Below are 54,003 nucleotides of genomic sequence, written 5' to 3'. Positions count from 1 at the left end.
CGGAAGAACCACCACCCGAGCCCCCGTTGCCAGACGCATTGCCTCCACGGCCCGTGCCACTCGTGCCGCCGGATGTTCCGCTTGTCGTTCCGCCGACACCAGCAGGCCCGACGGTCCCGTTCCCGTTGCTACCGTTGCCGTTGGCATTTCCGCTGCCGGGGCTGCCGCCGCTGCCATTGCCGCCCGAGCCTGCGCCACTTCCGCCAACGTGTCCGCCGGCGAAGACATGCACCGCGCACGCAGCCGGATTGGCTGCGCAAGGCGAAGCGTCGTCGACCAGCGTCATGATGGCGTCCGCGCTGGCAACTGCTCCGGCCGCGGTGTCCGGTGTCGCATCCTGTGCGACGGCATACGAGCAGCAACACGCGAACGCGGCTGCGGCGAACAAGGTTGCGCGATAGCGCCGTCCCGGCGTACGGAACGGTTGTTTCGACTTGAGCATCATGGCCTCCCCATGCGCGCGATGCCTCGTTGCCGCGCGGCTACGTGTGGTGCAGGGGGCCGGTAAAGGTTCGTAGTCCTGTCGGCAGCCGATCGCTTTCGGGCGGGCGCTGGACGCCAGCCGCGAGCGCGGAACGGCACGCGGGCCCGCCGTGCGAATCCCTATCTGCGAGATCCGTGCCACCGGCCGCTTGCGCCTGTCGCGCAAGGCGCACGCGAGCGCGCGACGACGCATGCAACGTCTTGGGGAGAGTTTTGTTTCGGGAATGAAACGTCTGAGCGATGTTCAGCGCGCAGGCGCGTCGGCCGCGCGCTGCCAGCGGTGGAACAGGATCGACGCGATCCAGCAGACGAGGAACAGGGCGACGATGCCATAGCCGATCGAGCCGAAGCGTTCGCCGAGTGCGTCGAGCGCGTCGCGCACGGGGCCCGTCAGCGACAGCTTGTCGGCCAGCAGGCCGGCTGCCTCGATCCCGCCGATCGCCAGCGCGACGGCCGCCGACACGAACGTGATGCTCGCGTTGTAGAGCAGCTTGCGCTGCGGATCGTCCATCGCCCAGCCGTACGCGTGAATCATCAGCACGTTGTCGGTCGAGTCGATCAGCGTCATGCCGGCGGTGAAAAGCGCGGGAAAAAGCATGACCGTATAGACCGGCAGCCCCTGGCTCGCTTGTGCAGCGGCGATCGCGAGCAGGCCGATTTCGGTTGCAGTATCGAAACCGAGCCCGAACAGCACGCCGACCGGATACATGTGCCAGCTCTTCGACACGAACCGGAACAGCGGGCGCAGCAGCCGGGAGACGAGCCCGGCAGGGCGGTGCACATGCGCGGCATCGTGCGCGTGCCCGTGCGTGCCCCGATAGCGCCGCCACACGTCGCGCAGGATCACCAGGTTCACGCACGCGAGCACGAGCAGGAAGGTGGCCGACACCGCCGTGCCGATCGTGCCGCCGATCTCGCGGAATGTGTCGAACCGGTCGCGCAGCGCGAACGCGGTCAGCGCGATGCCGAGCGTCGCGGCGATCACGATCGTCGAATGGCCGAGCGAGAAGAACAGGCCGACGCTCACCGGACGCTGGCCTTCCTGCATCAGCTTGCGCGTTGCAACGTCGATCGCGGCGATGTGGTCGGCGTCGACCGCATGACGCAGCCCGAGTCCGTATGCGATCGCCGCGGTGCCGAGCAGCAGCGGATGGTCGCGCAACACGGCGAGCGCCCACAGCCAGACGGCGGCGTTCGCGGCGATCAGGCCGGCATAGAGGATCAGCAGGCGGCGCAGGGCAGGGGTGAGCGGCATCGGGATGGTTCCATCTGACGAATCGCGATCCATTGTGGCACGCGAAAAAAACGCCTGGCGTGCCGATCAAAAGGCCGCGGGCGCCGAATGAAAAAGGCCCGTCCGGAACCGGACGGGCCTTGCCTGCAAGCAGCAGCGCGCGAGCGCGCCGCGCTTACTTCACTTTCGCGCTGATCACGCCTTCCGACACGTTGGCAGGCGTTTCCGCGTACTGCTTGAACTCCATCGTGTAGGTCGCGCGGCCCTGCGTGGCCGAACGCAGCGACGTCGAATAGCCGAACATTTCCGCGAGCGGCACTTCGGCGCGCACGAGCTTGCCGCCGCCGCCCGCGATGTCTTCCATCCCCTGCACGATGCCGCGACGGCTCGACAGGTCGCCCATCACGTTGCCCATGAATTCCTCGGGCGTCTCGACCTCGACGGCCATCATCGGCTCGAGCAGTACGGGTTTTGCCCGGCGCATCGCTTCCTTGAACGCCATCGAGCCGGCCATCCGGAACGCGTTTTCGTTCGAGTCGACGTCGTGGTACGAGCCGAACGTCAGGTGCACCTTCACGTCGACGACCGGGTAGCCCGCAAGCACGCCGCTCTTCAGCGTCTCGGTGATGCCCTTGTCGACGGCCGGGATGAATTCGCGCGGAATCACGCCACCCTTGATCTCGTCGAGGAACTCATAGCCCTTGCCGGGATTCGGCTCGAGCGTGATCACCGCGTGGCCGTACTGGCCGCGACCACCCGACTGCTTGACGAACTTGCCCTCGACGTCGGATGCCGTCGTGCGCACCGTCTCGCGATACGCGACCTGCGGCTTGCCGACCGTTGCCTCGACGCCGAATTCACGCTTCATCCGGTCGACCAGGATTTCGAGGTGGAGCTCGCCCATCCCCGAAATGATCGTCTGGCCGGACTCTTCGTCGGTCTGCACGCGGAACGACGGATCTTCCTGCGCGAGGCGGTTCAGCGCGAGGCCCATCTTTTCCTGGTCGGCCTTCGTCTTCGGCTCGACGGCCTGCGAGATCACCGGCTCCGGGAATTCCATCTTCTCGAGGATGATCGGCTTCGCCGGATCGCACAGCGTGTCGCCGGTGGTCGCTTCCTTCAGGCCGACGGCCGCCGCGATGTCGCCTGCGCGCACTTCCTTGATTTCCTTGCGCTCGTTCGCGTGCATCTGCAGGATCCGGCCGAGCCGTTCCTTCTTGTCCTTGGTCGCGTTGAGCACGGTGTCGCCCGATTCGACCACACCCGAATACACGCGGAAGAAGATCAGCTGGCCGACGAACGGGTCGGTCATGATCTTGAACGCGAGCGACGAGAACGGCTCGTCATCGCTCGGATGGCGTTCCGCCGGCTTTTCCGGATCGGCGAAGTCGTGGCCGAGAATGGCCGGCACGTCGACCGGCGACGGCAGGTAGTCGATCACCGCATCGAGCATCGCCTGCACGCCCTTGTTCTTGAACGCGCTGCCGCACAGCATCGGCACGATCTCGTTCGCGATCGTGCGCTTGCGCAGCGCGGCCTTGATCTCGTCCTCGGTCAGCGATTCATGGTCGTGCAGGTACTTCTCGAGCAGTTCCTCGCTCGCTTCCGCCGCGGCCTCGACCATCTTCTCGCGCCATTCGTGGGCGAGCTCGACGAGGTTCGCCGGGATGTCCTCGTACGAGAACTTCACGCCCTGGCTTTCGTCGTCCCACACGATCGCCTTCATCTTCACGAGATCGACGACGCCCTGGAAATGATCTTCCGCGCCGATCGGAATCTGGATCGGCACGGCGACGCCTTTCAGGCGCTCGCCGATCTGCTTCTGCACGCGGAAGAAATCGGCGCCGATGCGGTCCATCTTGTTGACGAACGCGATGCGCGGCACCTTGTACTTGTTGGCCTGGCGCCAGACGGTTTCGGACTGCGGCTGCACGCCGCCGACCGAGTCGTAGACCATGCACGCGCCGTCGAGCACGCGCATCGAGCGCTCGACTTCAATGGTGAAGTCGACGTGCCCGGGCGTGTCGATGATGTTGATCCGATGCTCGGGGTAGTTGCCGGCCATGCCCTTCCAGAAGGCCGTGGTCGCGGCCGACGTGATCGTGATGCCGCGTTCCTGCTCCTGCTCCATCCAGTCCATCGTGGCCGCGCCGTCGTGCACTTCACCGATCTTGTGGCTCACGCCGGTGTAAAACAGGATGCGCTCGGTCGTCGTGGTTTTGCCGGCATCGATGTGAGCGCTGATCCCGATATTGCGATAGCGCTCGATGGGGGTTTTGCGGGGCACGTGAACCTCCTTAGGTTCGGATGTAAGCGGGCCGACAGTGGCGGCCCGGGCTGGTCAAGCGAGACTTAAAGCATAGCGCTTGCGCGTGGCTTTTGCAGATGCGGCCGGCAGCGGCGGAATCAAGCCGGGCGTCACCGCCGGCGGGCGAAAAAAAAGCCGGCGCGCAACGGGCGGCCGGCTCGGTCGTTGCGCGGCACGGCGCCGCGGCAATGGCCGTCACTGGGCCTTCGGCAGGCCTTCGAGCTTCATGCCGGGCTTGATGCCCTTCGCCGCGAACCAGCCCTTGCTCATTTCGAGCGCATAGACGCCGTTGTTGCGCGGGCAGTGGTTGTCGGTCGTCTCGGCCTTCATCTCGTCGATGTCGGTGATCGTGCCGTCCGCGCGGATGAACGCGATCGACAGCGGGATCAGCGTGTTCTTCATCCAGAAGCAATGCACGGCGTTCTCGTTGAACACGAACAGCATGCCTTCGTTCGGCGCGAGCTGCGACCGGTACATCAGCCCCTGTTCGCGGTCGGGGTCGTTCGCGGCGACGGCCGCGTCGATCACGTACATGCCGGCGCGCAGCTTCACACGCGGGAATTCGCTCGGCTGCTTGGCGCCGGGCGGCACTTGCGCGCCGGCGGCCTGCATGCCGAACGCCATGACGGCGAGCGCGGCGGGAAACACGGCGGCGCGCGCAAGGCGGCCGAGCGACGAGCGCAGGGAGAATTGCACAGCAAGGCTCCTATCTGGAAAACGAGACCCGCATGGTACGCGATGCGTGTCGTCGGGCACAAAAAGAAAAAGGCAGATCGCCTTGCGGTGATCTGCCTTTCAACGCCGTAAGAACGGCAAGACTGCGTGTTCTTGACTGCGTTATTTATTACAGCAAGCTTACTTAGTTCGAAGCAGCTGCCGGTGCTGCTGCGTCGCTCGCTGCAGCCTTCTTCGATGCCTTGTGGTGCTTCTTGGCTGCGTGGTGCTTCTTGGCAGCGTGCTTAGCCGGTGCCGAAGCAGCTTCAGCAGCAGCCGGAGCAGCTTCCGGAGCCGATGCTTGTGCGAAAGCAGCCGTTGCGAAGAGACCAGCGACCAGAGCAGCGATCAGTTTGTTCATGTTGTGTTCCTCAGCTTTAGTTAATTAACCAAATGACCCGGCAATAGGAGTCATGTCGTCTAACGGTGCCATCCACCTTTCGGTTGACAGACGCTTCGAGAAATTTCTCATTGCGCTGCGGGCGCCGAATCGTATTCGATAAAAACGTCGCTTTCGTGACGCAAACACGGGTTCGGCTGCCAATGCCGGATAGCTAAGGTTGGCATCTGCGTGGTTTAACGCGCGATCTTCGCAGCCGGTTGACGAAAAAGATGACGAAAAATTCGCCCGTCCCGAATTCGTCATCCGGCGGGCGCGAAACCCTCCCACGGTGCGCGTGGCGGCAGTGCAATTGTTTCTCCCGGTGCAATGCCGAGCGCGAATATATCCAGTGCGCCGATGCCGACCCGCACCAGGCGCAGCGTCGGGAAGCCGACGGCCGCCGTCATCCGGCGCACCTGACGGTTCTTGCCCTCCGTGATCGCAAGCTCGATCCATGTCGTCGGGATCGCGGCGCGGTAGCGGATCGGCGGATTGCGCGGCCACAGCGTGTCGGGCGGTTCGATGAATTCGGCGCGGCACGGACGCGTCACGTAGTCGCCGAGGTCGACGCCGCGCGCGAGCGCCTTCAGGTCGGCGGGGCCGGGCGCGCCCTCGACCTGCGCCCAGTAGCGCTTGACGAGCTTGTGGCGCGGCTCCGCGATGCGCGCCTGCAGCGCGCCGTCGTCGGTGAGCAGCAGCAGCCCCTCGCTGTCCGCGTCCAGCCGGCCGGCCGCGTAGACGCCGGGCGTTTTTACCCAATCGCCGAGCGACGGGCGCGTCTCGTGCGCGGAAAACTGGCAAATCGTGCCGAACGGCTTGTTGAGGGCGATCAGGTTCATGGCGGGGCGTCCGCCCGGCGCGCCGCGGGAAGCGGGGCGGGCGGTCTATGGCAAATGGCGGAATCTTAATGCATAATACGGAACGGCAAGTCCTCTGTCTTATATAAGACATAAGTGGGGGCTTGATACGCAGTGCCGCGCTTCATGCCGAAGTGCCCGGTTGGGGCGCTAGAATAGCGGCTCGCTGTTGCCGTCACGGGGTGGCCATGCCGCGCCCCTGCCGCGCGCGCAGCTTCGACCAGCATCACCTGCTCAGCCACGTCACTGGAGTCGATCATGCCGTATCAGCACATCAAGGTTCCGGAAGGCGGTGACAAGATCACCGTCAACAAGGACTTCTCGCTCAACGTTTCCGATCAGCCGATCATTCCCTATATCGAAGGCGACGGTACGGGCTTCGATATCACGCCGGTCATGATCAAGGTGGTGGACGCGGCGGTCGCGCATGCCTACAAGGGCCAGCGCAAGATCCACTGGATGGAGATTTTCGCGGGCGAGAAGGCGACGAAGGTGTACGGTCCGGACGTGTGGCTCCCGGACGAAACGCTGCAGGTGCTCAAGGAATACGTGGTGTCGATCAAGGGGCCGCTCACGACCCCGGTCGGCGGCGGCATCCGCTCGCTGAACGTCGCGCTGCGCCAGGAACTCGACCTGTACGTGTGCCTGCGCCCGGTGCAGTACTTCAAGGGCGTGCCGTCGCCGGTGCGCGAGCCGCAAAAGATCGACATGGTGATCTTCCGCGAGAACTCGGAAGACATCTACGCGGGCATCGAATGGGCCGCGGGCTCCGAGCAGGCGAAGAAGGTGATCAAGTTCCTGCAGGACGAGATGGGCGTGAAGAAGATCCGCTTCCCGGAAACGTCGGGGATCGGCGTCAAGCCCGTGTCGACGGAAGGCACCGAGCGTCTCGTGCGCAAGGCGATCCAGTATGCGATCGACAACGATCGCAAGTCGGTCACGCTGGTGCACAAGGGCAACATCATGAAGTTCACGGAAGGCCTGTTCCGTGACGCCGGCTATGCGCTCGCGCAGAAGGAATTCGGCGGCGAGCTGATCGACGGCGGCCCGTGGATGCGCGTGAAGAACCCGAAGACGGGCAACGAGATCGTCATCAAGGATTCGATCGCCGATGCGTTCCTGCAGCAGATCCTGTTGCGCCCGGCCGAATACGACGTGATCGCCACGCTGAACCTGAACGGCGACTACATCTCCGACGCGCTGGCCGCGCAGGTCGGCGGCATCGGGATCGCGCCGGGTGCGAACCTGTCGGATTCGGTCGCGATGTTCGAAGCGACGCACGGCACCGCACCGAAGTACGCCGGCAAGGATTACGTGAACCCCGGTTCCGAGATCCTGTCCGCGGAAATGATGCTGCGCCACCTCGGCTGGACGGAAGCAGCCGATACGATCATCGCCGCGATGGAGAAGTCGATCCTGCAGAAGCGCGTCACGTACGACTTCGCGCGCCTGATGGAAGGTGCGACGCAGGTGTCGTGCTCGGGCTTCGGTGAAGTGCTGATCGAGAACATGTAAGACCCCTTCCGGGGTGGGCCGGCAGGCTGCCGGCCGCCCCGGCGCCTACTGCCGGCGCCGGAGCGTTTCGTGGATGGCAGGTTTGTTGGCAGGGCGGTCCGGCATGCGGGCCGCGGCGCCGCGATGCGGCCCGGAGCCCCTTGCAAGGTAGAACATGACGGCCCTCGCAATACCACCGCCCGGCTGAGCCGGCGCGCCCCTTTCGCGACCGACCCGGTCGCTCCCCGCCGGTTACCCGCCGGCGCTCCCAGTCCAAATTTTCACGTAGCAACGCATCGACCATGTCCACTTCGCCCAAGATCATCTACACCCTCACCGACGAAGCGCCCGCGCTCGCGACCTATTCGCTGCTGCCGATCGTCAAGGCCTTTACGCGCTCGTCCGGCGTCGCCGTCGAAACGCGCGACATCTCGCTCGCCGGCCGCATCATCGCGGCATTCGCGGACATCCTGCCGCCCGAGCAGAAGGGTTCCGACGATCTGGCCGAACTGGGCCAGCTCACGCTGAAGCCGGAAGCGAACATCATCAAGCTGCCGAACATCAGCGCATCGGTGCCGCAGCTCAAGGCCGCGATCGCCGAACTGCAGGCACAGGGCTACAAGCTGCCGGCCTATCCGGAAGATCCGTCGACGGACGAAGAGAAGGCGGTCAAGGCCCGCTACGACAAGATCAAGGGCAGCGCGGTGAACCCGGTGTTGCGCGAAGGCAACTCCGACCGCCGCGCGCCGCTGTCGGTCAAGAACTACGCCCGCAAGCATCCGCACAAGATGGGCGCGTGGAAGGCCACGTCGAAGGCCCACGTCGCGCACATGACCGAAGGCGACTTCTACGGCAGCGAGAAGTCGGCGCTGATCGCCGATGCCGGCAGCGTGAAGATCGAACTGACGACGACCGACGGCGCGAAGAAGGTGCTGAAGGAAAAGACGGCCGTGAAGGCCGGTGAAGTGATCGACGCGTCGGTGATGAGCCGCAACGCGCTGCGCAGCTTCATCGAAGCGCAGATCGCCGACGCGAAGGCGCAGGACGTGCTGTTCTCGGTGCACCTGAAGGCGACCATGATGAAGGTCTCGGACCCGATCCTGTTCGGTCACTTCGTGTCGGTGTTCTACCGCGACGCGCTCGCGAAGCACGCCGACGTGCTGGCGCAGGTCGGCTTCAACCCGAACAACGGTATTGGCGACCTGTACGCGCGCCTGAAGGACCTGCCGGCCGACACGCGCGAAGCGATCGAAGCCGACGTCAAGGCCGAATACGCGGTGCGTCCGCGCCTGGCGATGGTCAACTCGGACAAGGGCATCACGAACCTTCACGTGCCGAGCGACGTGATCGTCGACGCATCGATGCCGGCGATGATCCGCGATTCGGGCGGCATGTGGGGCCCGGACGGCCAGTTGTACGACGCGAAGGCCGTGATTCCGGACCGCTGCTACGCAGGCGTCTACCAGGCTGTGATCGAGGACTGCAAGCAGCATGGCGCGTTCGATCCGGTCACGATGGGCAGCGTGCCGAACGTCGGCCTGATGGCGCAGGCGGCTGAAGAATACGGTTCGCACGACAAGACGTTCCAGATCCCGGCGGATGGCGTCGTGCGCGTCACCGACGAAGCGGGCAACGTGCTGCTCGAGCATGCCGTGGAAGCGGGCGACATCTGGCGCATGTGCCAGACGAAGGATGCACCGGTGCAGGACTGGGTCAAGCTCGCGGTCAACCGCGCACGCGCGACCGGCGCACCGGCCGTGTTCTGGCTCGATCCGGCTCGTGCACACGACGCGCAGATCATCGCGAAGGTCGAGCGTTACCTGAAGGATCACGACACGAACGGCCTCGACATCCGCGTGATGACGCCGGTCGACGCGACGCGTTTCTCGCTCGAACGGATCCGCGCGGGCAAGGACACGATCTCGGTGACCGGCAACGTGTTGCGCGACTACCTGACCGACCTGTTCCCGATCATGGAACTCGGCACCAGCGCGAAGATGCTGTCGATCGTGCCGCTGATGGCCGGCGGCGGGATGTTCGAAACGGGTGCAGGCGGCTCCGCGCCGAAGCACGTGCAGCAGTTCGTCGAGGAAGGCTTCCTGCGCTGGGATTCGCTCGGCGAATTCCTCGCGCTGGCCGCGTCGCTCGAACACCTCGGCAACGCATACCAGAACCCGAAGGCGGTCGTGCTCGCGAAGACGCTCGACCAGGCGACCGGCAAGTTCCTGGACGAGAACAAGTCGCCGGCGCGCAAGGTCGGCGGGCTCGACAACCGCGGCAGCCACTTCTACCTGTGCCTGTACTGGGCGCAGGCGCTGGCCGAGCAGACCGAGGACGCGGCGCTGAAGGCACAGTTCGAAGGCGTGGCGAAGGCGCTGTCCGACAGCGAAGCGCGCATCCTGGAAGAACTGGCGGCTGCACAGGGCAAGGCGCAGGCCATCGGCGGCTACTACCGTCCGAATGTCGACCTGACGAGCCAGGCCATGCGCCCGAGCGCGACGCTGAACGGCATCGTCGACGCGGTCGCCTGACGCAGGCCGCGCGATTGCGCGGGGCCGATGTGTGTGCCGGTGCGGCGGGCATTGCCGCCTGACGCTGGTCACAAAAGAAAAACGCCCCGGACGCCCGGGGCGTTTTTCGTTGCCGGCTTGTCATTCAGACGTGAACGATTTCCCATTCGGCGATTTCATGCGGCACTTCGAGCGTTGCCGTGTCCAGTTCGGACAGTTGTTCGCAGTCGCCGCGGGAGATGTGGTCGGCTGCCACTTCGGGGCACGAGAATGCGCCGAGCAGGGCGTTGCCGAACGTCGCTTCCCAGCCGCCGTTACCCGGCAGGATGTAGAACGACCCGAGCGCTGAACCAAAGCGAAATCCCTTCATTTCCGTTCTCCCTTTCTGATCACAAGCGATTCTGTTGTGCCGCCTGCCGGCTTGGCCGGCTGTGGCCCGACTGGCTGCTTGCGCCGGGTTCCGTATCGAACGTCGTGGCGAAGCGTCAGTGCATGGAACAAAGTCTACGTCCGCGGCCCGGTCCGATGGTGCATGTAGAACAGCTTCACTAAACAAAATTTCTCTTTTAAAAACAAACGATTATTTACGTCATTTTGTATTGCGGAACGTTTTTCGGCATCGCGAAACGGGGATTTTGTGCCCTGCACCACGAATTTTTATAACGCAGAGACTTGTTCCGCATCGTGAAATATTGGCGGGTTTGCGGATCGGTGAAGTGACCGGCGCCATGGTGGGGCGGAACGGCAGGCCCAAGGATGCCGCGTGGGAACTGCCGGGGGCAGGGTTGAGTGGCACTTAGGCCATGAGCGAAGGGCCGCGCACCACTGACCGACTATGCGTGCGGAATCACGTGCGGCGTTGTCGCGCGCTGCGGCGTATCGCCGCCGGGCGGGCGGTGGCGCTTCCCGATTTGGGCCTGCGGTTATGATGACGCGGGCATCGGGATTCGCGTCGCGCATCGGCGCGTCAGCCGGCCGGCGCGGGCGTCGCGGCGGCCGCGCGACCCAGCATGGATAACGAGGAACGATTGATGATACGGAGAACCTTCCTGTCGCGTGCCATTGGTGTCGCGGCCGCGTCGCTGTTCGCGCGTGCCGCGTGGGCGCAGCATGCCGGTCACGCCGGCATGGCCGGCATGGACTCGATGGACGACATGCCCGGCATGTCGGGCATGCCAGGGATGGCGGGTCACGGGCCGCGCGGCAAGTCCGCACCGGCCGCGCTCGCGGCCGCCGACGCGCTGCCGGCCGGCGCGCCGCTCGCGGCGCTGCGCACGCTCGCGAACGAAAGCCGCGAGCCCGGCATGTTCCGGGCCACGCTGGTGGCGCAGCCGGTGGCGCGCCCGATGCTGCACGGCGCGCGCCCGACCACGTTCTGGCAGTTCGGCGCGGGTACGCAGGGCCCCGTCGTCGGTCCACTGATCGACGTGCGCGAGGGCGACACGGTCGAGATCAGGTTCGTGAACAAGTTGCCGCAGCCGTCGACGATCCACTGGCACGGCCTGCCCGTGCCACCTGACCAGGACGGCAATCCGTCCGATCCGGTCGCCCCCGGCGCGTCGCGCGTGTACCGCTTCACGTTGCCGAAAGGGAGCGCCGGCACGTACTGGTACCACCCGCATCCGCACATGATGACGGCCGAACAGGTCTTCCGCGGGCTCGCCGGCCCGTTCGTCGTGCGCGCCGTGGACGATCCGCTGGCGGGCTGGCCCGAGCGCAACCTGTTCGTGTCGGACCTGAAGCTTGCGCGCGACGGCACGATTGCACCGAACGACATGATGGACTGGATGAACGGCCGTGAAGGCCAGTTCGTGCTGGTCAACGGCGCCCGCCGGCCGCGGATCGATGTCGCGGGCGACGAGCGCTGGCGCGTGTGGAACGCGTGCAGCGCGCGCTATTTGCGCGTCGCGTTCGACGACGGCCGCGCGTTCGAGCACGCGGGCACCGACGGCGGCCTGTTCGACGCGCCGCGCCGTGTCACGTCGCTGTTGATCGCGCCGGGCGAACGGGCGGAGTTGCTGGTCCGCGCCGGCGACCGCGCGTCGCGCGCCGTGCTGCAGGCGGCCGAATACGACCGCCGCAAGATGTCGATGTCGCACGATGACGGGCACGGCAGCCTGCCACCCGATCCGGCGCTGGCCCTGGCCGACGTCGCATTCGCGCCGGCCGCCGCACGTGCGCTGCCGGCGACCCTGCGCGCGGTGCCGTCGCTGGGCGAACCGGTCGCGCACAAGGAGGTCGCGTTCGGCGAGGAGATGGACATGGACGCGATGATGAAAGGCGCGGCGCACGGCCGCCCCGCGGGCATGCGCTTCACGATCAACGGCGACACCTACGCGCCGCATCGCACGACGCTGACGAGCCGCCGTGGCGACGTCGAGCGCTGGACGATCCGCAACGGCACCGACATGGATCACCCGTTCCACCTGCACGGCACGCAGTTCCAGGTGATCGAGCGTGCGTCGGGCGGTTCGCGCACGAGCGAACCGTTCCGTGCATGGCGCGATACGGTGAACGTGCGCAGCGGCGAAACCGTGACGATTCTCGTCACGCAAGACATGCCCGGAGAGCGCATGTTTCACTGCCACATTCTCGAACACGAGGATCTCGGCATGATGGGCACGCTGAAGGTCGTGTAACGAGGTGGCGATTATGTTTCACGCGCGGGCGGAGTATTCGATCTGCCCGTGTGACAAGACAATGTGTGTTCAATTATCGGGATTGAACGAAAAGGCCGGCCAATCGATTATCGATTGGCCGGCCTCAAATAAAGAAACCCGGCGCAAGACATGCGCCGGGTTTCTTCGTCTGATATCCGGTGCCTTATGCGGCCTGGATGTTCGACGCTTGCTTGCCCTTCGGTCCTTGAACGACGTCAAAGCTCACCTTCTGGCCTTCCTTCAGCGTCTTGAAGCCATTCATGGTGATAGCCGAGAAGTGCGCAAACAGATCCTCACCGCCCTCATCGGGAGTGATGAAACCGAAGCCCTTCGCGTCGTTGAACCACTTAACGATACCAGTTGCCATTTTCCTACTTCCCCTGTCACACAGTCGCTGCTACTTACCACGAGCACGCTCGAAAAGCTAAACGACCTGAAACGCAGCCGTTCCCCCCTCACAAGCTCACCTCGGCCTCTTTCATTTTGCCAACCGGCAAATTGAAAAAAGTGCCAGCTTGATTGTTGGCGCTCTTTATTGGAGTGTCAAGTGGAATTTTTAGACGTTTAGAGGGACGTTGTAAAGAACCCATTTTCAGGGTTTTTCCGGCTTTGCTTAGCAGCACGCGGCCGAGCGCGAGGTCTTGAAAAGCCGCATAATCGGCTCATATACCAGGCTCGAGTGACACGCGTTCGAGTCGTCCCGGCTTGTGGGATACTGGATGCAGACACGACGTTCCGGTGCGGTTCCCCTGACGGTTCGTGTTCCGCGCCACGCGTGAAAGCCGGCACCGCAGCCGGCTTTCGTATGGCGCGAAGAAGATCGCGTGTTCCGGGATTCCGGGGAGGGCGCCGGCCGGTCGGTCGGGTAATGGCAGGATTGCGGGCCTGTCCGAGTTGTTTAGAATGGGTGTATGGCGATTATCCCGGACAAGCAGGACAGCACCGTCCTGGAACGCAAGCAGCAGAAGCTCAAGCCGCCTTCGATGTACAAGGTGGTGCTGCTGAACGACGACTTCACGCCGATGGAATTCGTCGTGATGGTGGTCCAGGAGTATTTCAAGAAGGATCGCGAGACGGCCACGCAGATCATGCTGAAGGTCCATCGCGAAGGGCGAGGGGTTTGTGGGGTCTATACGCGGGACATCGCGTCGACCAAGGTTGAGCAAGTCGTTACCCATGCGCGGCAGGCAGGGCATCCGCTGCAGTGCGTGATGGAGGAAGCATGATTGCCCAGGAATTGGAAGTCAGCCTGCACATGGCGTTCATGGAAGCACGCCAGGCGCGCCATGAGTTCATTACGGTCGAGCACCTGCTGCTGGCCCTGCTGGATAATCCGACGGCAGCCGAGGTGTTGCGCGCGTGTGCGGCCAACATCGAGGACTTGCGTCAGAACCTGCGCAATTTCATCCACGACAACACACCTACCGTCCCGGGTACCGACGATGTCGATACCCAGCCGACGCTCGGTTTCCAGCGCGTGATCCAGCGCGCGATCATGCACGTCCAGTCGACGTCGAACGGCAAGAAGGAAGTGACCGGCGCGAACGTGCTGGTCGCGATCTTCGGCGAGAAGGATTCGCATGCCGTGTACTACCTGCAGCAGCAGGGCGTCACGCGCCTCGACGTCGTGAACTTCATTTCGCACGGCATCGCGAAGACGAACAACGGCGAAGCCGCGAAGTCGTCCGACGCGAATGCGGAAAGCGAAGACGCGAATGCGCAGAAGGAAACCCCGCTCGCGCAATTCACGCAGAACCTGAACCAGATGGCGAAGGACGGCCGCATCGATCCGCTGATCGGTCGCGAGCCCGAGGTCGAGCGCGTGGTCCAGGTGCTGTGCCGCCGCCGCAAGAACAATCCGCTGCTCGTCGGCGAAGCCGGCGTCGGCAAGACCGCGATCGCGGAAGGGCTCGCCTATCGCATCACGCGCGGCGAAGTGCCGGACATCCTCGCGAACGCGCAGGTCTACTCGCTCGACATGGGCGCGTTGCTCGCGGGCACCAAGTACCGCGGCGACTTCGAGCAACGTCTGAAGACGGTGCTGAAGGAGCTGAAGGAGCGTCCGCACGCGATCCTGTTCATCGACGAGATCCACACGCTGATCGGCGCGGGCGCCGCGTCGGGCGGCACGCTCGATGCGTCGAACCTGCTGAAGCCGGCGCTGTCGTCGGGCGTGCTCAAGTGCATCGGCGCGACCACGTTCACCGAGTATCGCGGCATCTTCGAGAAGGACGCGGCGCTGTCGCGGCGCTTCCAGAAGGTCGACGTGACGGAGCCGAGCGTCGAGCAGACGGTCGCGATCCTGCGCGGGCTGAAGTCGCGATTCGAAGAGCATCACGGCGTCAAGTATTCGTCGGGCGCACTGTCGGCCGCAGCCGAACTGTCGGCGCGCTTCATTACCGACCGTCACCTGCCGGACAAGGCAATCGATGTGATCGATGAAGCGGGCGCCGCTCAGCGCATCCTGCCGAAGTCGAAGCAGAAGAAGACGATCGGCAAGAGCGAGATCGAGGAAATCATCTCGAAGATCGCGCGCGTGCCGCCGCAGAGCGTATCGCAGGACGACCGCAGCAAGCTGCAGACGCTCGATCGCGACCTGAAGAGCGTCGTGTTCGGCCAGGATCCGGCGATCGATGCGCTCGCAGCCTCGATCAAGATGGCGCGCGCGGGCCTCGGCAAGATGGACAAGCCGATCGGCGCGTTCCTGTTCTCCGGCCCGACGGGTGTCGGCAAGACCGAAGTGGCGCGCCAGCTCGCGTTCACGCTCGGCATCGAGCTGATCCGCTTCGACATGTCGGAATACATGGAGCGTCATGCGGTGAGCCGGCTGATCGGCGCGCCGCCGGGCTACGTCGGATTCGACCAGGGCGGCCTGCTGACCGAAGCCGTCACGAAGAAGCCGCATTGCGTGCTGCTGCTCGACGAAATCGAGAAGGCGCATCCGGACATCTTCAACGTGCTGCTGCAGGTGATGGACCACGGCACGCTGACGGACAACAACGGCCGCAAGGCGGATTTCCGCAACGTCATCATCATCATGACGACGAACGCGGGCGCCGAGTCGATGCAGAAGGCGACGATCGGCTTCACGACGCGCCGCGAGACCGGCGACGAGATGACCGACATCAAGCGCCTGTTCACGCCGGAGTTCCGCAACCGCCTGGACTCGATCATCAGCTTCCGCTCGCTCGATGAGGAAATCATCATGCGCGTGGTCGACAAGTTCCTGATCCAGCTCGAGGAACAGCTGCACGAGAAGAAGGTCGACGCGCTCTTCACCGACGCGTTGCGCAAGCATCTCGCGAAGCACGGCTTCGACCCGCTGATGGGCGCGCGGCCGATGCAGCGGTTGATCCAGGACACGATCCGGCGCGCGCTGGCCGACGAGCTGCTGTTCGGCAAGCTCGTCAACGGTGGGCACGTGACGGTCGACGTCGATGAAAGCGACAAGGTGCAGTTGTCGTTCGACAAGCTGGCGAATCCGCCGCACAAGCCGAACGAAGAGGCGGTCGAAGTCGAGTAAGCGATAATCGGGTAGTTCATGCGAACGGCGCGGGATGTTTTCCGCGCCGTTTCGTTTTATCTGGCGCCGGCGGCGCGATGGTGGTGCAGGGGAGTGGCAACGCAGTGACACAACAACGAACGTTCGACGACATCGTCGCGCGCGAGCAGGGTTTGCGCCATGCGCTGACGTCCGGGCAGATGGCGATGATCGCGATCGGCGGCGCGATCGGCACGGGGCTGTTTCTCGGCAGCGGGTTCGCGATCGGGCTCGCCGGCCCGAGCGTGCTGGTCTCGTATGCGATCGGCGCGCTGATCGCGCTGCTGCTGATGGGCGCGCTCGCGGAAATGACGGTCGCCCATCCGACGGCCGGGTCGTTCGGCGCGTATGCCGAGCACTATGTCGGCCCGCTGGCGGGTTTCCTGGTGCGCTATGCGTACTGGTTCGCGGTCGTGTTCGCGATCGGCACCGAGATCAGCGCGATCGCCGTGTTCATGAAGTACTGGTTCCCGGCCGTGCCCGGCTGGTACTGGGTGATCGGCTTCTCCGCGCTGCTGATCGCCGTTAACCTCGCGAGCGTCACGCTGTACGGCACGGTCGAATACGCGTTCTCGCTGCTGAAGATCGCGGCGATCGTCGTGTTCGTCGTACTCGGCGCCTATCTCGTCGGGTCGGCGCCGGCCGCATCGGGCATCGGTTTCGCGAACTACACCGCGCACGGCGGCTTCATGCCGAAGGGGCCGTGGGGCACCTGGGTCGCGGTGATCGTCGCGATCTTCAGCTACATGAGCATCGAAGCCGTCGCGATCGCGGCCGGCGAGGCGCGTGATCCGCAGCACGCGGTCACGCGCGCGTTCCGCTCGACCGTGTTCCGGCTCGTGCTGTTCTACCTGCTGACGCTGTCGCTGATGCTCGCGATCGTGCCGTGGACGCAGGCCGGCACCGACGAAAGCCCGTTCGTGAAGGTGATGGCCGCGACTCATGTGCCGTACGCGGCAGGCGTGATCAACTTCGTGCTGTTGATCGCGGCACTGTCGGCGATGAACAGCCAGCTTTACGTGACGACGCGGATGATGTTCAGCCTGTCGCGTGCGCGGCTCGCGCCCGCGGTATTCGGCCGGCTCGGCACGAACGGCGTGCCGCGCGCGGCGCTGTGGATCTCGACGAGCGGCGTCGCGGTCGCGGCCGTGCTGGTCGCGCTGGCGCCCGACACCGCGTTCACCGTGATGATGGCGATCGCGATGTTCGGTGCGCTGTTCACGTGGCTGATGATCTTCGTCACGCACCTGCGCTTCCGTTCGCGCTATCGCGGCCCCGCGCTCGCGTTCCGGATGTGGGGCCACCCTTTCGGCAGCCTGCTCGGTGCCGGCCTCGTCGCAGCGATCCTGTTCACGACCGCGTTCACGCGCGAATTCCGGATGACGATGGTGGTCGGCGTCGTGTTCGTCGTGCTGCTCACGCTCGCGTACGCGCTGCATTACCGGCACCAGCACGCGCGTTGACGGGCGCGGCCCGCCCGCACCGATTCTCCATTCCCTAAGGTTCCGTTAAGCCCGCGGCGACTACATTCGATCCTGTCTGCAAGGCAGGCCGGCCCGCGCCGGCCCGCCGCTTTCCTGCAAAAGGGGTTCGAATGAACAAACTTCCTGAAATCACGCTCGCGTTCTGGATCATGAAGATCTGCGCGACGACGCTCGGCGAAACCGGCGGCGACCTGCTGTCGATGACGCTGAACGTCGGCTACGCGGTGAGCTCCATCCTGCTGTTCGGCTTCTTTCTCGTGACGCTGGGCGCGCAGCTCAGGACGACCCGCTATCGCCCGGCGATCTACTGGGCCGTGATCGTCGCGACGAGCACGGCCGGCACGACGATGTCCGACTTCATGGACCGCACGCTCGGCCTCGGCTATGCGGCTGGCTCGTCGATCCTCGTCGCGATCCTGCTGGCGATCTTCGCCGTGTGGCGCCTCAGCGGCGAATCGCTGTCGGTCGACCTGATCCGCACGCGCAAGGTCGAGTTGCTGTACTGGATCGCGATCCTGTTCTCGAACACGCTCGGCACCGCGCTCGGGGACTTCCTCGCGGACAGCTCGGGGCTCGGCTTCGGCGGCGGCGCGCTGCTGATCGGCGGGCTGCTCGCGGTGATCGTGCTCGCGCACTATTTCACGCGGATCTCCGGCGTGCTGCTGTTCTGGGCCGCGTTCGTGCTTACGCGTCCGTTCGGCGCGACGGTCGGCGACCTGCTGACGAAGCCGGTTGCGAAGGGCGGCCTCGCGCTCGGCACGATCGGCTCGTCGGCCGTGCTGCTCGGTGTGCTGGTTGCGATGGTGATCTACGCGATCGCGGCTCAGGCGCGGCAGCGCGACTTGGCGCCGGCGCGGATCGCACAACCCGTCGAGGAATGACGGCGACGGAATAGAAAAAAAGGGGCCGCGGCCCCTTTTTTCGTTGCGTCGTTCAGTGACGGCCGGTGCTGCCGAAGCCGCCCTCGCCGCGATCGCTTTCGGCGAAGTCGTCGACGATGTTGAACTGCGCCTGTACGACCGGCACGATCACGAGCTGGGCGAGCCGCTCGAACGGATTGAGCACGAACTCGGTCTGGCCGCGGTTCCACGTCGAGACCATGAGTTGGCCCTGGTAGTCGGAATCGATCAGGCCGACGAGGTTGCCGAGCACGATGCCGTGCTTGTGGCCGAGGCCGGAGCGCGGCAGGATCAGCGCCGCGTAGCCGGGATCGGCGAGATGGATCGCGAGGCCGGTCGGCACGAGCGTCGTTTCGCCCGGCTGCAGCGTGACCGGTGCATCGAGGCACGCACGCAGGTCGAGGCCCGCGCTGCCGGTGGTCGCGTAGGCGGGCAGGTAGTCGCGCATGCGCGCGTCGAGAATCTTCAGGTCGAGTTTCATGCGGTCGTCGGATGGGGCGGGAAGGGCGCGGCAGCGGCGGCCGCCGCGCGGGAGATCAGATCAGGCGGTTGTCGGGCAGGCGCTTCGCGATTTCCGCGACGAGCGTGTGCGCGAGTTCGTCCTTCGGTGCGCGCGGCAGACGCGTGAGGCCGGCTGCCTCGAACAGCACGACTTCGTTGTCGTCGCGCCCGAACGTCAGCGGGCCGAGATTGCCGACGAGCAGCGGCACGTTCTTGCGCTTGCGCTTCTCGTCGCCGTGCACGTCGAGGTCGCCGCTTTCGGCCGCGAAGCCGACGCAGAACGGCGGGGCGGGCAGCGCCGCGACCGACGCGAGGATGTCGGGGTTCTCGACGAACGCGAGCGTGGGCACCTTGTGGTCGGCCGTCTTCTTCATCTTGTGCTCGGCCGGTTGGGCGACGCGCCAGTCGGCGACTGCAGCCACCGCGATGAAGATGTCGGCATCGGCGACGGCATGCATGACCGCGTCGTACATTTGCTGCGCCGTCTGCACGTCCTGGCGGTAGACGCCCCACGGCGTGTCGAGCGCGACCGGCCCCGCGACGAGATGCACGTCGGCGCCGGCCTGCTGCGCGGCGCGCGCGAGCGCGAAGCCCATCTTGCCGCTCGAGCGGTTCGTGAGGCCGCGCACCGGGTCGAGCGGTTCGAACGTCGGGCCGGCCGTGATCAGCACGCGCCGGTGCGCGAGCACCTTCGGCGCGAAGTGCGCGACGATCGCTTCGTAGATCGCCTCGGGCTCGAGCATCCGGCCGTCGCCGACTTCGCCGCATGCCTGCGCGCCCGAATCCGGGCCGAGCACCGATACGCCGTCCGCGCGCAGTTGTGCGGCGTTGCGTTGCGTGGCCGGGTTCTGCCACATCTGGCGATTCATCGCGGGAACGACGAGCAGCGGGCAATCGCGCGCGACGCACAGCGTCGACAGCAGATCGTCCGCGAATCCGTGCGCGAGCTTCGCGAGGAAGTCCGTCGATGCGGGCGCGATCACGATCGCATCGGCTTCGCGCGACAGGTCGATGTGCGCCATGTTGTTGTCGATGCGAGCGTCCCATTGGCTCGTGTAGACGGGCCGGCCCGACAGCGCCTGCATCGTGACGGGCGTGATGAACTGGGTAGCGGCTTCGGTCATCGCGACCTGCACGGTCGCGCCGGCCTTCACGAGCAGCCGCGTGAGCTCGGCGATCTTGTAGCAGGCGATCCCGCCCGTCAGGCCGAGAACGAGGTGTTTTCCTGCGAGTTCTGCGTGTGCCAACTCAGGCCTCCAAGGGTCAAACGGAACGGCCGGCGCGAAGCCGGCCGTCGACGCCGAGTATGCGCGCTTAGCGTGAGCCGCGCACGCGACGCAGTTCGTCGTAGATCAGCAGCACCGCGCCGACCGTGATCGCGGAGTCGGCGAGGTTGAACGCCGGGAAGTGCCAGGCGCCGAGATGGAAATCGAGGAAGTCGATCACGTGGCCGTAGACGAGCCGGTCGATCACGTTGCCGAGCGCGCCGCCGAGGATCATCGCGAGCGACAGGCTGAACAACCGCTGCTGACCGTGACGCTTCAGCAGGAAGCAGATCACGAGCGTCGCGCCGATGCCGAGCGCGGTGAATGCCCAGCGCTGCCAGCCGCCCGCGGTCGACAGGAAGCCGAACGCGGCGCCGCGGTTGTACACCAGCACGAGATTGAAGAACGACGTCAGCTCGTGCTGCGCGCCGTACGCGAACGTCTTCAGGATCGCGATCTTCGACAGCTGGTCGAACAGGATCACGATCAGCGAAATGCCGAGCCAGGGCGCAAGCGCGCCGCTGGCCGGTTTCGACAGGGTTTTCGCCATAGTTAAGCAGCGCTCCGGATTTCGCCGTTTTCGAACAGGTTGGAGAAGCAGCGGCCGCACAGCGTCGGATGATCGGCATGCGCGCCGACATCTTCACGGTAGTGCCAGCAGCGCTCGCACTTCTGGTACTTCGACGCGGCCACGTCGACGCTTTCCTGCGCTTCGTCGTCGACCTTGACGACCGTCGCAGCCGACGTGATCAGCACGAACTTGAGATCCTCGCCGAGGCTCGTGAGCGCGTCGTAGCGTGCGCCGCTCGCGTGCACGGCGACTTCGGCCTGCAGTGACGAACCGATGCGGTTCGCGGTGCGGGCTTCCTCGAGCGCCTTCGTCACGTTGCCGCGCACATCGCGCAGCAGTGCCCACTTCTCGATCAGCGCGGCGGAGCCGGCGACTTCCGGATACGCGTAGTAGGTTTCCGTGAAGATCGTGTCGCTGGCCGGCTGGAACACCTTCCACGCTTCTTCCGCCGTGAACGACAGGAACGGTGCGAGCACGCGCAGCAGGCCGTGCGTCAGGTGGTACAGCGCCGTCTGCGCGGAGCGGCGTGCGCGCGAATCGGCCGCGCTCGTGTACAGGCGGTCCTTCAGCACGTCGAGGTAGAAGCCGCCGAGATCTTCCGAGCAGTACGTCTGCAGCTTCGCGACGACCGGGTGGAATTCGTACTTCTCGTAGTGGCCCAGCAGCTCCGTCTGCAGTTGCTGCGAGAACGCGACCGCATAACGGTCGATCTCGAGCCATTCGTCGACGGGCACCGCATGCTGCGCGAAGTCGAAGTCCGACAGGTTCGCGAGCAGGAAGCGCAGCGTGTTGCGGATGCGGCGATAGCCTTCGGTCACGCGCTTCAGGATTTCCTCGGAGATCGCGAGCTCGCCCGAATAGTCGGTCGACGCGATCCACAGGCGGATGATTTCAGCGCCGAGGCGGTTCGCGACTTCATGCGGGTCGATGCCGTTGCCGAGCGACTTGCTCATCTTGCGGCCTTCGCCGTCGACCGTGAAGCCGTGCGTGAGCAGGCCCTTGTACGGTGCGCGGCCGTCGATCATCGACGCGGTGAGCAGCGACGAGTGGAACCAGCCGCGGTGCTGGTCCGAGCCTTCGAGGTAGAGGTCGGCCGGGAACTGCAGCTGATCCTTGTGCGAGCCGCGCAGCACGTGCCAGTGCGTCGTGCCCGAATCGAACCACACGTCGAGCGTGTCGCGGTTCTTTTCGTACAGGTTCGCGTCGTCGCCGATCAGCTCGCGCGGGTCGAGCGTCTGCCACGCCTCGATGCCCGACTGCTCGACGCGCTTCGCGACTTCCTCGAGCAGCTCGAGCGTGCGCGGATGCAGCTCGCCGGTTTCCTTGTGCACGAAGAACGCCATCGGCACGCCCCACTGGCGCTGGCGCGACAGCGTCCAGTCAGGACGGTTCGCGATCATGCTGAACAGGCGCTGCTTGCCCCACGACGGGTAGAACGCGGTCGCGTCGACGCCTTCGAGCGCCGTTTCGCGCAGCGTCTTGCCGCCGTCGCGCGGCGTCACGTCCATCCCGGCGAACCACTGCGACGTGGCGCGGTAGATGATCGGCGTCTTGTGGCGCCAGCAGTGCATGTAGCTGTGCGTGTACTTCTCGCTGCGCAGCAGCGAGCCGGCTGCATTCAGCGCCTCGACGATCTTCGGGTTCGCGTCCCAGATCGACAGGCCGCCGAACAGCGGCAGCGATTCGATATAGCGGCCGTCGCCCATCACCGGGTTGATGAAGTCGGAGTCGGTCATCCCGTGCGCCTTGCAGGACATGAAGTCCTCGATACCGTACGCGGGCGACGAGTGCACGACGCCGGTACCGGTGTCGGTCGTCACGTAGTCGCCGAGGTACACGGGCGCGGTGCGCTTGTAGCCGGGGTGAGCCGACGCGAGCGGGTGATGGAAGCGCAGGCCCGCGAGCTTCACGCCCGGCGCGGTCGCAACGACGTGGCCGGTCAGCTTGAAGTCGGTCATGCAGGCTTCGACGCGCTCTTGCGCGATGATCAGCAGCCCGCGCTCGGTGTCGACCAGCGCGTAGACGATTTCCGGATGGAGGTTCAGCGCCTGGTTCGCGGGGATCGTCCACGGCGTGGTGGTCCAGATCACGATGCCGCCTTCGGCGCGCGGCAGCGCCGGCAGGCCGAACGCCTGCGCGGTCTTTTCCGGTTCCGCGAACGCGAACATCACGTCGATCGTCGGATCGGTGCGGTCCTTGTACTCGACTTCCGCTTCGGCGAGCGCCGAGCCGCAGTCGAAGCACCAGTTCACCGGCTTCAGCCCGCGATACACGTAGCCCTTCTCGATGATCTTGCCGAGCGCGCGGATCTCTTCCGCCTCGTTGACGAAGTTCATCGTCTTGTACGGGTTGGCCCAGTCGCCGAGCACACCCAGACGCTTGAAGCCGACCTTCTGCTTCTCGATCTGCTCGGTCGCGTACGTGCGCGCCTTGCTCATCACTTCGGCCGCCGGCAGCGACTTGCCGAACTGCTTCTCGATCTGGATTTCGATCGGCATCCCGTGGCAATCCCAGCCCGGCACGTACGGTGCGTCGAAGCCGGCCATGTTGCGCGACTTGACGACGATGTCCTTCAGGATCTTGTTGACGGCGTGGCCGAGGTGGATGTCGCCGTTCGCATACGGCGGGCCGTCGTGCAGGATGAACTTCGGACGGCCGGCGCTGGCCGCGCGGATCTTCTCGTAGATGCCGCGCTCTTCCCATTCCTTGACCCACTGCGGCTCGCGCTTGGGCAGGTCGCCGCGCATCGGGAACGGCGTGTCGAGCAGGTTGACCGGATACTTGGCCTGCGGTTTCGAATCGGCTTTCTTGTTGCTCATGATGGGATCGCTATCTAAATCTCGGGGGACGCGCGAGCGTCGTGAATCGGGTATGCGCGCGGCTGGGCGGCGCGAGGGTGCGGCGCGGGGCGCCGCTGTCCGGATCAGCTAATTCGGTCGGTGGCCGACGTCGCGAAGCCCGTGGCGCGGCTGCCCGGCGCACGGTCGCGCTCGATGAAATACGCACGCGCATTCGCGACGTCCAGCGCGATCGCGCGCGACAGCGCCTCGAGATCGTCGAATTTCGCCTCGTCGCGCAGCTTCTTCAGGAATTCGACGCGGATGAGCTTGCCGTACGCATCGCCGTGCCAGTCGAGCAGGTGCACTTCGAGCAGCACGCGGCCCGAATCGTCGACGGTCGGGCGCAGGCCGAGGCTCGCGACGCCCGGCAGCGGGGCGGGGCCGAGGCCGTGCACCTGCACGACGAAGATGCCCGCGAGCGCCGGCCGCTTGTGTGCGATCGGCAGGTTCAGCGTCGGGAAGCCGAGGTCGCGGCCGAGCTTCAGCCCGTGCGCGACGTGGCCGCTGATCGCATAGCCATGGCCGAGCGCCTGCGCGGCCGCTTCGAGATCGCCGGCCGCGAGCGCGGCGCGCACGCCCGAGCTCGAGATGCGCGTGCCGTCGCTGCCGGCCACCGTACCCATCTGCTCGACCTCGAAGCCGTACTGCGCGCCGGCCGCCTGCAGCGTGTCGAAGGTGCCCGCCCGTTTCGCGCCGTAGCAGAAATCGTCGCCGACCATCATCCAGCGCGTGTGCAGCCCGTTCACCAGCGTGCGTTCGACGAACGCCTGCGGCGACTGGCTCGCGAACGTGTGGTTGAAGTGCTCGACGACCACGCGGTCGACGCCGTGATCGCGCAGCGCCTCGAGCTTGTCGCGCAGCATCGCGATGCGCGGCGGTGCGCCGGCCGGGTTGAAGAATTCGCGCGGGTGCGGCTCGAACGTCATCACGCACACGGGCAGGCCGCGCGCGTCCGCTGCCGCGCGCACGCGCGCGAGCAGGGCCTGGTGGCCGCGATGGACACCGTCGAAGTTGCCGATCGTCAGCGCGCAAGGCGCGCGGCTCTCGGCGTTGGGCAGGCCGCGGAAGACTTTCACGATAGCGGATGCAGCGTCGGGGAATGGGCGGTGGGATGCCGCAAAGCAGAAGATTATAAACGTTCGGGCGGCCCGACGGCCGAGAAGGGGGGAAACGCGGGGGCGAATGGTAAAATTCGCGGATGAAAAAACTCGTGATCCTGATTTCCGGTCGCGGCAGCAACATGGAGGCCATCGTCCGCGCGTGCGCGCAGGAACGCTGGCCGGCCGAAGTTGCGGCCGTGATCGCCAACCGGCCCGACGCGGCCGGCCTGGCATTTGCCGCGTCGCACGGGGTGGCGACGGCGGTGGTCGACCACCGGTCGTTCGACGGCCGCGACAGCTTCGACGCGGCGCTCGCCGCCGAGATCGACCGATTCGCGCCCGATCTCGTGGTCCTCGCCGGCTTCATGCGCATTCTCACGCCCGCATTCGTCAGACGATACGAAGGCCGGCTGCTGAACATCCATCCGTCGCTGCTGCCGAGCTTCAAGGGCATTCACACGCACCAGCAGGCGCTCGACGCGGGTGTCGCGCTGCATGGCGCGAGCGTGCATTTCGTGATTCCCGAGCTCGACAGCGGCGCGATCGTCGCGCAGGGCGCCGTGCCCGTGCGCGCGGGCGACGACGCGGCCGCGCTCGCGCAGCGTGTGCTGACGGTCGAACATGTGCTGTATCCGCGCGCGGTGCGCTGGTTCATCGAGGGGCGTCTGCGCCTCGAGAACGGCCGTGCAGTGGTGGCGCCGGAAGAGGCGCGCTGGATTTTCGCGGATCAACCGCATACCGAAACGAGTGAGGGCGTATGAAACTGCACGGATTCCTGATCGGCCAGACCGAGACTTTGCTGGCCGAGGTGCTGAAGTTCGCCGGCCCCGCCGATGCGACGACGAGCCGGTTCTTCCGCGCGCATCCGAAGCTCGGGCATGCCGAGCGCGGCGTGATCGCCGAGGCCGTGTTCGCGGTGCTGCGCCGGAAGATGGAGTTTTCGCATCTGGCCGAGAGCGGCACGGGCACGCCCGCGCGGCGCCTCACGCTGCTGGGCCTGATGCAGACGGTTGGCCGCAACGCGCTGAAGCCGTTCCTGTCCGATACCGAATCCGCATGGCTCGAGCACGTGTCGAAGATCGATCCGGCGAGCCTGCCCGTGCGCATTCGCACGAACCTGCCCGACTGGATCTACCAGGCGCTGTCGGCGCGTTTCGATGGTGAGGAACTCGCGCAGCTTGCCGCCGCGCTGAACTACCCGGCGCCGCTCGACCTGCGCGCCAACGCGCAGAAGGCGACGCGCGACCAGGTGATCGAAGGGCTGCGCGTGAGCGGCATCGATGCGGGCGCGACGCCGTTCGCACCGTTCGGCGTGCGCGTGGTCGGTAAGCCGGCGCTGACGCGCCTGAAGCTGTTCGAGGAAGGCGCGATCGAGGTGCAGGACGAAGGCAGCCAGCTGCTGTGCTCGCTGGTCGCGCCGCGCCGCGGCGAGATGGTCGTCGATTTCTGCGCGGGTGCGGGCGGCAAGACGCTCGCGCTGGGCGCGATGATGCGCTCGACCGGGCGCCTCTACGCGTTCGACGTGTCGGAGAAGCGCCTGGCGAAGCTGAAGCCGCGCCTTGCGCGCAGCGGGCTGTCGAACGTGAACCCCGTGCTGATCGACAGCGAACACGACGCGAAGATCAAGCGGCTCGCCGGCAAGATCGACCGCGTGCTGGTCGATGCGCCGTGCAGCGGCCTGGGCACGTTGCGCCGCAACCCGGACCTGAAGTGGCGCCAGACGCGCACGGCGATCGACGAGCTGACGCCGAAGCAGGCGTCCATCCTCGCGAGCGCCGCGCGCCTGGTGAAGAAGGGCGGCCGGCTCGTCTACGCGACCTGCAGCGTGCTCGACGCCGAGAACGAACGCATCGTCGAACAGTTCCTGGCCGACCATCCCGACTTCGTGCTGGTACCGGCGCAGAAGGTGCTGGAAGACCAGCGCATCGAGCTCGAGACGGGTGACTACCTGTCGCTGTGGCCGCATCGTCACGCGACCGACGGCTTCTTCGCCGCGGTGCTCGAACGGCGCGCTGCGCAGTAACGGCGGGCCCGACGGACGATGGAGAATCTGCAGAGCCGCCTGCTGTCGCACCGGCTGGCATCGGTCATTCGTGACTTCCACCAGCCGGTGATGATCTGGCAGGCGGCGATACTCATCGGCGCGCTGTGCTTCGCATGGGTGGCCGCGCGCTTCGTGCACGGCCGGATCGACGCGCGACGCCGGGCGGCCGGACGCGCGCCCGGCGCGGGTGCGCAAAGCCTGAAGCGCGCGTTGTTCCCGTTGTTCGGCAGCGTGTTCGTGGGCGGCGCGCAGCTCGCGTTCGACCCGTTCATGTCGACGTCGCTGCTGTCGCTCGCGCTCGTGCCGCTGTTCGGCATCGGGCTGATCTACGTGCTGTTCTTCTTTGCCCGGCGCGTATTTGCGCGCGACGGCCACACGCATGCATGGCTGTCGATCGTCGAGAAGATCGTATCGACCGTCGTGTGGGCCGCGATGGTGCTGACGGTGCTCGGCATCCAGCGCGACGTGCTCGGCTGGCTCGACAGCGTGCAGTTCCGTGTCGCCAATGCGCATCTCACGCTGCTGTCGGTGATCTCGGGCGCGCTGTGGGTGTGCGTGACGCTGATGGTCGCGATGTGGCTCGGCTCGGTGCTCGAGGATCGCCTCACGCGCGCGAGCACGCTCGACGCGAACCTGAAGGTCGTGCTGTCGCGGGTCGGCCGCGCGCTGCTCGTGTTCGCGGCGATCCTGATCGGGCTGTCGCTGGTCGGCATCGACGTGACGGTGCTCGGCGTGTTCGGCGGCGCGGTCGGTGTCGGCCTAGGTTTCGGGCTGCAGAAGATCGCCAGCAACTACGTGTCGGGCTTCATCATCCTGCTCGACCGCTCGCTGCGGCTCGGCGACGCGATCAGCGTCGGCGGTCTGCAGGGCGTCGTCACGCAGATCCGCACGCGTTATACGGTCGTGCGCGGCCTCGACGGCAACGAGACGCTGATCCCGAACGAAAAGCTGATCACCGACGTCGTGCAGAACCAGTCGTCGTACCTGACGCGCGGCTACGCGAAGGTCGCCGTGCAGGTCGCGTACACGAGCGATGTCGAGCACGCGCTCACGCTGCTCGCCGAGGCAGCCAAAGGTGTGCCGCGTGTGCTGGCCGAACCGGCTCCGACCCCGTATCTGGTGAGTTTCGGGGCGGACGGGATCGACCTGGAGCTCGGGTTCTGGATCGAGGATTCGGCGAAGGGCACGTCCGGCGTGCGTTCGAGCGTGAACCGCAACATCTGGCGCCTGTTCAACGAGCACGGGATTTCGATTCCGTTCCCGCAGCGAGAAGTGCGCGTCGTCGGGTTGCCAGACGGTTTTTCCGCTGCGGGCGCGGCTGCCGGGCTCGATCCGGCCGCCGCCAACGGCGCGTCGGACGGGCGCGCGCCGGCTGCATAGCGCGGGCCGGCCGCCAATCCAGTCGTATCGACCCCGCGGTCGGAACCGGATCACGGGCCTTTTCAAGTCCGCGCGTGGACTGCACCGGTTGCGTCAGGGCAAGAAAATGTTCATTTTTTACAAAGACTTGGAACGGTTGAAGTAAAATTCTGGTCTACACGCGGTATGCTTTCATTTTTCTGACGCTTGGCGCGGGCCGGCGTCGCTCTCATCACAGGTAACTGCCTTGTTGAATTCCCTGCTCGATTTTCTTTCCCACGGGCTCCTGCATTTTTCGTGGTGGCAGGTCGCGCTGTTCGCGCTCGCCGTCACGCACGTCACGATCATCGGCGTGACGGTCTACCTGCACCGTTGCCAGGCGCATCGCGCGCTTGAGCTGCATCCGATCGCGAGCCATTTCTTCCGCCTCTGGCTGTGGATGACCACCGGCATGCTGACCGGCCAGTGGGCCGCAATTCACCGCAAGCACCACGCGAAGTGCGAGACCGAGGAAGATCCGCACAGCCCGCAGACGCGCGGCATCTGGAAGGTGTTCCTCGAGGGCGCCGAGCTGTATCGCGCGGAAGCGAAGAACGAAGAGACGATGCGCAAGTTCGGCCACGGTACGCCGAACGACTGGGTGGAGCGCAACGTCTATTCGAAGTACCCGATTCTCGGCATCAGCCTGATGATGGTGATCGACGTCGCGCTGTTCGGCGTGATCGGCCTCACCGTGTGGGCCGTGCAGATGGTCTGGATTCCGTTCTGGGCGGCTGGCGTCGTCAACGGCTTCGGCCACTTCTGGGGCTATCGCAACTTCAACTCGGCCGACGCGAGCACGAACCTGTTCCCGTGGGGCATCGTGATCGGCGGCGAAGAGCTGCACAACAACCACCACACGTTCGCGACGTCGGCGAAGCTGTCGAACAAGTGGTACGAGTTCGACATCGGCTGGATGTACATCCGCATCATGTCGGCGTTCGGTCTCGCGAAGGTGAAGAAGGTCGCGCCGACGCCGCGCCTGAACAAGCCGAAGACGGTGCTCGACCAGGAAACGCTGCAGGCCGTGCTGTCGAACCGCTACGAAGTGATGGCGCGCTACGGCAAGGCCGTGAAGCGTGCGTACCGCCAGGAGCTCGCGCACCTGAAGGAAATCGGCGGCGAGAAGTACCAGATGATGCGCGGCGCGCGCAAGTGGTTCCACAAGGACGCCGACGGCCTCGACGAGCCGCAGAAGAAGCTGCTGCCGGAAATCTTCGCGAACAGCCAGAAGCTGCAAACCTACTTCCAGCTGCGCCAGGATCTCGCTGCGATCTGGGATCGTTCGACCGCATCGCGCGAACAGCTTCTCGCGCAATTGCAGGATTGGTGCCATCGCGCAGAACAAAGCGGCATCAAGGCGCTGCAGGAATTCGCGACGCGCCTGCGCCGCTACGCCTGATTCGAAATCGATTAGAATCTAAGGACGTCAAAAACCCCGCGTTGGCGGGGTTTTTTATTTGGTCCGCCGGTTTTTGAACGTGATCGGCAGGGCTGGATTCGTATGAGGCTTGGGGCAGCGTGGAAGTGTTGTCCCGGGGCGAATGCAGGGGATGGGATCGGAGTGGGCGCTAACGCGCCAACGCTGATCGACCGCGAAGGATGGGACCCGAGTAAGCGCTGCAGCGCGAACGTGGGTCGACCGCGAAGCATGGGACCAGCGTAAGCGCTAAAGCGCTAACGCTGGTCGACAGGAGATATGGAGATGCAATCGACGATCAAACCCGTCGAGTACGACCGGCCCGTTGCAGCAGGGACCGTGTGCGGTGTGGGGCAGGCATGGGCCAAGGTGCCCGATGCGCCGTCCGCCGAAGAGCGCGCCGCGCTGAAGGCGCGCATCAAGGCACTGCTCGTGCGTGAAAAGGCCGTGCTGGTCGCGCACTACTACGTCGACGCCGAGTTGCAGGAGCTCGCCGACGAAACCGGCGGCTGTGTCGCCGATTCGCTCGAAATGGCCCGCTTCGGCCGTGACCACGACGCGCAGACGCTCGTCGTTGCCGGCGTGCGCTTCATGGGCGAAACCGCGAAGATCCTGAGCCCGAACAAACGCATCCTGATGCCCGATCTCGACGCGACCTGCTCGCTCGACCTCGGCTGCCCCGTCGACGAATTCTCGGCGTTCTGCGATGCGCATCCCGACCGTACCGTCGTCGTCTACGCGAATACCAGCGCCGCCGTGAAGGCGCGCGCGGACTGGATGGTCACGTCGTCGATCGGCCTCGAGATCGTGGCCGACCTGCATGCACGCGGCGAGAAGATCATCTGGGCGCCGGATCGCCATCTCGGCAGCTACATCCAGAAGAAAACCGGCGCGGACATGCTGCTGTGGCAAGGCTCGTGCCTCGTTCATGACGAATTCAAGGGCATCGAGCTCGACCTGCTGCGCGCCGAGTATCCGGACGCGAAGGTGCTCGTCCACCCCGAATCGCCGGAAAACGTCGTCGCGCAGGCCGATGTGGTCGGCTCGACCACGCAGCTGATCGACGCGGCGGTCAAGCTCGACGCGACGCACTTCATCGTCGCGACCGATCTCGGCATCCTGCACAAGATGCAGCTTGCGGCCCCCGGCAAGACCTTCATCGCCGCGCCGACGGCCGGCAACAGCGCCACCTGCAAGAGCTGCGCGCACTGCCCGTGGATGGCGATGAACGGCCTCGCGAACCTCGCCGACGTGCTCGAGCGCGGTCACAACGAGATATTCGTCGATCCCGCGATCGGCGAGCGCGCACGCCTGCCGATCGACCGGATGCTCGATTTCGCGGCCGCGCACAAGAAGCGCGTGCAGGCGAGCGGCGATCTGCAGCGCGATCAGCAATTGTTTGCGAACGTGGGGGCTGCGTAATGAATAGCCCCCACGCTCACATTCGTTCCCTGCCCCCCGAGGGGGCGGCCACCTTCCTTGGGGGCGGCCCGGCGGAAGGCGGCGCGAACTCCGCAGTATCCCCGCTGTTCGACGTTGTCCGCGAGCAATACGGCGCGGCTTTCGACGACGCGATCGCGCGCAATGTGGCCGATGCGATCGCGGAAGACGTCGGCACCGGCGACCAGACCGGGCGGCTCGTACCGGCCGGCGGGCGTCGCCGTGCTCGCATCATCGTGCGCGAGGAAGCCGTGCTGTGCGGCGTGCCGTGGTTCGAGGCCGTGATTGCGCGGATCGATCCGGCGATCGTCGTGCAGTGGCGTTATCGCGAAGGCGATCGTATGTCGCCCGATTCGACCGTCTGCGAACTCGAAGGGCCGGCGCGCGCGCTGCTGACGGCCGAGCGCAACGGATTGAACTTCCTGCAACTGCTGTCGGGCGTCGCGACCGCGACGCGTCGTTACGTCGATCGCGTCGAAGGCACGCGCACGAAGATCCTCGATACGCGCAAGACGCTGCCGGGCCTGCGGCTCGCGCAGAAGTACGCGGTGCGCGTCGGCGGCGGTGAGAACCAGCGTCTCGCGCTGTACGACGGCATCCTGATCAAGGAAAACCACATCGCGGCGGCAGGCGGTGTCGGCGAGGCGCTCGACGCGGCGTTCGCGCTGAAGTCGGGCGTGCCCGTGCAGATCGAAGTCGAAACGCTTGCGCAACTCGATACGGCGCTCGCACACCGCGCGCAGTCGGTGTTGCTCGACAACTTCACGCTCGACATGATGCGTGAAGCGGTGCGCGTGGCGAACGGCAAGGCCGTGCTCGAAGTGTCGGGCGGCGTCAATCTCGATACGGTGCGGGCATTCGCGGAAACGGGGGTCGACCGTATCTCGATCGGCGCGCTGACAAAGGACGTGCGCGCGACGGATTATTCGATGCGGATCGTCGACTGACCGAGTGCCGTTGATCACAAAAAAAGCCGTTGGCGCGCAAACGCCAACGGCTTTTTTCCTGTGCGGCCGCAGCCGGGAAGGGTGTGCCGCTCAGCGACGCGCGCGCGGCGTGAGCACGCTCGGCAGCGCCTTCGGCAGCGAGTTCGGCCAGTCGCGGCTGTAGTGCAGCCCGCGGCTCTCGCGGCGCGAGTGGGCGCTCTTCACGATCAGGGTCGCCACGTCGACGAGGTTGCGCAGTTCGAGAAGGTCGCGCGTCACGCGGAAGTTCGCGTAGTACTCCTGGATCTCGTCGCGCAGCAGCGACAGCCGGTGCTTCGCGCGCTCGAGGCGCTTGTCGGTGCGCACGATGCCGACGTAGTTCCACATCAGGCGGCGCAGCTCGTCCCAGTTGTGCGCAACGACGACTTCCTCGTCCGCATCCGACACGCGGCTTTCGTCCCACGCGGGCAGCGTGGCCGGCGTTTCGGCATCGAAGCCGGCCGCCTCGATCGCTTCGGCCGCGGCACGGCCAATCACGAGACATTCGAGCAGCGAGTTGCTCGCGAGCCGGTTCGCGCCGTGGAGCCCCGTGTACGACGTTTCGCCAACTGCATACAGGCCCGCGAGATCGGTGCGCCCGGCGAGGTCGGTGACGACGCCGCCGCACGTATAGTGTGCGGCCGGCACGACGGGGATCGGCTCTTTCGCGATGTCGATGCCGAATTCGAGGCAGCGCGCGTGGATCGTCGGGAAGTGTTCGCGCAGGAACGCTTCCGGCTGGTGGCTGATGTCGAGATACACGCAGTCGATCCCGCGCTTCTTGATCTCGAAGTCGATCGCGCGCGCGACGATGTCGCGCGGCGCGAGTTCGGCGCGCGGATCGTGCGCGGGCATGAAGCGCGTGCCGTCGGGCAGCTTCAACAGGCCGCCTTCGCCGCGCACGGCTTCGGAAATCAGGAACGACTTCGCGTACGGATGGAACAGGCAGGTCGGGTGGAACTGGATGAATTCCATGTTCGACACGCGGCAACCTGCGCGCCACGCCATCGCGATGCCGTCGCCGGTCGCGGTGTCGGGGTTCGTCGTGTACAGGTAGACCTTGCCGGCGCCGCCCGTTGCGAGCACCGTATGCGGCGCCTCGATCGTGATCGTGCGGTCGTTGTCGACGTCGAGCGCGTACAGGCCGTGACAGCGGCGGCCGGGCAGGCCGAGCCGGTCCGACGTGATCAGGTCGATCGCGTGGTGGTTTTCGAAGAACGTGATGTTCGGATGCTGGCGCACACGCGCCGACAGCGTGGCGAGCACCGCATGGCCGGTCGCGTCGGCCGCGTGGATGATCCGGCGATGGCTGTGGCCGCCTTCGCGCGTGAGGTGGAAGCCGAGCTCGGCCGCGTCGTCCTTCGTGAACGGCACGCCCTGCGAGATCAGCCATTCGATCGCTTCGCGGCCGTGCTCGACGATATAGCGCGTCGCGCCTTCGTCGCACAAGCCGCCACCGGCGACCAGCGTGTCGTCGACGTGGTTCTCGATGCTGTCCGCCGAATCGAGGACAGCCGCGATGCCACCTTGCGCGTTATCGCTCGCGCCCTCCATCATCGACCGTTTCGCGATCAGCGCGACACGTCGCGTGCTGGCCAGGTTGAGTGCGACCGACAGCCCTGCCAGGCCGCTGCCGACGATCGCCACGTCGAATTTCATGCTGCATCTCCATCGTTACGCTTTTGATCTTGTGCGTTCCGGCGGCCGTGGCCGCGGAAAGGGGAGAGCATACCGCGTCGGGCCGGAGCGTGCGCGCAAAACAAAAAGCCCCGCATGTGCGGGGCTTTTCGGTCGCCGTCAGGCTAGCAGAAACCGGAGATTACTTGATCTTGGTTTCTTTGTATTCAACATGCTTGCGGACGACGGGATCGAACTTCTTGATCGCCATCTTTTCCGGCATGTTGCGCTTGTTCTTCGTGGTCGTGTAGAAGTGACCCGTACCAGCGGTCGACTCGAGCTTGATCTTGTCGCGTGCGCCTTTTGCCATGATTGTGCTCCTTGGGCTTAGGCTTCGCCGCGTGCGCGCAGGTCAGCGAGCACGGAATCGATGCCGTTCTTGTCGATCAGGCGCAGGCCGGCGTTCGAGACGCGCAGGCGCACCCAGCGGTTTTCGCTCTCTACCCAGAACCGGCGGTTTTGCAGGTTCGGCAGGAAGCGGCGCTTCGTCTTGTTGTTGGCGTGGGAAACGTTGTTGCCGCTCATCGGCGCTTTCCCAGTTACTTGGCATACGCGTGCCATGAGAGCACTCCTAATACGCTAAATTCGGGGTTCGATCGCCGATGAAGGTTCCATCGTACCGCCACGTGATCCATGGCTGCACTCAGAACGCCGAAGCCCTTACAGACAAGGCCCTTCGATGGCTAGAACTGGTTGGAAAAAAGACAGACGGCGATTCTAGCAGAAAAAGTTCAGAAAAATCAAACCTAATTTCGCATCACCGTTGCGGCGCCCTTGGGCGGGCCGCAACCGCACAGTCTACATCCAACCGGCCCGTGCGAACGAAAAAGTATCACTGGTGCCGATCACGACGTGATCGAGCAGCCTGACATCGACGAGCGCGAGCGCATCGTGCAGCACCCGGGTCAGGCGGCGATCTTCCGCGCTCGGCTGCACCGCGCCCGACGGATGGTTGTGGGCAACGATCAGTGCCGCAGCGTTATAAGCCATCGCGCGGCGCACGATTTCGCGCGGGTAGACGGCCATGCGCGTCAGCGAGCCGCGCGTGATTTCCTCCATGTCGATCAGGCAGTGGCGTGCGTCGAGGTAGACTGCGGCGAACACTTCGTACGGGCGCCCGCCGATCTTCAGCCGCAGATAGTCCTCGACCGCGCCGGGTGAATCGATCGGCTTCTTCTCGTGTGCTTTCTCCTTCAGCATGCGACGCGCGATCTCGATGACGGCAACCAGCCGCGCGGAGCGCGCGGGGCCGATGCCGGGGTGCGCCTCGAAATCGCCGGTGGTCGCCTCGAGCAGCCCGTGCAGCGACTTGAACTGCTTGACCAGTGCGCGGGCGGTGGTGAATACATCGTGCCCGGGCTTGCCCGTGCCGAGCAGCAGGGCGACCAGTTCGTCGTCGGTGAGCGCCGCCGGCCCGCGCTCCAGCAACCGCTCGCGCGGCCGCTCGGGCCGCCAGCCGCGCAGGCGGCGCTTGCGCCGGTGGATCGGGATGACGCGGCCGGGCGGATCGGGCGGCAGATCGGCGCTGTCGCGGCATTCGACGGGCGGCAAGGCTGGGCAGGGTGACAGCATGCTTGAAACTCCATTGGCGGCGGGCAGTGTGCGCGACGTCGTCGCACTTTCAGCCTTGCGCGCTCAGGTGACTTACAATATTGGTTTTGCGCCGGGCCTTTCGGCCGTATCGGGCGCCGACTGAACGAGTAATTCATGAGCCTCATCGATCTATCCGAAGTGAAGCCCGGTTCCCACGTCACATTGCATTACCGGCTGGCACTCGCCGACGGCGCCGATATCGTCAACACCTTCACCGACAAGCCGGCCACGCTGCTGCTCGGCGCGGGGCAACTGGCGCCGTCGCTGGAACAGATTCTGATCGGCCTCAGGGTCGGCGACCATTCGACTTTTCAGCTAACCCCCGAACAGGGGTTCGGTCCCCGCAATCCCGACATGCTCCAGCGCGTGACGCTGTCGACGCTGCGCGAGAACGGGATGGTCGGCGACGATTTCACGCCGGGCGAGCTGATCGAGTTCAACGCGCCGGACGGCGGCCGGTACGCGGGGGTGCTGAAGGAAGTCAGCGAAACCTCGGCACTGTTCGACTTCAATCATCCGCTCGCGGGCCAAGCGCTCACGTTCGAAGTGAAAATCATCGGAATCCTGTAATCATGAGCACCACCGATACGCTGTCCGGGCAGACCGTCGCCGCCGATGCCGAAATCCTGCTGGCCCAGCCGCGCGGTTTCTGCGCGGGCGTCGATCGCGCGATCGAGATCGTCGAGCGCGCCATCGCGATGCATGGTGCGCCGATCTACGTCCGTCACGAGATCGTCCACAACAAGTACGTGGTCGAGGATCTGAAGAAGAAAGGCGCGATCTTCGTCGAGGAACTCGAGGAAGTGCCGGCCGGCAATACCGTGATCTTCAGCGCGCACGGCGTGTCGAAGGCCGTGCGCGACGAGGCCGACGTGCGTGGGTTGCGTATTTACGACGCAACCTGCCCGCTCGTCACGAAGGTGCACGTCGAAGTGGCGAAGATGCGCCAGGACGGCGTCGACATCGTCATGATCGGGCACAAGGGCCACCCGGAAGTCGAAGGCACGATGGGGCAGGTCGAGCGCGGCATGCATCTCGTCGAGAGCGTCGAGGACGTGCAGAAGCTCGAGCTCGCCGATCCCGAACGCATCGCGCTCGTCACGCAGACGACGCTGTCCGTCGACGACGCAGCCGAGATCATCGCCGCGTTGAAGGCCAAGTATCCGAAGATCCGCGAGCCGAAGAAGCAGGACATCTGCTACGCGACGCAGAACCGCCAGGACGCCGTGAAGTTCATGGCGCCGCAGTGCGATGTCGTGATCGTCGTCGGCAGCCCGAACAGCTCGAATTCGAGCCGCCTGCGTGAAGTGGCCGAGAAGCGCGGCGTGGATGCGTACATGGTCGATGCGCCCGACCAGATCGATCCGGCATGGGTCGCAGGCAAGCGTCGCATCGGCGTGACGGCCGGCGCGTCGGCCCCCGAAGTGCTCGCCCAGGCCGTGATCGCGCGGCTGCGCGAACTCGGTGTGCGCAATGTGCGCGCGCTCGACGGCATCGAGGAAAACGTGTCGTTTCCGCTGCCGCGCGGGTTGAACCTGCCGCCCGCCGCCTGATTGCCGCATCGCACCCGCGGAACACCGAAGCGCGCCTGACGGCGCGCTTTTTTTTGGCTGTCGAAATCGCAATCGCAACCATTATTCGGATGAATGGTGCAACCAGGTTGCTCTACGCGCTTCCAAGCGTCTCTCAAAATTGGTTGCAATGCAGGAAAACCCCATCGAATCAGGATTATTGGCGTCCTATAAATGGAGTTACAATGCGCCCGTTTTCAGGCCTGAATGGCTTTGAAATCGGATTTTGGCAAGGCGCGGGAGACCACTCAATGCATGTGAAGTCGGCTTACGCCATGTCCGTCGCCGCACCGGTTGCAATGCTTGCCGGCTGCAGCAAAAAGAGCGACGACGAGGCGGGGGAGGCTGCGGCGTTTGCGGCACCGCCGGCCAGCGGCGTGCGCGTCGCCGGAACCGGTCGTGCGGCACCGTTCGCGTGCCGCACCGCGCAATTGGGCAAGGACAAGGGAAACGGGGCACGTTTGGCGATCGAGGAAATCAACGCGTTTGGCCTGGCGAACGGCCAGGCTGCGGGCACGCAGGTTGCAGCACAGCAGGCCGCCGGTCGTGGCGTGACAGCGACCGTGCGCGCCGATCGACGCAGGCCGGCCAAGGCGCCCGGCGGTGCGGGCAGCGTGCCGATGTCGCCGGTCCCCTCTCATTTCGATTCGACGAAACAGCGCGTTGCCGCGAGCAATGATGTCGCGGCGCGCGGTCTGGTTCGTACGATGGATTCCGACGCAGTCCTGACGAATGTCGGGCGCGGCGTTCGCGGTGCCTTGCGGGGCGGCGCGGCACGGAATCCGATCTGCCCGGGTGCGGGGCTTGCCTCGCACCGGACAGGAAAAGGCACGGATGCCGGGCAACCGGACGATGGCCGTCTCGGCATGCTGCCCTACGACTTCAAGGAGGCCACGAACACCGTCCTCGATGTCGTGACGATTTAGCGACGGGACTCATGACGGCACCGGAACAGTGCGGTGCCGTTTTTGTATCCGCTCCGGCGGCAGGTCCGGCCGTACAGGCCGGGCGGCGCGCGCCGGGACGATCCACCCTTACCGGTATCGACTAGTACCCGCAGTGTCGCCGAGAAGGCGCGATTCCTCGCTTACCCGCGGGGCGCAACGTCCTCCGGCAGCACGGGCCAAGGAGCTTTAAATGGATATTTTCGTCCAGCAGGTTCTCAACGGGCTGGTGCTCGGCAGTGTCTACGCCATCATCGCGTTGGGCTACACGATGGTGTACGGCATTCTCGGCATCATCAACTTCGCGCATGGCGACGTGCTGATGATCGGCGCGATGGTCGCCCTGTCGGCCATCACCGTGCTGCAGAACCATTTTCCCGGACTCGGCAACGTCGCGACGCTGACGATCGGCCTGGGTATCGCCGCAGTCGTCTGTGCATTCGTCGGCTTCACGATCGAACGGGTCGCCTACCGGCCGCTGCGTCGCGCACCGCGCCTCGCCCCGCTGATCACCGCGATCGGCGTGTCGATCCTGCTGCAGACCGCCGCGATGATCATCTGGTCGCGCAACCCGCTGCCGTTCCCGCAGTTGCTGCCGACCGACCCGATCAACGTGATCAAGGCGACGGACACGACGCCCGGCGCCGTGATCTCGGTCACTGAAATCGTGATCATCGCTGTGGCGTTCATCGTGATGGGCGGCCTGCTGCTGCTCGTGCACAAGACCAAGCTCGGCCGCGCGATGCGCGCGATCGCCGAAAGCCCGAACACCGCGAGCCTGATGGGCGTGAACCCGAACTTCGTGATCTCCGCGACGTTCATGATCGGCTCCGCGCTCGCCGCGCTGGCCGGCGTGATGATCGCCTCCGAATACGGCAACGTGCACTTCTACATGGGCTTCATCCCCGGCATGAAGGCATTCACGGCCGCGGTGCTGGGCGGGATCGGCAACCTCGGCGGTGCGATGGTCGGCGGCGTGCTGCTCGGCCTGATCGAGCAGCTCGGGGCCGGCTATATCGGCAACCTCACGGGCGGCGTATTCGGCAGTAACTACCAGGACGTGTTCGCCTTCATCGTGCTGATCATCGTGCTGGTGTTCCGTCCGTCCGGCCTGCTGGGCGAACGTGTCGCGGATCGCGCGTAACGGAAGGGAGCAAACAACATGACATCCATTCAACCGATCGAATCCTCGACGTCGCTCGTCGAAGAGCGCAACACCACCAAGACCGTCATCATCGGCCTCCTGACCGCGGTCTTCGTGATCGCGGCGCCGATCATCATCGGCTCGGCCGGCGGCAACTACTGGGTCCGCGTGCTCGACTTCGCGATGCTGTACGTGATGCTCGCGCTGGGCCTGAACGTGGTGGTCGGCTTCGCCGGCCTGCTCGACCTCGGCTACATCGCGTTCTACGCGGTGGGTGCGTACACGGCGGCATTGTTGAGCTCGCCGCACCTGAGCTCGCAGTTCGAGTGGATCGCGGCGCTCGCGCCGAACGGGCTGCACATCCCGTTCCTGATCATCGTGCCGATCGCAATGGCGCTGGCGGCGACCTTCGGGATCCTGCTCGGCGCGCCGACGCTGCGCCTGCGCGGCGACTACCTGGCGATCGTGACGCTCGGCTTCGGTGAAATCGTCCGGATCTTCATGAACAACCTCGACCGTCCGGTGAACATCACCAACGGCCCGAAGGGGATCACGGGCATCGATCCGGTGCACATCGGCGACTTCAGCCTCGCGCAGACGCACTCGCTGTTCGGGATCCAGCTGCCGTCGGTCTACATGTACTACTACCTGTTCGTGCTGTGCTCGCTGCTGGTGATCTGGGTGTGTACGCGCCTGCAGCACTCGCGTATCGGCCGCGCATGGGCGGCGATCCGCGAAGACGAGATCGCGGCGAAGGCGATGGGCATCAACACCCGCAACGTGAAGCTGCTCGCATTCGCGATGGGCGCGTCGTTCGGCGGCCTGTCGGGTGCGATGTTCGGTTCGTTCCAGGGCTTCGTGTCGCCGGAATCGTTCACGTTCTGGGAATCGATCGTCGTGCTCGCATGCGTGGTGCTCGGCGGCATGGGCCACATCCCGGGCGTGATCCTGGGCGCAGTGCTGCTCGCCATCTTCCCGGAATTCCTGCGCTCGACGATGAGCCCGCTGCAGCACGCGCTGTTCGGTCACGACGTCGTCGATACGGAAGTGATCCGTCAGGCGCTGTACGGCCTCGCGATGGTGGTCATCATGCTGTACCGCTCGGAAGGCCTCTGGCCGGCGCCGAAGCATGAGGACAAGATCGCGAAACTGGCGAAGCGCGCCAGCAAGAAGCCGGTGCGCGCTTAACCTACGGACAAGGGGATACACACATGAGCGACAAACAAATCCGACTGTCCGTCAAAGGCGTGAACAAGCGCTTCGGTGGCCTGCAGGCGCTGTCCGACGTCGGCCTCGAGATCAAGGAAGGCGAGATCTATGGCCTGATCGGCCCGAACGGCGCCGGCAAGACGACGTTCTTCAACGTGATCACGGGCCTCTATACGCCCGACTCCGGCGAGTTCAGGCTCGACGGCACGGAATACAAGCCGACCGCGGTGCATCAGGTCGCGAAGACGGGCATCGCGCGCACGTTCCAGAACATCCGCCTGTTCGGCGGGATGACCGCTCTCGAGAACGTGATGGTGGGCCGCCACGTGCGCACCAAGCACGGGCTGCTCGGCGCGGTGTTCCAGACGCCGGCCGAACGCCAGGAAGAGCGCGAGATCAAGGAACGCGCGATCGAGCTGCTCGAATACGTCGGCGTGCTGCAGTACGCGGACTACACGTCGCGCAACCTGTCGTACGGCCACCAGCGCCGTCTCGAGATCGCGCGCGCACTGGCCACCGACCCGAAGCTGCTCGCGCTCGACGAGCCGGCGGCCGGGATGAACGCGACCGAGAAGGTCGAACTCACGCGCCTGCTCGACAAGATCCGCTCGGACGGCCGCACGATTCTCCTGATCGAGCACGACGTGAAGCTCGTGATGGGGCTGTGCAACCGGATGACGGTGCTCGATTACGGCAAGGTGATCGCCGAGGGTCTGCCGCAGGACGTGCAGAAGAATCCGAAGGTGATTGAGGCATATCTCGGCGCAGGGGTGCACTGATGGCAGCGGCAATGTTGAAAATCAAGGGCTTGCAGGTCAACTACGGCGGTATCCAGGCCGTCAAGGGCGTTGACATGGAAGTCCGCCAGGGCGAGCTCGTGACGCTGATCGGCGCGAACGGCGCAGGCAAGACCACGACGATGAAGGCGATCACGGGGCTGAAGGCGTATTCGGCCGGCGACATCGAGTACGAGGGCAAGTCGATCAAGGGCATCCCGACGCACGAACTGCTCAAGCGCGGCCTCGCGATGGTGCCGGAAGGCCGCGGGATCTTCGCGCGGATGTCGATCGTCGAGAACATGCAGATGGGTGCATATCTGCGCAACGACAGCGAGCAGATCAAGAAGGACGTCGACCGCATGTTCGGCTTCTTCCCGCGCCTGAAGGAGCGTGCGACGCAGCTCGCGGGCACGCTGTCGGGCGGCGAGCAGCAGATGCTGGCGATGTCGCGCGCGATCCTCTCTAAGCCGAAGCTGCTGCTGCTCGACGAACCGTCGATGGGCCTGTCGCCGATCATGGTCGAGAAGATCTTCGAAGTGGTGCGTGAAATCTCGAAGGAGGGCATCACGGTGCTGCTGGTCGAGCAGAATGCACGCCTCGCGCTGCAAGCGGCCGACCGCGGCTACGTGATGGATTCGGGCACGGTCACGATGGAAGGCGATGCGAAGCAGATGCTCGACGATCCGAAGGTGCGTGCCGCTTACCTGGGTGAATGAGTGAGTGAATGAGCGGGCCCCGCGGGCGCGCGCCGGCCGATGCCGGGCGCGTCGCACACGGGCTTTCGAAAGGCTGTCACGGGATGCCGTGACAGCCTTTTTTTTCGTGTCATGCGATTCCGGTCGAACTTGTGCGTGCGAGCGCGACTCCATTCGACTGTCGGGCCGCACACGCGGCACGGGAACGATGGGGGCGGCCGCTCGTTACCGGTCGCCTGCCAACCGTCACACGGGCCGTGTAGCATCGACGGCCGATCGGCACACGGAGAGCACGCATGAGTCTGGACTACGGTTTCGTGAAGGCGAAGGTGACGTCGGTGGCGAAGCTGAAGGGTTCGCCGCACGGCAGCGAGATCCAGTATCACATCCACCTGACGCTGGCGCTGCCCGGAGGCGACTGGGACGTCGCGATCAACGTCGGCACCAACGATGCTGACGACCTGCTGAACTACAAGCTCGTCTACGACTTCCACCACCCGATCACGCAGACGCTCGCGGCCGCGGCCGAAGGCTATACGGACCTGACGGGGCAGGCAGCATTGCCCGCGCTCGACTACCTGCGCAGCGACATCCTGAACGGAACGGGCGCATGGCGCCCGAGCGCCGTGATGGACGGTACGGAGCATCAGGAGCCGATCCCGTCGCTGCTGCGGCTGGTGAACGCCGCGCAGTCGCAGGGGCTCGACGTCGTCGTGTTCGGCCGCTCGTATTCGGAAGGCAACGGCATCCACGACACACACATGAACCAGGGTTCGACCGGCTCGAACTACCTGCACCGCGCGGGCGACGACCACAACGATCACAACGACATCTGGCAGGACGGCGCGCTGATCGTGCGCGTGAGCGAGTCGCAGTGGGCCGCGTATTTCGCGGCGTTCGAGCAGCAGGCCGTGCCGACCGACGCGCTCGGCAATCCGCTGCCGGGCGCTGGGCCGATCACGCGCTGAAGTGGCGCGCTGCCGGCCTCTGCTTCACGCGGCCGGCAGCGTCTTGCCGAACGAGATGCGCTCCTCGATGCGATAGCCGAGCGCCGCGTAGAAGCGGCACGCGTCGTCGTTGCCGGGCAGCACCTGCAGGTTGATCTTCAGGCAGCCGCGTGCGGCGAGCGCGCGTTCCGCATGCGCGATCAGCGCGCGGCCGATGCCGAGCCGGCGTGCGTCGTTCGATACGCCGAACGAGTAGAGCCAGCCGCGATGTCCGTCGAAACCCGCCATCAGCGTGCCGACCACGCGGGCGCCGCTAGTTGCGACGAAGAACAGTTCCGGCTGCGTCGCGAGCTTCAGCTCGATCGATCGCAGCGGAGCGCGGTGCGGCGGCGCATCCGCGTCTTCGTACTGCGGGAACGCGTCGCGCCATACCGCGAGCACGGCATCGGTGTCGGCGCGTTCGAACGGGCGGATTGCGACAGCATCGGCGGCGGCATCCATCGGCGGGCTCTCCTTAGAGCGTGTCGAGAACCGACCGCAGCATCGCCATCATCTGGTCGATTTCCTCGGTCGTCACGTTCAGTGCGGGCATGAAGCGCAGCAGGTTCGGCCGCGCGGCGTTCAGCAGCAGGCCGTCGGGCTGCATGTCGCGCGCCTTCTCGACGATCTGCGGGCCGATGTCCTTGCCGAGCAGCAGCGCGCGCAGCAGGCCTTCGCCGCGTTCGCCTTCGAAGCCGCGCTCTTCCGACAGCTCGAGCAGCTTGCGCTTCAGGTATTCGCTGCGCGCCCGCACACCCTCGAGGAAGCCCGGTGCGACGAGCTGCGAGATCACCGAATAGCCGACCGCCGTCATCAGCGGGTTGCCGTTGTACGTGCCGCCCTGGTCGCCGGCCTCGAACACCGCGAACTCGGCTTTCGACAGCAGCGCGCCGAGCGGGGCACCGCCGCCGATGCCTTTCGCGAGCGTCATGACGTCCGGCTCGATGCCGGACAGCTCGTACGCGAACAGCGTGCCCGCGCGGCCGCAGCCGCTCTGCACCTCGTCGACGATCAGCAGCAGGTTGTGCTGCTTCGTCAGCGCGCGCAGCGCCTGCATGAATTCGCGCGTGGCCGGAATCACGCCGCCTTCGCCCTGGATCGGCTCGAGCATCACCGCGACGGTCTTGTCGGTGATCAGCTTCTCGACCGAGTTGATGTCGTTCAGCTCGGCCTTCGGGAAGCCCGGCACCTGCGGTGCGTAGATCGTGTCCCAGCCCGGCTTGCCGCTGGCCGACATCGTCGCGAGCGTGCGGCCGTGGAAGCTGTGGTCGAACGTGATGATCTCGTACGCGCCGTTCTTGAACTTGCGACCCCACTTGCGCGCAAGCTTGATCGCGCCTTCGTTCGCTTCCGCGCCGCTGTTCGTGAAGAACACCTTGTCGAACACGCTGTGCTGCGTGAGCAGGCCCGCGAGCTTCGCCATCGGCTCGTTGTAGAACGCGGGCGACGGGTTCAGCAGTTTTTCTGCCTGCGTCTTCAGCGCGTCGACGATGCCTTCGTTGCAATGGCCGAGGCTGTTGACGGCCCAGCCCTGGATGAAGTCCAGATAGCGCTTGCCCGTGTGATCGTAGAGCCACGAACCCTTGCCGTGCGTAAACACGATGTCGGGGCGGTTCGTGATGTACATCAGCGAGTCGATCGGATAATCGTTCAGGGGCATGGCAGCAGACTCCAGCGGACGTTGAAAGGGAAACAGGCAATAAAAAAGCCACGGAAGGCCGTGGCTGGTGGGTCGAACAGCTTGTGCGTAACCGGTGAAGCGGTGTGGGGGTTACGCGCGAGTCCGTGACGAGCCGGCGGCATCCGGGCGGAGCGGCGAGCGGCGACGTCGAAGGGCGGACAGGAAGCGGTTCATGTGCGCAAGCATAAGGCATCCCGCGCCTCACTGTAAACCGGCGCGATGCCACGGATGTGACATCGCGGCGCGCAGTGCCGTATGCGGGTGCGCGGGCCTCAGACCGGATGCGCGAGATCGGCGGCGCTCGTGAACGAGTCCGCATAGAACTCGTCGGCCGGCAGCGCGTGGTGCTGCGTGAAGTCGCGCTGCGCGGACTCGACCATCACCGGCGCGCCGCACGCGTACACCTGGTGGCCCGACAGATCGGGCAGGTCCTCGATCACCGCGCGATGGACGAAGCCGGTGCGGCCCGTCCACTGATCGCCGGCGTCCGGCTCGGACAGCACCGGCACGTACTTGAAGTTCGGGATCTCGCGTGCCCACTGCTCGGCGAGCTCGCCGAGGTAGATGTCCTTCTTGCGGCGCGCGCCCCAGTAGAGCGTCATCGGGCGCGTGATGCCCGTGTGCTTCACGTGCTCGATGATCGCCTTGATCGGCGCGAAGCCCGTGCCCGATGCGAGCAGCACGATCGGCTTGTCGGAATCCTCGCGCAGGAAGAACGTGCCGAGCGGGCCTTCGAAGCGCAGGATGTCGCGCTCCTTCATCGCGCCGAACACGTGGTCGGTGAACTTGCCGCCCGGCATGTGGCGGATGTGCAGCTCGATCGGGCCTTCCTCGTGCGGCGCGTTCGCCATCGAGTAGCTGCGGCGCGAGCCGTCCTTCAGGATGAACTCGACGTACTGGCCCGCGAGATACTGCAGGCGTTCATTGGCGGGCAGTTGCAGCTTCACGACCATCACGTCGTCGGCCTTGCGCTCGAGCGCGGCGATCCGGCACGGCAGCTTCTTGACCTGCACGCCGTCGACGCCGGCGATTTCACGCACGTCGATCTCGAGATCGCACTGCGCCTTCGAGCAGCACAGCAGCGCGAGGCCGCGCGTGCGTTCGTCGTTGGACAGCGCCGACGCGGCGTGCGGGCCCTGTTCGATCTGGCCCGACACGATCTGGCCCTTGCAGGAGCCGCACGCGCCGTTCTTGCAGCCGTACGGCAGATGGACGTTCTGGCGCAGCGCAGCCGCCAGCACGGTTTCATCCGACTCGACCTGGAATTGCCGGCCGCTTTGCTTGAGAGTGACGTTGAATGCCATAGAACCAAACTAGAACAAAATGGGGGGACCGTGCATGTCGGGCACGGCAGCTACAATGCAAACCCGTTGCGCGTCGCGCAACGGTGGCTACTGATTTCGCAACCAACATGATCGCGACTCGAATCCTGCGCCGGCCGCGCGCACTGATCGTCGGCTGCGGCGACGTCGGCATGCGCTGCGTCGCGCAATGGCGCGACACGCGCTGCAACCTGCGGATCTTCGCGCTGACGAGCCACCCGGCCCGCCGCGACGAACTGCGCGCCGCGGGCGTGACGCCGATCGTCGGCGACCTCGACCGCCGGGCGACGCTTGGCCGCCTCGCGGGCCTGGCCCGCACGATCCTGCATCTCGCACCGCCGCAGTCCGATGGCCGCGACGATCGACGCACGCGTGCGCTGATCGCCGCAACGACCGTGCCTGCGCGACGGCTGCCGGTACCGCCGGCATCGGCGGTCGGCCGGCTCCGCACACTGCGGACCGCTACCCGACAGGCCGGCGCGCCCGTTCGGGCAGCGCGTATTGTACCCGACGGCCTTCGTGCGCCGAGGCTCGTCTACGCCAGTACGACGGGCGTTTACGGCGATTGCGGCGGCGCACGCATCGACGAAACGCACCCGCTGCGCCCTGCGAATCCGCGCGCGTTCCGGCGCGTGTCGGCCGAGCGGCAACTGCGTGCCGCAACGGTGCGCGGCGTGCTGTCCGCGCGCATCGTGCGCATTCCGGGCATCTATGCGGCGAACCGCCTGCCGATCGCACGGCTCGAGCGCGGCACGCCGGCACTCGAGCCGGCCGACGACGTCTACACGAACCACATCCACGCGGACGATCTCGCGGCGATCCTGCGCCGCGCGGCCGGGCGCGGCAAGCCGGCGCGCGCCGTGCACGCGTCGGACGACAGCGAACTGCGGATGGGGGAGTATTTCGACCGGGTCGCGCAGGTGCTCGGCCTGCCGAGGCCGCCGCGCGTCAGCCGCGCGGACGCCGAGCGTCAGCTCGAACCGACGCTGCTGTCGTTCATGCGCGAGTCGCGGCGCTTGTCCAACGCACGGCTCAAGGCCGAATTGTGCGTGACGTTGCGGTACCCGACCGTAGACGATTTCCTTCAAACGCTCGCGCCGGGCAGCGCATCAGGTGAGCGCCGGTAACGCTTCGATCAGCAGGAAGCACAGTAGCGCGCCGATCAGCGCGCCAATCAGGTTCGGATGATATTTGTGCTTCATGTGCATCGTGGCCAGCAGCCCGCCGATCAAGATGACACCGACGACCGCGAACGCGATCATCACGGACGACAGTTCAAAAGTATGGTTGCTCATGGTGCCTCCCCCTGCATCGCTGTTCTCTTACAGCTTGTGATTTCAGTATAGCGGGGGAACATGCGGCCGAGATGCGGCCGGGCGTCGAACGGTCGTGCGGATTTTCCCTTACAGGGTTTTGACGGGATTGCGCAGCGCTGAAAGGTCGGCGTCATCGAGCCAGCGCCACGCGCCGGGTGCGAGATCGCCCGGCAGCGTGAAGCCGCCGATGCTTTCGCGATGCAGCGCTTCGACGCGATTGCTCGCCGCCGCGACCATGCGCTTGACCTGGTGATACTTGCCTTCGAGCACGGTCAGCGCGAGTGCGTGCGGGTCGCGCGCGTCGGCGGCGACCGCCGCGATCGGCTTCGGCTCGCCGTGGAGCTGCACGCCGGCGCGCAGCGCATTCAACTGGGTGTTGTCGAGCGGGTGCCGCACGGTTGCCACGTAGGTCTTCGGCACCTTGCGTTTCGGCGACGTGTACGCGTGCACGAACTGGCCGTCGTCGGAGAGCAGCAGCAGGCCCGTCGTGTCCTGGTCGAGACGCCCGACGCACTGCACGCCGCGCGCGACGAGCGGTGCGGGCAGCAGGCTGAACACGCTCGCGTGGTGTTGCGGATCGCGCGAACACTCGTAGCCGGCCGGCTTGTTGAGCGCGAGATAGGCGCGTGCGTGGAACGGCCACGCCGTATCGTCGACCGAGAACACGAGGCCGTCGGTATCGAACGCGGCATCGGGGTCGGTCGCGCTGGCGCCCGCCACGGCGACGCGGCCCGCTTCGATCAGGCCGCGGCACTGGCGGCGCGAGCCGAAGCCCTGGGTGTAGAGAATGCTTTCGAGATCCATAGCGCGCGCATTCTATCAAGCGATGGCGCACGACCGGCATGAACGGGCATGCGCTGGTAAGCTGCCGGTACGCCGCGCGGGGCGCGGCGCCCGTTCATTCTTCACGGAAAGCACATGCCTTTTGCTTCGTTCCCGATCGGCCGCAATGCCGCTGCCGTCATTGTTGCCGCGACCGTCTCGTCGGCCGCGTTCGCGCACGCGCACCTCGCGAAGAGCGATCCGGCGGCGGGCGCGTCGGTGGCTGCCGCGCCTGCCGCCGTCACGATCGATTTCACCGAGCCGCTGGAGCCGGCGTTCAGCTCGATCGTCGTCGTCGACGGCGACGGCAAGACGGTGTCGGACGGCCGAGCGCGCATCGACGCGTCGAATCGCAAGCGGATGTCGGTGCCGCTCACGGCGGTCGGCACCGGCGCCTATACGGTGAAATGGGTGGCCGTCGCGACCGACGGGCACCGCACGCAGGGCGCGTACGGCTTCAGCGTGAAGTGACGCAACGGCGACGGCAGGGCCCGTGCCAGGGCTGCCGCCGCCCCTATCCGACAGGGAGTCCCGCATGAATCCGACGACGCTCGACGCACTCGCCGATTTCCCCCGTCAGCTCGAAGCCCATTTTGCGGCCGTGCCCGACGGCTACGCGCGCTGGACGCCCGACGACTGGGCCGGGATTCCGAGCGAACATTTTTCGCCGCTCGGGCAGCTCTGCCACGTGCGCGACATCGAGATCGACGGCTATCACGTGCGGCTGCGGCGGATGCTCGACGAAGACGGGCCGCTGCTCGTGTCGATCGACGGCGACGCGCTCGCGATCGAGCGCCGCTACGACGACGCGTATGCGTCCGACGTGCTCGCGGCGATCCGCGAAGCGCGGCGCGAGACGCTGGACCTCGTGTCGCGTCTCACGCCCGAACAGCTCTCGCGCACCGGGGAATTCGAAGGCTACGGGTCGCTGACCGTGCGCGGGCTCGTCCACTACCTGTGCAGCCACGACCAGCAGCATCTGGCCGGCATGCAGTGGCTGCTCGGCAAGATCGACGCGGCGTTGTACGCGCGCTGAGCGGGCACCGGCATCGGCGCCAGTCAATCGAGGTCAGATTCCGGCGCGGTTGTCGGTGCGGCAGGCTGCAGTATGGCGCTTCGATTGGATCGTTTTTCTGGATAATCCATCCAGCCGTACCCGGCTGACCGGTGCGTCACGCATGCCTACACTCCTAGCTTCGTTTAACGAAAAAAGGAGTCAGCCGTGGCAACTCATACGCTCGCAGACAAGGTCGTCCTGATCGCAGGCGGCGCAAAGAATCTCGGCGGCCTGATCGCGCGGGATCTGGCGAGCCACGGCGCGAAGGCCGTGGCGATTCACTACAACAGCGCCGCATCGCAGGCGCAGGCCGAGGAGACGGCCGCCGCGGTGCGTGCGGCCGGCGCGGAAGCGGCTACGTTCCAGGGCGACCTGACGACGGCCGCCGCGGTCGAGAAGCTGTTCGACGACGCGAAGCAGCGCTTCGGCAAGATCGACATCGCGATCAACACGGTCGGCAAGGTGCTGAAGAAGCCGTTCACCGAGATCAGCGAGGCCGAGTACGACGAGATGTTCGCGGTCAACAGCAAGTCGGCGTTCTTCTTCATCAAGGAAGCGGGGCGGCACCTCGAGGATCACGGCAAGCTCGTCACGCTCGTGACGTCGCTGCTCGGCGCGTTCACGCCGTTCTATGCGGCGTACGAAGGGTCGAAGGCGCCGGTCGAGCATTTCACGCGCGCGGCGTCGAAGGAATACGGTGCGCGCGGGATCTCGGTGACGGCCGTCGGGCCGGGCCCGATGGACACGCCGTTCTTCTACCCGGCCGAAGGCGCCGATGCGGTCGCGTACCACAAGACGGCGGCGGCGCTGTCGCCGTTCAGCAAGACCGGCCTGACCGATATCGAGGACGTCGTGCCGTTCATCCGCCATCTCGTCACCGACGGCTGGTGGATCACCGGCCAGACGATCCTGATCAACGGCGGCTACACGACCAAGTAAGCTGCACGGGGACGGGCCGCGCGGCGCACCGCAATGGCGCGTTTGCGTGGACAATGGGCGGGCGCGCGGCCTCGTGGCGGCGTGCCCGTTTTCCCTGTGCCGCCGGACCTGGCCGCGACCCGCGACGGCTGGCGGCGGCGTTCGTCCGAACCTACGCTCCCTGCCGATGGACAAGCTGGATCAGGTCAGAATCTTCCTGCAGGTTGCCGAGATGGGCAGCTTCATCAAGGCCGCGCATGCGCTCGACGTGCCGCGTGCGACCGTGTCGGCGGCTGTCCAGCAACTGGAGACGGGGCTCGGCACGCGCCTCTTGCACCGCACGACGCGCCAGGTGCAGCTCACCGCCGACGGCGCGCTGCTGCTCGAACGCGGCCGGCGCCTGCTCGCGGAGGCCGACGAACTCGACCGCCTGTTCCGCCGCCGCGACCGCGACGTGATCGGCCGGCTGAACGTCGACGTGCCGAGCCGGATCGCGCGCCGCATGGTGGCGCCAGCGCTGCCGTCGCTGTTTCACCGTTATCCGAAGCTGCAACTGTCGCTCGGCTCGACCGATCGTTCGATCGACCTGGTGCAGGAGGGCGTCGACTGTGCGATCCGCGTCGGGCGGCTCGCCGACAGCAGCCTCGTCGTGCGGCCGCTCGGGCAGTTCACGCTGATCAACTGCGCGAGCCCCGATTACCTGCGCGAGTGTGGCGTGCCCGAGCATCCGGATGCGCTCGCGCACGGACACTGGGCGATCGGCTATGCGTCGCCGGCGACCGGGCGCGAACTCGACTGGGAATACTGCACGGACGGCCAGCGGCACACGCTCGCGCTGCCGAGCCGCGTGATCGTCAACAACGCAGAAACCTATATCGCCAGCTGCATCGCCGGGATGGGGCTGATCCAGATTCCGCGCTTTGACGTCGAACATCTGCTCGACAGCGGCGCACTCGTCGACGTGATGCCCGGCCACTGCGCCGCACCGATGGATGTGTCGGCCGTGTATCCGCACCGGCGCCATCGTTCGCGCCGGCTCAATGCTTTCATCGAATGGTTCGGGGAACTGATGGCGAGTGCGCTGACGAACGGCGGCAAGGGCGCGGAGGGCGACTGACCGGCACGGCCGGTTGTGCTCGCGTGCCGTCGTGCCTGTTTCAGGGCAGCGCCGCGAACTGCCGGCTGCGCCCGGTTTCCCGCACCGCATCGATCAACGCCGCGCCGCCGCCATCCGGTTTCGTCACGAACGCGTAGAAACGCGCGGCCGGCAGCGCCGGCAGGCCGTCTTGCGGCCCGCATTCGCGCAGGCCGTCGCGCAACTGGCTGCGCGCCAGTGCGGTGACCGCGAAGCCCGCGAGCGCGGCCGACACGCAGCCGGCCATGCTGCTGCTCTCGAACAGCACGCGGAACGGCCGCAGCGCGGCGGCAAGTGCCGCGACGGCGGCTTCCCGATAGACGCACGGCTGCGGAAACAGCGCGAGCGGCACGTCGTCGCCGGCGTCGAGCGTGCGATCCGATGCGAACGCCCACACGAGCGGCTCTTCCCACAGCAGTTCGCCCGGCGTGTCGACCTGCCGGCACTGCTTGCCGAACACGACGTCGAGCCGGCCGAGCGTCTGCTCGCGCAGCAGCGACGCGGTGATCCCCACCTTCAGCTCGATCGACGTGCGCGGGTGGTGGTCGCGAAACGTGCGCAGCACGTGCGGCAGCCACGCGCCCGCGAAATCCTCCGATGCGCCGACTCGCAGCGGCCCGTGCGCCGGCGCGCCGCGCAGCCTCGCGCGTACTTCGCGCTCCATGTCGACGATGTTGCGCGCGTATGCGTACAGCGTGTCGCCTGCCGGCGTGAGCGCGATGCGACGAGTGGTGCGCGCGAGCAGCACCGTGCCGGCCGCCAGTTCGAGCCGCTTGATGTGGCCGCTGACGGCGGACGGCGTCAACGCGAGCCGTTCCGCGGCCGGCGCGAACCCGCGGCTGTCGACGACTTCGAGGAAGGTGCGCAGCAGCGTGATGTCGAGGGCGGTCGACGCGGGATCGGTCAGCGGTTCCATGGATCAATTCAACGCAATACTCGACGAATGAACAATGATACTCCGTGAATCGTGATGAAAGGACGGCCTACCATCGTGCATTCGGATCGACCAACGGAGTGCACGATGACGACCTATGCGCATGCGACGACCGCGTCGCTCGACATTGCCTATCTCGAATGGAACCCGCGCGGCGAGCGCGTGGCCGTGCTGCTGCACGGCTGGCCGGACAGTCCGGTCGGCTGGGAGGTCGTGGCTGCGGCGCTCGCCGCGCGCGGCTACCGCGTGCTCGCGCCCGCGCTGCGCGGTTTTGCGCCGACCCGCTTTCGTGACGCATCCGTGCCGCGCAGCGGCCAGCTCGCGGCGCTCGGGCGCGACCTGCTCGACTTCGCCGATGCACTTGGCATCGAGCGGCCCGTGCTGGTCGGGCACGACTGGGGTGCGCGGGCGGCCGCGAACGCGTGCGGGTTGCGCGACGGCGCCGCATCGCATCTCGTGATGCTGTCGGTCGGGTACGGCACCAACGATCCTGGGCAGCCGCTGTCGCTGCAGCAGGCGCGCAACTACTGGTATCACTGGTTCATGGCGACGCCGCGCGGCGAGCACGCATTGCGCGACGATCGCCGCGCGTTTGCCCGCTTGATGTGGGACACGTGGTCGCCGCCGGGCTGGTATCGCGACAGCGATTTCGAGGCGGCCGCGGCCGCGTTCGACGGGCCCGACTGGATCGACGTCGTACTGCATTCGTACCGGCATCGATGGGCGTTCGTGCCGGGCACGCCGGCCTATGCCGACGACGATGCGCGGCTGAATCCCGCGCCGGTGCTGGCGTTGCCGGCGCTCGTGCTGCACGGCGGCGCGGACACCTGCAATCATCCGGACGGTTCGGCCGGGCGCGAGCGGTTCTTCACGGGGCGCTACGCGCGGAAAGTGCTGGACGGCGTCGGTCACTTTCCGCAGCGCGAAGCGCCGGCGGCGGTCGCCGACGCGATCCTCGGATTCTGCGAGCGAGGCTGAGGCGTGCCGGCGTGGCCGGCGCGCGGTGGATCAGCTGCCGATGCGGGCCGCGAGCAGGTCGGCGAGACCGATGTTCCTGAACATCTCGCGGCGGATGCGGTCGCCGACGCGGAACACTTCCTCCGCGCCGTCCTGCGACGGATCGACGAAGACGCGGTACGGGCGCTTGCCGGCCGGGGCGGCGACGATGTCGGCAATCGCCGTCGCGACGGTGCCGGCATCGGCGTCCGCCGGTTCGAGCGCGGCGAGGCCTTGAAGCGCCTGCTCGGCGACGCCCGCATAGGGGCCGTCGACGTAGGCGGCCTGAACGGTCGCGTCGGCCGGCTTGCCTGCGTGGGCGAAGTGATTCGTGCCTTGCGTGAAGGCGCCCGGCACGACGATCGATGTCTCGATCCCCCAGCGGGCCAGTTCGGCCGCATAGGACACCGCGAGCGAATCCATCGCGGCCTTCGCGGCGAAGTAGGGCGCGAGGAACGGCGGCGTACCGCCGCGCGCGGATGACGACGATACCCAGACGAGCAGGCCGCGCCCCTGGCGGCGCAGGTGCGGCAGCGCCGCGCGGTTCACGCGCTGGGTCGACACGACGTTGATGTCGTAGAGCTGCGCGATCTGCTCCGGCGTGAACGCTTCGGCCGGGCCGAACACCATGTGGCCGGCGTTGTGGACGATGACGTCCAGGCGGCCGTTGTCGGCGATCACGCGGTCGATTGCGGCACCGACGGACGCATCGTCGCCGACGTCGAGCTCGACCGTGCGCAGGTCGACGCCGTGTTCCTGCGCGTAGGTGGCGACGGCGGCGACGCGCGGCGCGTTGCGGCCGGTGCTTTCGCGCATCGACGCGTAGACCGTGTGACCGGCGCGGGCGAGCGCCTGGGCCGTCAGCAGGCCGAAGCCGCTGGACGCGCCGGTGACGAGGACGACTTCCTTCATGAGCGATCTCCTGGCGGAAAGATGGGGCAGCAGCGAGCGGTCCGTCAGCACATGCCGCCGTTGGCGCGCAGGATCTGGCCGTTGATCCACGCGCCGTCCGGGCCGGCGAGGAAGGCGACGACGCGCGCGATGTCGTCGGGCTGGCCGAGCCGCTCGAGCGGGTTCAGCTTCGCGAGCCGATCGACGAGTTCGGGGCTCTTGC

Annotated in this window: 52 protein-coding genes and 1 pseudogene (1 of these 53 only partly in view); 28 read left to right on the top strand and 25 right to left on the bottom strand. The window is 66.1% G+C overall.

The features are described 5' to 3' along the window. The 6 genes and pseudogenes from FFS49_RS42395 to FFS49_RS19330 all read right to left on the bottom strand — a co-directional run. A pseudogene (locus tag FFS49_RS42395) lies at positions 1-442 on the bottom strand (hypothetical protein); the annotation flags it as partial. A 285-nt stretch (positions 443-727) separates the two neighbouring features. After that, complete coding sequence (locus tag FFS49_RS19350) at positions 728-1,738, bottom strand: HoxN/HupN/NixA family nickel/cobalt transporter (protein WP_171026785.1); 1,011 nt, start codon at positions 1,736-1,738, stop codon at positions 728-730. 154 nt (positions 1,739-1,892) lie between these two features. Beyond that, on the bottom strand, positions 1,893-4,004 hold the full coding sequence (gene fusA, locus FFS49_RS19345) for an elongation factor G (protein ID WP_046544581.1): 2,112 nt from the start codon (positions 4,002-4,004) through the stop codon (positions 1,893-1,895). 216 nt (positions 4,005-4,220) lie between these two features. Continuing rightward, a complete protein-coding gene (locus FFS49_RS19340) occupies positions 4,221-4,721 on the bottom strand; it encodes a DUF192 domain-containing protein (protein WP_089473431.1) in 501 nt (166 codons plus the stop codon). Between the two features lie 163 nt (positions 4,722-4,884). After that, entirely contained in the window at positions 4,885-5,100 is a 216-nt protein-coding gene (locus FFS49_RS19335; RefSeq protein WP_011352970.1) for a hypothetical protein, read from the bottom strand. A gap of 281 nt (positions 5,101-5,381) precedes the next feature. Further along, positions 5,382-5,960, bottom strand: a complete 579-nt coding sequence (locus FFS49_RS19330; RefSeq protein WP_046544582.1) for a pseudouridine synthase — start codon at positions 5,958-5,960, stop codon at positions 5,382-5,384. A gap of 276 nt (positions 5,961-6,236) precedes the next feature. Between FFS49_RS19330 and icd the strand changes: the two genes are divergently transcribed. Then, positions 6,237-7,493 (top strand): NADP-dependent isocitrate dehydrogenase, encoded by a 1,257-nt coding sequence (icd, locus tag FFS49_RS19325; protein WP_039368210.1) that lies wholly within the window; start codon positions 6,237-6,239, stop codon positions 7,491-7,493. 281 nt (positions 7,494-7,774) lie between these two features. Further along, positions 7,775-10,003, top strand: coding sequence for an NADP-dependent isocitrate dehydrogenase (locus FFS49_RS19320; RefSeq protein ID WP_105819056.1), 2,229 nt, complete (start codon positions 7,775-7,777; stop codon positions 10,001-10,003). Positions 10,004-10,127: 124 nt separating this feature from the next. Here the strand turns inward: FFS49_RS19320 and FFS49_RS19315 are convergent, their stop codons facing one another. Then, on the bottom strand, positions 10,128-10,352 hold the full coding sequence (locus FFS49_RS19315) for a hypothetical protein (protein ID WP_006490888.1): 225 nt from the start codon (positions 10,350-10,352) through the stop codon (positions 10,128-10,130). A 661-nt stretch (positions 10,353-11,013) separates the two neighbouring features. Between FFS49_RS19315 and FFS49_RS19310 the strand changes: the two genes are divergently transcribed. Then, positions 11,014-12,621: a multicopper oxidase family protein gene (locus FFS49_RS19310; protein WP_137909844.1), complete on the top strand. Its 1,608-nt coding sequence runs from the start codon at positions 11,014-11,016 to the stop codon at positions 12,619-12,621. 184 nt (positions 12,622-12,805) lie between these two features. On the opposite strand, the gene FFS49_RS19305 is transcribed toward FFS49_RS19310, so the two are convergent. Further along, on the bottom strand, positions 12,806-13,009 hold the full coding sequence (locus FFS49_RS19305; RefSeq protein ID WP_006478030.1) for a cold-shock protein: 204 nt from the start codon (positions 13,007-13,009) through the stop codon (positions 12,806-12,808). Positions 13,010-13,553: 544 nt separating this feature from the next. Here FFS49_RS19305 and clpS point away from each other — a divergent pair. The 4 genes from clpS to FFS49_RS19280 all read left to right on the top strand — a co-directional run bounded on the left by clpS (position 13,554) and on the right by FFS49_RS19280 (position 18,548). Next, positions 13,554-13,868 (top strand): ATP-dependent Clp protease adapter ClpS, encoded by a 315-nt coding sequence (clpS, locus tag FFS49_RS19295; RefSeq protein ID WP_006398529.1) that lies wholly within the window; start codon positions 13,554-13,556, stop codon positions 13,866-13,868. Then, on the top strand, positions 13,865-16,165 hold the full coding sequence (gene clpA / locus FFS49_RS19290; protein WP_039368198.1) for an ATP-dependent Clp protease ATP-binding subunit ClpA: 2,301 nt from the start codon (positions 13,865-13,867) through the stop codon (positions 16,163-16,165). Before clpS ends, clpA begins: the two co-directional genes overlap by 4 nt. Before the next feature lie 104 nt (positions 16,166-16,269). After that, a complete protein-coding gene (locus tag FFS49_RS19285) occupies positions 16,270-17,646 on the top strand; it encodes an amino acid permease (RefSeq protein ID WP_226285466.1) in 1,377 nt (458 codons plus the stop codon). 131 nt (positions 17,647-17,777) lie between these two features. Continuing rightward, on the top strand, positions 17,778-18,548 hold the full coding sequence (locus tag FFS49_RS19280) for a membrane protein (protein ID WP_039368195.1): 771 nt from the start codon (positions 17,778-17,780) through the stop codon (positions 18,546-18,548). A 52-nt stretch (positions 18,549-18,600) separates the two neighbouring features. On the opposite strand, the gene dut is transcribed toward FFS49_RS19280, so the two are convergent. From dut to FFS49_RS19255, 5 genes are all read right to left on the bottom strand, one after another. Then, positions 18,601-19,047 carry a dUTP diphosphatase gene (gene dut, locus FFS49_RS19275; RefSeq protein ID WP_021160741.1) on the bottom strand — a complete coding sequence of 149 codons (447 nt, stop codon included), beginning with the start codon at positions 19,045-19,047 and terminating at the stop codon, positions 18,601-18,603. Between the two features lie 55 nt (positions 19,048-19,102). Then, positions 19,103-20,314 carry a bifunctional phosphopantothenoylcysteine decarboxylase/phosphopantothenate--cysteine ligase CoaBC gene (gene coaBC, locus FFS49_RS19270; protein ID WP_039368192.1) on the bottom strand — a complete coding sequence of 404 codons (1,212 nt, stop codon included), beginning with the start codon at positions 20,312-20,314 and terminating at the stop codon, positions 19,103-19,105. Positions 20,315-20,381: 67 nt separating this feature from the next. Then, positions 20,382-20,882: a signal peptidase II gene (lspA, locus tag FFS49_RS19265; RefSeq protein ID WP_039368190.1), complete on the bottom strand. Its 501-nt coding sequence runs from the start codon at positions 20,880-20,882 to the stop codon at positions 20,382-20,384. A gap of 2 nt (positions 20,883-20,884) precedes the next feature. Then, positions 20,885-23,722 (bottom strand): isoleucine--tRNA ligase, encoded by a 2,838-nt coding sequence (ileS, locus tag FFS49_RS19260; RefSeq protein ID WP_105819053.1) that lies wholly within the window; start codon positions 23,720-23,722, stop codon positions 20,885-20,887. A gap of 104 nt (positions 23,723-23,826) precedes the next feature. Beyond that, positions 23,827-24,819 (bottom strand): bifunctional riboflavin kinase/FAD synthetase, encoded by a 993-nt coding sequence (locus tag FFS49_RS19255; protein WP_039368185.1) that lies wholly within the window; start codon positions 24,817-24,819, stop codon positions 23,827-23,829. A gap of 122 nt (positions 24,820-24,941) precedes the next feature. Here FFS49_RS19255 and purN point away from each other — a divergent pair, with 122 nt between their 5' ends. The 6 genes from purN (at position 24,942) to nadC (ending at position 32,092) form a co-directional block, all read left to right on the top strand. After that, complete coding sequence (purN, locus tag FFS49_RS19250; RefSeq protein ID WP_039368183.1) at positions 24,942-25,604, top strand: phosphoribosylglycinamide formyltransferase; 663 nt, start codon at positions 24,942-24,944, stop codon at positions 25,602-25,604. Next, complete coding sequence (locus tag FFS49_RS19245) at positions 25,601-26,866, top strand: RsmB/NOP family class I SAM-dependent RNA methyltransferase (RefSeq protein WP_046544589.1); 1,266 nt, start codon at positions 25,601-25,603, stop codon at positions 26,864-26,866. The genes purN and FFS49_RS19245 overlap by 4 nt, the downstream gene beginning before the upstream one ends. A gap of 18 nt (positions 26,867-26,884) precedes the next feature. Next, positions 26,885-28,267: a mechanosensitive ion channel domain-containing protein gene (locus tag FFS49_RS19240; RefSeq protein ID WP_105819052.1), complete on the top strand. Its 1,383-nt coding sequence runs from the start codon at positions 26,885-26,887 to the stop codon at positions 28,265-28,267. Positions 28,268-28,493: 226 nt separating this feature from the next. After that, positions 28,494-29,687, top strand: a complete 1,194-nt coding sequence (locus tag FFS49_RS19235) for an acyl-CoA desaturase (protein WP_039368179.1) — start codon at positions 28,494-28,496, stop codon at positions 29,685-29,687. A 303-nt stretch (positions 29,688-29,990) separates the two neighbouring features. Next, positions 29,991-31,127, top strand: a complete 1,137-nt coding sequence (nadA, locus tag FFS49_RS19225) for a quinolinate synthase NadA (RefSeq protein WP_071334971.1) — start codon at positions 29,991-29,993, stop codon at positions 31,125-31,127. Then, complete coding sequence (gene nadC, locus FFS49_RS19220) at positions 31,127-32,092, top strand: carboxylating nicotinate-nucleotide diphosphorylase (RefSeq protein ID WP_224755797.1); 966 nt, start codon at positions 31,127-31,129, stop codon at positions 32,090-32,092. Before nadA ends, nadC begins: the two co-directional genes overlap by 1 nt. A gap of 90 nt (positions 32,093-32,182) precedes the next feature. On the opposite strand, the gene nadB is transcribed toward nadC, so the two are convergent. From nadB to radC, 4 genes are all read right to left on the bottom strand, one after another. Continuing rightward, positions 32,183-33,769 carry an L-aspartate oxidase gene (gene nadB, locus FFS49_RS19215; protein ID WP_105819051.1) on the bottom strand — a complete coding sequence of 529 codons (1,587 nt, stop codon included), beginning with the start codon at positions 33,767-33,769 and terminating at the stop codon, positions 32,183-32,185. A gap of 160 nt (positions 33,770-33,929) precedes the next feature. Further along, positions 33,930-34,097: a 50S ribosomal protein L33 gene (gene rpmG, locus FFS49_RS19210; protein ID WP_006478046.1), complete on the bottom strand. Its 168-nt coding sequence runs from the start codon at positions 34,095-34,097 to the stop codon at positions 33,930-33,932. Between the two features lie 17 nt (positions 34,098-34,114). Beyond that, positions 34,115-34,348 carry a 50S ribosomal protein L28 gene (gene rpmB, locus FFS49_RS19205; RefSeq protein ID WP_004186391.1) on the bottom strand — a complete coding sequence of 78 codons (234 nt, stop codon included), beginning with the start codon at positions 34,346-34,348 and terminating at the stop codon, positions 34,115-34,117. Positions 34,349-34,585: 237 nt separating this feature from the next. After that, positions 34,586-35,359 (bottom strand): DNA repair protein RadC, encoded by a 774-nt coding sequence (gene radC, locus FFS49_RS19200; RefSeq protein ID WP_105819050.1) that lies wholly within the window; start codon positions 35,357-35,359, stop codon positions 34,586-34,588. On the opposite strand from radC, the gene FFS49_RS42945 reads away from it, so the two are divergent. From FFS49_RS42945 to FFS49_RS19160, 9 genes are all read left to right on the top strand, one after another. Then, on the top strand, positions 35,358-35,483 hold the full coding sequence (locus FFS49_RS42945; RefSeq protein ID WP_256093565.1) for a hypothetical protein: 126 nt from the start codon (positions 35,358-35,360) through the stop codon (positions 35,481-35,483). The two genes, radC and FFS49_RS42945, sit on opposite strands and share 2 nt — an antisense overlap. Positions 35,484-35,494: 11 nt before the next feature. Then, positions 35,495-35,950: a peptidylprolyl isomerase gene (locus FFS49_RS19195; protein WP_027786673.1), complete on the top strand. Its 456-nt coding sequence runs from the start codon at positions 35,495-35,497 to the stop codon at positions 35,948-35,950. A 2-nt stretch (positions 35,951-35,952) separates the two neighbouring features. Next, a complete protein-coding gene (ispH, locus tag FFS49_RS19190; protein WP_034178810.1) occupies positions 35,953-36,933 on the top strand; it encodes a 4-hydroxy-3-methylbut-2-enyl diphosphate reductase in 981 nt (326 codons plus the stop codon). Positions 36,934-37,202: 269 nt separating this feature from the next. Continuing rightward, positions 37,203-37,877 (top strand): amino acid-binding protein, encoded by a 675-nt coding sequence (locus FFS49_RS19185; RefSeq protein ID WP_105819049.1) that lies wholly within the window; start codon positions 37,203-37,205, stop codon positions 37,875-37,877. 211 nt (positions 37,878-38,088) lie between these two features. Then, entirely contained in the window at positions 38,089-39,039 is a 951-nt protein-coding gene (locus FFS49_RS19180; RefSeq protein ID WP_006488946.1) for a branched-chain amino acid ABC transporter permease, read from the top strand. 18 nt (positions 39,040-39,057) lie between these two features. Continuing rightward, on the top strand, positions 39,058-40,227 hold the full coding sequence (locus FFS49_RS19175; RefSeq protein WP_039368160.1) for an ABC transporter ATP-binding protein: 1,170 nt from the start codon (positions 39,058-39,060) through the stop codon (positions 40,225-40,227). Between the two features lie 23 nt (positions 40,228-40,250). Continuing rightward, positions 40,251-41,027, top strand: coding sequence for an ABC transporter ATP-binding protein (locus FFS49_RS19170; protein WP_105819048.1), 777 nt, complete (start codon positions 40,251-40,253; stop codon positions 41,025-41,027). Next, on the top strand, positions 41,027-41,743 hold the full coding sequence (locus FFS49_RS19165; RefSeq protein ID WP_039368157.1) for an ABC transporter ATP-binding protein: 717 nt from the start codon (positions 41,027-41,029) through the stop codon (positions 41,741-41,743). Before FFS49_RS19170 ends, FFS49_RS19165 begins: the two co-directional genes overlap by 1 nt. Before the next feature lie 275 nt (positions 41,744-42,018). Next, positions 42,019-42,690 carry a DUF2278 family protein gene (locus FFS49_RS19160; RefSeq protein ID WP_105819047.1) on the top strand — a complete coding sequence of 224 codons (672 nt, stop codon included), beginning with the start codon at positions 42,019-42,021 and terminating at the stop codon, positions 42,688-42,690. Positions 42,691-42,714: 24 nt separating this feature from the next. On the opposite strand, the gene FFS49_RS19155 is transcribed toward FFS49_RS19160, so the two are convergent. The 3 genes from FFS49_RS19155 to FFS49_RS19145 form a co-directional block, all read right to left on the bottom strand. Then, a complete protein-coding gene (locus FFS49_RS19155) occupies positions 42,715-43,170 on the bottom strand; it encodes a GNAT family acetyltransferase (RefSeq protein WP_105819046.1) in 456 nt (151 codons plus the stop codon). A gap of 13 nt (positions 43,171-43,183) precedes the next feature. Then, the gene (locus FFS49_RS19150; RefSeq protein WP_071334868.1) at positions 43,184-44,368 is read right to left on the bottom strand and encodes an acetylornithine transaminase; all 1,185 of its coding nucleotides are present in this window, start codon (positions 44,366-44,368) and stop codon (positions 43,184-43,186) included. A gap of 293 nt (positions 44,369-44,661) precedes the next feature. Next, the gene (locus FFS49_RS19145; protein WP_039368138.1) at positions 44,662-45,693 is read right to left on the bottom strand and encodes a CDP-6-deoxy-delta-3,4-glucoseen reductase; all 1,032 of its coding nucleotides are present in this window, start codon (positions 45,691-45,693) and stop codon (positions 44,662-44,664) included. 107 nt (positions 45,694-45,800) lie between these two features. On the opposite strand from FFS49_RS19145, the gene FFS49_RS19140 reads away from it, so the two are divergent. Beyond that, the gene (locus FFS49_RS19140) at positions 45,801-46,838 is read left to right on the top strand and encodes an NAD-dependent epimerase/dehydratase family protein (RefSeq protein ID WP_039368135.1); all 1,038 of its coding nucleotides are present in this window, start codon (positions 45,801-45,803) and stop codon (positions 46,836-46,838) included. Here the strand turns inward: FFS49_RS19140 and FFS49_RS19135 are convergent. Further along, complete coding sequence (locus FFS49_RS19135; RefSeq protein ID WP_105819045.1) at positions 46,821-47,006, bottom strand: hypothetical protein; 186 nt, start codon at positions 47,004-47,006, stop codon at positions 46,821-46,823. The two genes, FFS49_RS19140 and FFS49_RS19135, sit on opposite strands and share 18 nt — an antisense overlap. Positions 47,007-47,114: 108 nt before the next feature. Then, a complete protein-coding gene (locus FFS49_RS19130; protein ID WP_105819044.1) occupies positions 47,115-47,831 on the bottom strand; it encodes a 16S rRNA pseudouridine(516) synthase in 717 nt (238 codons plus the stop codon). Positions 47,832-47,945: 114 nt separating this feature from the next. On the opposite strand from FFS49_RS19130, the gene copC reads away from it, so the two are divergent. The 4 genes from copC to FFS49_RS19110 all read left to right on the top strand — a co-directional run bounded on the left by copC (position 47,946) and on the right by FFS49_RS19110 (position 50,941). Beyond that, entirely contained in the window at positions 47,946-48,320 is a 375-nt protein-coding gene (gene copC, locus FFS49_RS19125) for a copper homeostasis periplasmic binding protein CopC (protein WP_105819043.1), read from the top strand. Between the two features lie 64 nt (positions 48,321-48,384). Beyond that, positions 48,385-48,885, top strand: coding sequence for a DinB family protein (locus FFS49_RS19120; protein WP_105819042.1), 501 nt, complete (start codon positions 48,385-48,387; stop codon positions 48,883-48,885). A gap of 186 nt (positions 48,886-49,071) precedes the next feature. Next, positions 49,072-49,845 carry an SDR family oxidoreductase gene (locus FFS49_RS19115; RefSeq protein WP_039368119.1) on the top strand — a complete coding sequence of 258 codons (774 nt, stop codon included), beginning with the start codon at positions 49,072-49,074 and terminating at the stop codon, positions 49,843-49,845. 166 nt (positions 49,846-50,011) lie between these two features. Continuing rightward, positions 50,012-50,941 (top strand): LysR family transcriptional regulator, encoded by a 930-nt coding sequence (locus FFS49_RS19110; protein WP_105819041.1) that lies wholly within the window; start codon positions 50,012-50,014, stop codon positions 50,939-50,941. Positions 50,942-50,981: 40 nt separating this feature from the next. Here FFS49_RS19110 and FFS49_RS19105 read toward each other — a convergent pair whose 3' ends face one another. Then, positions 50,982-51,875, bottom strand: a complete 894-nt coding sequence (locus tag FFS49_RS19105) for a LysR family transcriptional regulator (protein ID WP_105819040.1) — start codon at positions 51,873-51,875, stop codon at positions 50,982-50,984. Between the two features lie 105 nt (positions 51,876-51,980). Here FFS49_RS19105 and FFS49_RS19100 point away from each other — a divergent pair, with 105 nt between their 5' ends. After that, a complete protein-coding gene (locus tag FFS49_RS19100) occupies positions 51,981-52,871 on the top strand; it encodes an alpha/beta hydrolase (protein ID WP_105819039.1) in 891 nt (296 codons plus the stop codon). Between the two features lie 30 nt (positions 52,872-52,901). Here FFS49_RS19100 and FFS49_RS19095 read toward each other — a convergent pair whose 3' ends face one another. Further along, positions 52,902-53,801: an SDR family oxidoreductase gene (locus FFS49_RS19095; protein ID WP_105819038.1), complete on the bottom strand. Its 900-nt coding sequence runs from the start codon at positions 53,799-53,801 to the stop codon at positions 52,902-52,904. 44 nt (positions 53,802-53,845) lie between these two features. After that, positions 53,846-54,003, bottom strand: the 3' portion of a protein-coding gene (locus tag FFS49_RS19090; protein WP_105819037.1) for an SDR family oxidoreductase. 580 nt of this gene lie beyond the right edge of the window; only the last 158 of its 738 coding nucleotides appear in the window; its start codon lies beyond the right edge, outside the window — the gene reads right to left on this strand; it ends in the stop codon at positions 53,846-53,848.

This window comes from Burkholderia sp. 4NA327C6 (assembly GCF_005502655.1).
Classification (GTDB): Bacteria; Pseudomonadota; Gammaproteobacteria; order Burkholderiales; family Burkholderiaceae; genus Burkholderia; species Burkholderia contaminans.
This window is presented reverse-complemented; position numbering and strand designations above follow the sequence as displayed.

Bases quoted from the DNA above. Each gene is read 5' to 3' on its own strand.
- FFS49_RS19350 (WP_171026785.1), bottom strand. From the start codon at position 1,738: ATGCCGCTCACCCCTGCCCTGCGCCGCCTGCTGATCCTCTATGCCGGC.
- FFS49_RS19335 (WP_011352970.1), bottom strand. From the start codon at position 5,100: ATGAACAAACTGATCGCTGCTCTGGTCGCTGGTCTCTTCGCAACGGCT.
- FFS49_RS19330 (WP_046544582.1), bottom strand. From the start codon at position 5,960: ATGAACCTGATCGCCCTCAACAAGCCGTTCGGCACGATTTGCCAGTTT.
- icd (WP_039368210.1), top strand. From the start codon at position 6,237: ATGCCGTATCAGCACATCAAGGTTCCGGAAGGCGGTGACAAGATCACC.
- FFS49_RS19320 (WP_105819056.1), top strand. From the start codon at position 7,775: ATGTCCACTTCGCCCAAGATCATCTACACCCTCACCGACGAAGCGCCC.
- FFS49_RS19315 (WP_006490888.1), bottom strand. From the start codon at position 10,352: ATGAAGGGATTTCGCTTTGGTTCAGCGCTCGGGTCGTTCTACATCCTG.
- FFS49_RS19310 (WP_137909844.1), top strand. From the start codon at position 11,014: ATGATACGGAGAACCTTCCTGTCGCGTGCCATTGGTGTCGCGGCCGCG.
- FFS49_RS19305 (WP_006478030.1), bottom strand. From the start codon at position 13,009: ATGGCAACTGGTATCGTTAAGTGGTTCAACGACGCGAAGGGCTTCGGT.
- clpS (WP_006398529.1), top strand. From the start codon at position 13,554: ATGGCGATTATCCCGGACAAGCAGGACAGCACCGTCCTGGAACGCAAG.
- clpA (WP_039368198.1), top strand. From the start codon at position 13,865: ATGATTGCCCAGGAATTGGAAGTCAGCCTGCACATGGCGTTCATGGAA.
- FFS49_RS19280 (WP_039368195.1), top strand. From the start codon at position 17,778: ATGAACAAACTTCCTGAAATCACGCTCGCGTTCTGGATCATGAAGATC.
- dut (WP_021160741.1), bottom strand. From the start codon at position 19,047: ATGAAACTCGACCTGAAGATTCTCGACGCGCGCATGCGCGACTACCTG.
- lspA (WP_039368190.1), bottom strand. From the start codon at position 20,882: ATGGCGAAAACCCTGTCGAAACCGGCCAGCGGCGCGCTTGCGCCCTGG.
- ileS (WP_105819053.1), bottom strand. From the start codon at position 23,722: ATGAGCAACAAGAAAGCCGATTCGAAACCGCAGGCCAAGTATCCGGTC.
- purN (WP_039368183.1), top strand. From the start codon at position 24,942: ATGAAAAAACTCGTGATCCTGATTTCCGGTCGCGGCAGCAACATGGAG.
- FFS49_RS19245 (WP_046544589.1), top strand. From the start codon at position 25,601: ATGAAACTGCACGGATTCCTGATCGGCCAGACCGAGACTTTGCTGGCC.
- FFS49_RS19240 (WP_105819052.1), top strand. From the start codon at position 26,885: ATGGAGAATCTGCAGAGCCGCCTGCTGTCGCACCGGCTGGCATCGGTC.
- nadA (WP_071334971.1), top strand. From the start codon at position 29,991: ATGCAATCGACGATCAAACCCGTCGAGTACGACCGGCCCGTTGCAGCA.
- nadC (WP_224755797.1), top strand. From the start codon at position 31,127: ATGAATAGCCCCCACGCTCACATTCGTTCCCTGCCCCCCGAGGGGGCG.
- nadB (WP_105819051.1), bottom strand. From the start codon at position 33,769: ATGAAATTCGACGTGGCGATCGTCGGCAGCGGCCTGGCAGGGCTGTCG.
- rpmG (WP_006478046.1), bottom strand. From the start codon at position 34,097: ATGGCAAAAGGCGCACGCGACAAGATCAAGCTCGAGTCGACCGCTGGT.
- rpmB (WP_004186391.1), bottom strand. From the start codon at position 34,348: ATGGCACGCGTATGCCAAGTAACTGGGAAAGCGCCGATGAGCGGCAAC.
- FFS49_RS42945 (WP_256093565.1), top strand. From the start codon at position 35,358: ATGCTTGAAACTCCATTGGCGGCGGGCAGTGTGCGCGACGTCGTCGCA.
- radC (WP_105819050.1), bottom strand. From the start codon at position 35,359: ATGCTGTCACCCTGCCCAGCCTTGCCGCCCGTCGAATGCCGCGACAGC.
- FFS49_RS19195 (WP_027786673.1), top strand. From the start codon at position 35,495: ATGAGCCTCATCGATCTATCCGAAGTGAAGCCCGGTTCCCACGTCACA.
- ispH (WP_034178810.1), top strand. From the start codon at position 35,953: ATGAGCACCACCGATACGCTGTCCGGGCAGACCGTCGCCGCCGATGCC.
- FFS49_RS19185 (WP_105819049.1), top strand. From the start codon at position 37,203: ATGCATGTGAAGTCGGCTTACGCCATGTCCGTCGCCGCACCGGTTGCA.
- FFS49_RS19180 (WP_006488946.1), top strand. From the start codon at position 38,089: ATGGATATTTTCGTCCAGCAGGTTCTCAACGGGCTGGTGCTCGGCAGT.
- FFS49_RS19175 (WP_039368160.1), top strand. From the start codon at position 39,058: ATGACATCCATTCAACCGATCGAATCCTCGACGTCGCTCGTCGAAGAG.
- FFS49_RS19170 (WP_105819048.1), top strand. From the start codon at position 40,251: ATGAGCGACAAACAAATCCGACTGTCCGTCAAAGGCGTGAACAAGCGC.
- FFS49_RS19165 (WP_039368157.1), top strand. From the start codon at position 41,027: ATGGCAGCGGCAATGTTGAAAATCAAGGGCTTGCAGGTCAACTACGGC.
- FFS49_RS19160 (WP_105819047.1), top strand. From the start codon at position 42,019: ATGAGTCTGGACTACGGTTTCGTGAAGGCGAAGGTGACGTCGGTGGCG.
- FFS49_RS19155 (WP_105819046.1), bottom strand. From the start codon at position 43,170: ATGGATGCCGCCGCCGATGCTGTCGCAATCCGCCCGTTCGAACGCGCC.
- FFS49_RS19150 (WP_071334868.1), bottom strand. From the start codon at position 44,368: ATGCCCCTGAACGATTATCCGATCGACTCGCTGATGTACATCACGAAC.
- FFS49_RS19145 (WP_039368138.1), bottom strand. From the start codon at position 45,693: ATGGCATTCAACGTCACTCTCAAGCAAAGCGGCCGGCAATTCCAGGTC.
- FFS49_RS19140 (WP_039368135.1), top strand. From the start codon at position 45,801: ATGATCGCGACTCGAATCCTGCGCCGGCCGCGCGCACTGATCGTCGGC.
- FFS49_RS19135 (WP_105819045.1), bottom strand. From the start codon at position 47,006: ATGAGCAACCATACTTTTGAACTGTCGTCCGTGATGATCGCGTTCGCG.
- FFS49_RS19130 (WP_105819044.1), bottom strand. From the start codon at position 47,831: ATGGATCTCGAAAGCATTCTCTACACCCAGGGCTTCGGCTCGCGCCGC.
- copC (WP_105819043.1), top strand. From the start codon at position 47,946: ATGCCTTTTGCTTCGTTCCCGATCGGCCGCAATGCCGCTGCCGTCATT.
- FFS49_RS19120 (WP_105819042.1), top strand. From the start codon at position 48,385: ATGAATCCGACGACGCTCGACGCACTCGCCGATTTCCCCCGTCAGCTC.
- FFS49_RS19110 (WP_105819041.1), top strand. From the start codon at position 50,012: ATGGACAAGCTGGATCAGGTCAGAATCTTCCTGCAGGTTGCCGAGATG.
- FFS49_RS19105 (WP_105819040.1), bottom strand. From the start codon at position 51,875: ATGGAACCGCTGACCGATCCCGCGTCGACCGCCCTCGACATCACGCTG.
- FFS49_RS19100 (WP_105819039.1), top strand. From the start codon at position 51,981: ATGACGACCTATGCGCATGCGACGACCGCGTCGCTCGACATTGCCTAT.
- FFS49_RS19095 (WP_105819038.1), bottom strand. From the start codon at position 53,801: ATGAAGGAAGTCGTCCTCGTCACCGGCGCGTCCAGCGGCTTCGGCCTG.